The sequence below is a fragment of the Rhizobium croatiense genome, from assembly GCF_019793465.1.
Classification (GTDB): domain Bacteria; phylum Pseudomonadota; class Alphaproteobacteria; order Rhizobiales; family Rhizobiaceae; genus Rhizobium; species Rhizobium croatiense.
Genome location: NZ_JAILYJ010000008.1, coordinates 169,629 through 226,050, shown reverse-complemented (window position 1 = coordinate 226,050; position 56,422 = coordinate 169,629). Strand labels below are relative to the sequence as shown.

At 61.2% G+C, this 56,422-nt stretch carries 54 protein-coding genes and 1 riboswitch (2 of these 55 only partly in view); of the genes, 31 read left to right on the top strand and 23 right to left on the bottom strand.

Going from position 1 to position 56,422, the window contains the following annotated elements:
* Positions 1-635, bottom strand: partial view of an ABC transporter substrate-binding protein gene (locus K6M89_RS15415; RefSeq protein WP_097579695.1) — the 5' portion only. It extends 691 nt beyond the left edge of the window; the window shows 635 of its 1,326 coding nt (coding positions 1-635); it begins with the start codon at positions 633-635; its stop codon lies beyond the left edge, outside the window.
* Between the two features lie 70 nt (positions 636-705).
* On the opposite strand from K6M89_RS15415, the gene K6M89_RS15410 reads away from it, so the two are divergent.
* From K6M89_RS15410 to K6M89_RS15385, 6 genes are all read left to right on the top strand, one after another.
* Positions 706-1,050 (top strand): hypothetical protein, encoded by a 345-nt coding sequence (locus tag K6M89_RS15410; protein WP_222140023.1) that lies wholly within the window; start codon positions 706-708, stop codon positions 1,048-1,050.
* A 114-nt stretch (positions 1,051-1,164) separates the two neighbouring features.
* Complete coding sequence (locus K6M89_RS15405) at positions 1,165-2,610, top strand: MFS transporter (RefSeq protein WP_222140022.1); 1,446 nt, start codon at positions 1,165-1,167, stop codon at positions 2,608-2,610.
* Positions 2,611-2,799: 189 nt separating this feature from the next.
* Positions 2,800-3,864: a sensor histidine kinase gene (locus K6M89_RS15400; protein ID WP_222140021.1), complete on the top strand. Its 1,065-nt coding sequence runs from the start codon at positions 2,800-2,802 to the stop codon at positions 3,862-3,864.
* Between the two features lie 111 nt (positions 3,865-3,975).
* Positions 3,976-4,527, top strand: a complete 552-nt coding sequence (locus tag K6M89_RS15395) for a DUF924 family protein (RefSeq protein WP_222140020.1) — start codon at positions 3,976-3,978, stop codon at positions 4,525-4,527.
* Between the two features lie 126 nt (positions 4,528-4,653).
* Positions 4,654-7,179 (top strand): mechanosensitive ion channel family protein, encoded by a 2,526-nt coding sequence (locus tag K6M89_RS15390; RefSeq protein ID WP_222140019.1) that lies wholly within the window; start codon positions 4,654-4,656, stop codon positions 7,177-7,179.
* A gap of 112 nt (positions 7,180-7,291) precedes the next feature.
* Entirely contained in the window at positions 7,292-7,558 is a 267-nt protein-coding gene (locus K6M89_RS15385; protein WP_222140018.1) for a hypothetical protein, read from the top strand.
* An 18-nt stretch (positions 7,559-7,576) separates the two neighbouring features.
* Here K6M89_RS15385 and arsK read toward each other — a convergent pair whose 3' ends face one another.
* From arsK to K6M89_RS15355, 6 genes are read right to left on the bottom strand one after another with little or no spacing between them, the layout of a single operon-like run.
* The gene (arsK, locus tag K6M89_RS15380) at positions 7,577-8,812 is read right to left on the bottom strand and encodes an arsenite efflux MFS transporter ArsK (protein ID WP_222140017.1); all 1,236 of its coding nucleotides are present in this window, start codon (positions 8,810-8,812) and stop codon (positions 7,577-7,579) included.
* Positions 8,809-9,534 (bottom strand): arsenical resistance protein ArsH, encoded by a 726-nt coding sequence (arsH, locus tag K6M89_RS15375; RefSeq protein WP_222140067.1) that lies wholly within the window; start codon positions 9,532-9,534, stop codon positions 8,809-8,811. The genes arsK and arsH overlap by 4 nt, the downstream gene beginning before the upstream one ends.
* On the bottom strand, positions 9,509-9,931 hold the full coding sequence (gene arsC / locus K6M89_RS15370) for an arsenate reductase (glutaredoxin) (protein ID WP_222140016.1): 423 nt from the start codon (positions 9,929-9,931) through the stop codon (positions 9,509-9,511). Before arsC ends, arsH begins: the two co-directional genes overlap by 26 nt.
* Positions 9,928-10,629: an MIP/aquaporin family protein gene (locus K6M89_RS15365; RefSeq protein ID WP_222140015.1), complete on the bottom strand. Its 702-nt coding sequence runs from the start codon at positions 10,627-10,629 to the stop codon at positions 9,928-9,930. Before K6M89_RS15365 ends, arsC begins: the two co-directional genes overlap by 4 nt.
* Positions 10,629-11,159, bottom strand: coding sequence for an arsenate reductase ArsC (locus K6M89_RS15360; RefSeq protein ID WP_222140014.1), 531 nt, complete (start codon positions 11,157-11,159; stop codon positions 10,629-10,631). The genes K6M89_RS15365 and K6M89_RS15360 overlap by 1 nt, the downstream gene beginning before the upstream one ends.
* Positions 11,156-11,512 (bottom strand): ArsR/SmtB family transcription factor, encoded by a 357-nt coding sequence (locus tag K6M89_RS15355; RefSeq protein ID WP_097579706.1) that lies wholly within the window; start codon positions 11,510-11,512, stop codon positions 11,156-11,158. Before K6M89_RS15355 ends, K6M89_RS15360 begins: the two co-directional genes overlap by 4 nt.
* Positions 11,513-11,554: 42 nt before the next feature.
* Between K6M89_RS15355 and K6M89_RS15350 the strand changes: the two genes are divergently transcribed.
* Positions 11,555-12,079, top strand: coding sequence for a DUF6428 family protein (locus tag K6M89_RS15350; RefSeq protein WP_222140013.1), 525 nt, complete (start codon positions 11,555-11,557; stop codon positions 12,077-12,079).
* A 58-nt stretch (positions 12,080-12,137) separates the two neighbouring features.
* On the opposite strand, the gene K6M89_RS15345 is transcribed toward K6M89_RS15350, so the two are convergent.
* Positions 12,138-13,121, bottom strand: a complete 984-nt coding sequence (locus tag K6M89_RS15345) for a squalene cyclase (RefSeq protein ID WP_097579708.1) — start codon at positions 13,119-13,121, stop codon at positions 12,138-12,140.
* 449 nt (positions 13,122-13,570) lie between these two features.
* On the opposite strand from K6M89_RS15345, the gene K6M89_RS15340 reads away from it, so the two are divergent.
* Both K6M89_RS15340 and K6M89_RS15335 read left to right on the top strand, forming a co-directional pair.
* Positions 13,571-14,401, top strand: a complete 831-nt coding sequence (locus tag K6M89_RS15340) for a response regulator (RefSeq protein ID WP_222140012.1) — start codon at positions 13,571-13,573, stop codon at positions 14,399-14,401.
* A 186-nt stretch (positions 14,402-14,587) separates the two neighbouring features.
* Positions 14,588-15,919, top strand: a complete 1,332-nt coding sequence (locus tag K6M89_RS15335) for a diguanylate cyclase (RefSeq protein WP_039620426.1) — start codon at positions 14,588-14,590, stop codon at positions 15,917-15,919.
* A 133-nt stretch (positions 15,920-16,052) separates the two neighbouring features.
* On the opposite strand, the gene K6M89_RS15330 is transcribed toward K6M89_RS15335, so the two are convergent.
* On the bottom strand, positions 16,053-17,072 hold the full coding sequence (locus K6M89_RS15330; protein WP_003579912.1) for a GlxA family transcriptional regulator: 1,020 nt from the start codon (positions 17,070-17,072) through the stop codon (positions 16,053-16,055).
* A gap of 293 nt (positions 17,073-17,365) precedes the next feature.
* A complete protein-coding gene (locus K6M89_RS15325) occupies positions 17,366-17,566 on the bottom strand; it encodes a hypothetical protein (RefSeq protein ID WP_010034163.1) in 201 nt (66 codons plus the stop codon).
* A 401-nt stretch (positions 17,567-17,967) separates the two neighbouring features.
* On the opposite strand from K6M89_RS15325, the gene K6M89_RS15320 reads away from it, so the two are divergent.
* From K6M89_RS15320 to K6M89_RS15295, 6 genes are all read left to right on the top strand, one after another.
* The gene (locus K6M89_RS15320; protein ID WP_222140011.1) at positions 17,968-18,648 is read left to right on the top strand and encodes a redoxin domain-containing protein; all 681 of its coding nucleotides are present in this window, start codon (positions 17,968-17,970) and stop codon (positions 18,646-18,648) included.
* An 804-nt stretch (positions 18,649-19,452) separates the two neighbouring features.
* Positions 19,453-20,400, top strand: a complete 948-nt coding sequence (locus K6M89_RS15315; RefSeq protein ID WP_222140010.1) for a LysR family transcriptional regulator — start codon at positions 19,453-19,455, stop codon at positions 20,398-20,400.
* 123 nt (positions 20,401-20,523) lie between these two features.
* The gene (locus tag K6M89_RS15310) at positions 20,524-21,537 is read left to right on the top strand and encodes an amino acid ABC transporter substrate-binding protein (protein ID WP_222140009.1); all 1,014 of its coding nucleotides are present in this window, start codon (positions 20,524-20,526) and stop codon (positions 21,535-21,537) included.
* A 67-nt stretch (positions 21,538-21,604) separates the two neighbouring features.
* Positions 21,605-22,792, top strand: coding sequence for an amino acid ABC transporter permease (locus K6M89_RS15305; RefSeq protein WP_222140008.1), 1,188 nt, complete (start codon positions 21,605-21,607; stop codon positions 22,790-22,792).
* Positions 22,793-22,795: 3 nt separating this feature from the next.
* On the top strand, positions 22,796-23,929 hold the full coding sequence (locus K6M89_RS15300; protein WP_222140007.1) for an amino acid ABC transporter permease: 1,134 nt from the start codon (positions 22,796-22,798) through the stop codon (positions 23,927-23,929).
* Positions 23,930-24,044: 115 nt separating this feature from the next.
* Positions 24,045-25,280 carry a MalY/PatB family protein gene (locus K6M89_RS15295; RefSeq protein ID WP_222140006.1) on the top strand — a complete coding sequence of 412 codons (1,236 nt, stop codon included), beginning with the start codon at positions 24,045-24,047 and terminating at the stop codon, positions 25,278-25,280.
* A 285-nt stretch (positions 25,281-25,565) separates the two neighbouring features.
* Here the strand turns inward: K6M89_RS15295 and K6M89_RS15290 are convergent, their stop codons facing one another.
* From K6M89_RS15290 to K6M89_RS15270, 5 genes are all read right to left on the bottom strand, one after another.
* Positions 25,566-26,213, bottom strand: coding sequence for a MarC family protein (locus tag K6M89_RS15290; protein ID WP_222140005.1), 648 nt, complete (start codon positions 26,211-26,213; stop codon positions 25,566-25,568).
* Positions 26,214-26,322: 109 nt separating this feature from the next.
* Positions 26,323-26,733 (bottom strand): hypothetical protein, encoded by a 411-nt coding sequence (locus K6M89_RS15285; protein WP_222140004.1) that lies wholly within the window; start codon positions 26,731-26,733, stop codon positions 26,323-26,325.
* A gap of 55 nt (positions 26,734-26,788) precedes the next feature.
* A complete protein-coding gene (locus K6M89_RS15280; protein WP_222140003.1) occupies positions 26,789-28,945 on the bottom strand; it encodes a mechanosensitive ion channel family protein in 2,157 nt (718 codons plus the stop codon).
* A 50-nt stretch (positions 28,946-28,995) separates the two neighbouring features.
* Positions 28,996-30,300, bottom strand: coding sequence for an alpha/beta hydrolase (locus K6M89_RS15275; RefSeq protein WP_222140002.1), 1,305 nt, complete (start codon positions 30,298-30,300; stop codon positions 28,996-28,998).
* 158 nt (positions 30,301-30,458) lie between these two features.
* Complete coding sequence (locus K6M89_RS15270) at positions 30,459-32,279, bottom strand: adenylate cyclase (protein ID WP_222140001.1); 1,821 nt, start codon at positions 32,277-32,279, stop codon at positions 30,459-30,461.
* Positions 32,280-32,423: 144 nt separating this feature from the next.
* Between K6M89_RS15270 and K6M89_RS15265 the strand changes: the two genes are divergently transcribed.
* The 3 genes from K6M89_RS15265 to K6M89_RS15255 all read left to right on the top strand — a co-directional run bounded on the left by K6M89_RS15265 (position 32,424) and on the right by K6M89_RS15255 (position 34,959).
* Positions 32,424-32,681: a hypothetical protein gene (locus tag K6M89_RS15265; protein ID WP_222140000.1), complete on the top strand. Its 258-nt coding sequence runs from the start codon at positions 32,424-32,426 to the stop codon at positions 32,679-32,681.
* Positions 32,682-32,834: 153 nt separating this feature from the next.
* Complete coding sequence (locus tag K6M89_RS15260) at positions 32,835-33,941, top strand: HlyD family secretion protein (protein WP_222139999.1); 1,107 nt, start codon at positions 32,835-32,837, stop codon at positions 33,939-33,941.
* Positions 33,931-34,959, top strand: a complete 1,029-nt coding sequence (locus K6M89_RS15255; protein WP_222139998.1) for a DUF2955 domain-containing protein — start codon at positions 33,931-33,933, stop codon at positions 34,957-34,959. Before K6M89_RS15260 ends, K6M89_RS15255 begins: the two co-directional genes overlap by 11 nt.
* A gap of 30 nt (positions 34,960-34,989) precedes the next feature.
* Here K6M89_RS15255 and K6M89_RS15250 read toward each other — a convergent pair whose 3' ends face one another.
* Positions 34,990-35,994, bottom strand: coding sequence for an SDR family oxidoreductase (locus tag K6M89_RS15250; protein WP_313140137.1), 1,005 nt, complete (start codon positions 35,992-35,994; stop codon positions 34,990-34,992).
* 30 nt (positions 35,995-36,024) lie between these two features.
* Positions 36,025-38,739, bottom strand: a complete 2,715-nt coding sequence (locus K6M89_RS15245; RefSeq protein ID WP_222139997.1) for an MGH1-like glycoside hydrolase domain-containing protein — start codon at positions 38,737-38,739, stop codon at positions 36,025-36,027.
* A gap of 394 nt (positions 38,740-39,133) precedes the next feature.
* Here K6M89_RS15245 and K6M89_RS15240 point away from each other — a divergent pair, with 394 nt between their 5' ends.
* From K6M89_RS15240 to K6M89_RS15225, 4 genes are all read left to right on the top strand, one after another.
* Positions 39,134-40,492, top strand: coding sequence for a DUF3300 domain-containing protein (locus tag K6M89_RS15240; protein WP_222139996.1), 1,359 nt, complete (start codon positions 39,134-39,136; stop codon positions 40,490-40,492).
* 20 nt (positions 40,493-40,512) lie between these two features.
* A complete protein-coding gene (locus K6M89_RS15235) occupies positions 40,513-41,469 on the top strand; it encodes a DUF2950 domain-containing protein (RefSeq protein WP_222139995.1) in 957 nt (318 codons plus the stop codon).
* An 80-nt stretch (positions 41,470-41,549) separates the two neighbouring features.
* Entirely contained in the window at positions 41,550-41,783 is a 234-nt protein-coding gene (locus tag K6M89_RS15230; RefSeq protein WP_012557983.1) for a DUF2171 domain-containing protein, read from the top strand.
* 283 nt (positions 41,784-42,066) lie between these two features.
* The gene (locus tag K6M89_RS15225) at positions 42,067-42,252 is read left to right on the top strand and encodes a DUF3008 family protein (protein ID WP_003564288.1); all 186 of its coding nucleotides are present in this window, start codon (positions 42,067-42,069) and stop codon (positions 42,250-42,252) included.
* Between the two features lie 17 nt (positions 42,253-42,269).
* On the opposite strand, the gene K6M89_RS15220 is transcribed toward K6M89_RS15225, so the two are convergent.
* A complete protein-coding gene (locus K6M89_RS15220; RefSeq protein WP_222139994.1) occupies positions 42,270-42,986 on the bottom strand; it encodes an MgtC/SapB family protein in 717 nt (238 codons plus the stop codon).
* Positions 42,987-43,226: 240 nt separating this feature from the next.
* Here K6M89_RS15220 and greA point away from each other — a divergent pair, with 240 nt between their 5' ends.
* Positions 43,227-43,709, top strand: coding sequence for a transcription elongation factor GreA (greA, locus tag K6M89_RS15215; protein ID WP_222139993.1), 483 nt, complete (start codon positions 43,227-43,229; stop codon positions 43,707-43,709).
* Between the two features lie 165 nt (positions 43,710-43,874).
* On the opposite strand, the gene K6M89_RS15210 is transcribed toward greA, so the two are convergent.
* Complete coding sequence (locus K6M89_RS15210; protein WP_222139992.1) at positions 43,875-44,804, bottom strand: LysR family transcriptional regulator ArgP; 930 nt, start codon at positions 44,802-44,804, stop codon at positions 43,875-43,877.
* Positions 44,805-44,904: 100 nt separating this feature from the next.
* On the opposite strand from K6M89_RS15210, the gene K6M89_RS15205 reads away from it, so the two are divergent.
* A complete protein-coding gene (locus tag K6M89_RS15205; protein ID WP_222139991.1) occupies positions 44,905-45,513 on the top strand; it encodes a LysE/ArgO family amino acid transporter in 609 nt (202 codons plus the stop codon).
* A gap of 149 nt (positions 45,514-45,662) precedes the next feature.
* Here K6M89_RS15205 and K6M89_RS31065 read toward each other — a convergent pair whose 3' ends face one another.
* Positions 45,663-45,872, bottom strand: a complete 210-nt coding sequence (locus K6M89_RS31065; protein WP_246642462.1) for a hypothetical protein — start codon at positions 45,870-45,872, stop codon at positions 45,663-45,665.
* Between the two features lie 71 nt (positions 45,873-45,943).
* Between K6M89_RS31065 and K6M89_RS15200 the strand changes: the two genes are divergently transcribed.
* Positions 45,944-46,885, top strand: a complete 942-nt coding sequence (locus tag K6M89_RS15200) for a LysR family transcriptional regulator (protein ID WP_170964745.1) — start codon at positions 45,944-45,946, stop codon at positions 46,883-46,885.
* A 97-nt stretch (positions 46,886-46,982) separates the two neighbouring features.
* Entirely contained in the window at positions 46,983-47,138 is a 156-nt protein-coding gene (locus K6M89_RS15195) for an entericidin domain-containing protein (protein ID WP_222139990.1), read from the top strand.
* Positions 47,139-47,256: 118 nt separating this feature from the next.
* Here K6M89_RS15195 and K6M89_RS15190 read toward each other — a convergent pair whose 3' ends face one another.
* Positions 47,257-47,604 carry a hypothetical protein gene (locus K6M89_RS15190; RefSeq protein ID WP_222139989.1) on the bottom strand — a complete coding sequence of 116 codons (348 nt, stop codon included), beginning with the start codon at positions 47,602-47,604 and terminating at the stop codon, positions 47,257-47,259.
* Positions 47,605-47,637: 33 nt separating this feature from the next.
* Positions 47,638-48,633 (bottom strand): glycine betaine ABC transporter substrate-binding protein, encoded by a 996-nt coding sequence (locus K6M89_RS15185; protein WP_246642476.1) that lies wholly within the window; start codon positions 48,631-48,633, stop codon positions 47,638-47,640.
* On the opposite strand from K6M89_RS15185, the gene K6M89_RS31060 reads away from it, so the two are divergent.
* The 3 genes from K6M89_RS31060 to K6M89_RS15175 all read left to right on the top strand — a co-directional run bounded on the left by K6M89_RS31060 (position 48,515) and on the right by K6M89_RS15175 (position 52,137).
* The gene (locus K6M89_RS31060; protein WP_246642489.1) at positions 48,515-48,826 is read left to right on the top strand and encodes a hypothetical protein; all 312 of its coding nucleotides are present in this window, start codon (positions 48,515-48,517) and stop codon (positions 48,824-48,826) included. The genes K6M89_RS15185 and K6M89_RS31060 overlap by 119 nt on opposite strands.
* 495 nt (positions 48,827-49,321) lie before the next feature.
* Positions 49,322-50,776 carry a cobyric acid synthase gene (locus K6M89_RS15180; RefSeq protein ID WP_222139987.1) on the top strand — a complete coding sequence of 485 codons (1,455 nt, stop codon included), beginning with the start codon at positions 49,322-49,324 and terminating at the stop codon, positions 50,774-50,776.
* A gap of 134 nt (positions 50,777-50,910) precedes the next feature.
* Entirely contained in the window at positions 50,911-52,137 is a 1,227-nt protein-coding gene (locus K6M89_RS15175) for an adenylate/guanylate cyclase domain-containing protein (protein ID WP_438826585.1), read from the top strand.
* Positions 52,138-52,141: 4 nt separating this feature from the next.
* Here the strand turns inward: K6M89_RS15175 and K6M89_RS15170 are convergent, their stop codons facing one another.
* Positions 52,142-53,932: a chloride channel protein gene (locus K6M89_RS15170; protein WP_222139986.1), complete on the bottom strand. Its 1,791-nt coding sequence runs from the start codon at positions 53,930-53,932 to the stop codon at positions 52,142-52,144.
* 252 nt (positions 53,933-54,184) lie between these two features.
* Positions 54,185-54,367: riboswitch (cobalamin riboswitch) on the top strand.
* 499 nt (positions 54,368-54,866) lie between these two features.
* On the opposite strand from K6M89_RS15170, the gene cobU reads away from it, so the two are divergent.
* A complete protein-coding gene (gene cobU / locus K6M89_RS15165) occupies positions 54,867-55,391 on the top strand; it encodes a bifunctional adenosylcobinamide kinase/adenosylcobinamide-phosphate guanylyltransferase (protein WP_222139985.1) in 525 nt (174 codons plus the stop codon).
* A gap of 6 nt (positions 55,392-55,397) precedes the next feature.
* A protein-coding gene (gene cobW / locus K6M89_RS15160) for a cobalamin biosynthesis protein CobW (RefSeq protein WP_222139984.1) crosses the window boundary here: on the top strand, positions 55,398-56,422 show its 5' portion. Its footprint extends 22 nt past the window's final position; 1,025 of the gene's 1,047 nt are visible here — the first part of the coding sequence; its start codon is at positions 55,398-55,400; its stop codon lies beyond the right edge, outside the window.

Genomic DNA, 56,422 nt, shown 5'->3' with positions numbered 1-56,422 from the left:
CCTTCGGAGCCGCGCTCGGTATAGATCGAGGCGCCGTAGACGGTCTTGCCGTCGATCTCGCGCTTCTGGAAGAACTCGGCGATCTGCTTCAGTTCGTCGTAGGTCTTCGGGGCTGCGAGATCGTGGCCGTATTTCGCTTTGAATTCCTTCTGCAGTTCCGGCTTCTCGAACCAGTCCTTGCGGTAGGTCCAGCCGACGACATCGCCCATGGCGGGCAGCGCCCAGTAATTCGGCGTGTTCTTCGGCCATTCCGAGTAGCCGACGACCGTCGCCGGCACGAAGTCATCCATCTTGATGCCTTCCTTGTCGAAGAAGTCGTTGAGCTTGACGTAGTGGCCGTTTTCGGCCGAGCCGCCGATCCACTGGCTGTCGCCAATAATGAGGTCGCAGAGCTTGCCATGGGAATTCAGCTCGTTGAGGAAGCGATCGGCATAACTTGTCCAGGGAACGAATTCGAACTTCATCTGCGTGCCAGTCTTGGCGGTGAAGTCCTTCGACAGCTCGACCAGTGCATTGGCGGGGTCCCAGGCGGCCCAGCACAGCGTCAGTTCATCGGCGTTCGCGAGATTGGGCAATGCCGACGACATGACGAATGCCGCGGACAGCCCAAGAAGGGCTTTCGATGTTTTCTGCATAAGTTCCTCCCAGAACCAATGCCGGCTCCCCGCCGGCGTCGCATGTTCACCCGTTTTAGAGAATGCTCACATGAACTCCTCAATCATCATGTTTAGCAATATGTTTAGTGATACGTATTTTTATAAACATTGCAAGCGACAATCGTCGCTGCAGCGCACGCGCTGGGTTGATCGGCGGCAGCAGGTCCGGCCCTCTCTTTTGGAAATCCGGGAAATTTTTGCGGCAGGCGTACCAATGGGACGAAATCTGGCCTCGCGGCGATATGGGCCGCAGGATATGGACGTCGACGCCGCTCCTGTTTTCCCGGGAGGGTTCAAACTTGGCCTCGCTTCGGCGGGGCTCTTTCTTTGGGCCGACCGCCGGCCGTATCGGGAATATTCTGTCCGACTGCAAGATTTAGCCTTTCCGGCCTGATGCGACGGGCGTATTCAGCCAACGCGCGGCGTCGTTCGCGCGCTTCCCGCGGCAGATCCTCCGATCGGCTCCTTCCAGTTTCCTGCCGCGCCGACAATTCGCATTGTGAGATCAATGACCACGGCAGAGACGAGCGAGAACCGGCAAGAGGCGGCAAGCGGCCGCCAGGCGAAGATCGTGGCGCTGGTCGTTGCCGTCTCCTTCTTCATGCAGATTCTCGACGGCACGATCGTTGCCACCTCGCTGCCGCAGATGGCGGCAAGCTTCGGCGTGCAGCCGGTATCGATGAGCATCGGCATCACCGTCTATATGCTGACGATGGCCGCCTTCATTCCGCTGTCGGGCTGGCTCGGCGACCGCTTCGGCGCGCGCCGTGTCTTCCTGATGTCGATCGGCGTCTTCACCGGCGCCTCGCTGTTCTGCGGGCTGTCCGGCAGCCTTATGGAATTCGTGCTGTGGCGCGCCGTCCAGGGGGCGGGCAGCGCGCTGATGACGCCGGTCGGACGCATCATCGTGCTGAAGAACGCCCGCAAGTCCGAACTCGTCCAGGCGATTGCGCTGATCACCTGGCCGGCGCTGACCGCGCCGGTGATTGGCCCGGTGCTCGGCAGTTTCATCACCACCTATGCCAGCTGGCACTGGAACTTTCTCATCAACATCCCGATCGGCATTCTCGGCATGGGACTGGTGTTGCGCTTCGTTCCGGAGCAGCGCGAGGCCGACGCCGGCCGTCTCGATCTCGTCGGCTTTGTGCTCAGTGCGGCAGGGCTCACCTTCCTGCTCGCCGCCCTGGAACTCTCGGTCAAATGGGAAGGCGGGCTCCCGCAGGTGATATCTATGCTCGCGGCTGGCATCGTGCTCTCCGTCATGGCGACGCGACATTTCCTCGCTGTCGACAATCCGCTTCTCGACCTTTCGGCCTTCGGCGTCCAGACCTTCTCGATGTCGACTCTGTCGGCGGGCACGGCCTGCAGGGTGGCCATCAATGCGACACCGTTCCTGCTGCCGCTGTTGTTCCAGCTCGGATTCGGACTGAGTTCAATTGCCGCCGGCACTTATCTGCTCGTCTATTTCCTCGGCAATCTCGGCATGAAGACGGTGACGACGCCTCTCCTGCGCTTCTTCGGTTTCCGCACGGTGCTTGTGCTGAATGGGCTGATCGCGGCGTTTTCGATCGTCGCCTGCGGTTTTCTGACGCCTGATACGCCGCAGTTTTTCATCCATGCGCTGCTTTTTCTCGCCGGCCTGTCGCGGTCGATGGAATTCACCGCGCTGAACACGCTGGCTTTCGCCGATATCGGCCCGGCGCAGCGCAGTTCCGCCTCGACGCTATCGAGCATGCTGCAGCAGGTGTCGATGCTGCTCGGCGTGGCGGTGGCGGCCGCCGTGCTCAACATTGCCGCGGCTCTCAGAGGGGCCGAGACCCCCGTTCTTGCCGACTTCCGTTGGGCCTTCGTCTTGGTCGGAGCGATCGGGGTCATCTCGTCGCTGCGCTTCCTGCAATTGCCGGCGGAGGCGGGAGCGGAAGTTTCGGGTCATCGGAAATTTCAGAAAAACTAACCTGCCGACGAAACCAATCAACCCGCTCTGCGGTACCGGTTTTCCGTTGTCGTCCTTTGGCGCCGCCTGCGACAAGAGCGAGGGGTAGCGGCTGTTTACCTCGGGCGGTCAATGCAATACGACATTGCCATGCGGACGAGTCGGACGCTTGCGGTCCATCGTCGCTGCGGGAGAACGCCGGGAGAGGGAATGAGCAATTCTAGCGGCGATGCGGATGTCCTGATCCACATCCTCTATATCGACGACGACGAGGGGCTGGCATTGCTGATGCAGAAAAACCTGCTTCGGCGCGGCTTTTCGGTCGAGTGGGCTAAGAACGGCGCTGCCGGTCTGGCGAGACTCGGCGAAGGCGGAATCGATGCCGTCGTACTCGATCATGTGCTGGCCGACGAAACCGGCCTCGACATTCTGCCCTGCATCACGGCGATGCCGGATCATCCGCCGGTCATCTATGCGACGGGTTCGGACGATACCAGCATCGCGGTCGCGGCGCTGAAGGCGGGTGCCGACGACTACGTGCTGAAGGGGATCTCGGCCGATTATTTCGATCTGCTCGCGGCTGCCCTCGAACAGGCATTGGAGCGGGCGCGTTTTCGCCGCGAGACGGCGCAGGCGCAGGAGGTGATCCGCCAGCAGCGCGATCTTGCGGAGATGCTGCTTGCCGAAGTCAATCACCGCATTGCCAACAGTCTCGGGCTGGTCGGCGCGCTGATCCGCATGCAATCCTCGATGACCAAGGACCAAGTGGCGATCGATGCGCTGCACGAAACGCAGATGCGCATCAACGCCATCGCCAGCGTGCACCGCCGGCTCTATACCAACCGACAGGTCGGATCGGTGCAGCTCGATGAATATCTGAACAGCCTGTTGATCGAACTCGAAGCGTCGATGCGTGACGACAAGCGGCCGCACCGCATCATGCTGACTGCGGCGCCGGTCAATCTGGCGACCGACAAGGTTATCACGCTCGGACTGATCGTCAGCGAGCTCGTCACCAATGCCTTCAAATATGCCTATCCGGACAGCGTCACGGGGGAGATCCGTGTCAGCGTCGACCAGACGGAAGAGGTGCTGAAGGTCATCGTCGAGGATGACGGCGCGGGGTTTGATCCGGAGAGCCCTGCCAGAGGGACTGGGCTCGGCACGCGAATATTGACGGCGATGGCCGCCAGCCTGAAATCGGATTTCGCCTATGATCCCGGTCATGGCGGGACGAGGGCGACGCTGGTGTTTTCGTTGCATGAGGGGAAGTAGGAGGTGTGATGCAGGGCGTGCCGTGGGCCTCCTCACGGCACAGCATTATCCTTTTTCCGCAATAGCTTACCGACATCGCATCATCAAACCTAACGCATGGGGAGGACAGACATGACGACGATCCGCACGCCGCGCGAAGTCTATGATTTCTGGTTCGTTCGCTGCGGCCGGGAGCTGTGGTTCCAGCCGCCGCCGGAACTCGACGTGGAGATCCGTGATGTTTACCGCGATACGCATCTGGCGCTGGCCGCAGGCATCAGTGACGAATGGCGGGCCGATCCGATATGCCGGCTGGCGGCGGTCATCGTGCTCGACCAGTTCCCCCGCAACATCTATCGCGGCACGCCGCTCGCCTTCGCAACCGACGGACTGGCGCTGCGGGAAGCCAAGCTCGCGCTTGCGGCCGGGGGCGACCAGGCCGTCGAGGTCGCCTGTCGCACCTTCTTCTATCTGCCGTTCGAACATGCCGAAAACCTCGACGAGCAGGAACGTTCGGTGGCCTTGTTCACTGCGCTTGGCGACGCGGAATACCTGGATTATGCCATTCGTCATCGCGATGTGATCGCGGCCTATGGCCGATTTCCGCACCGCAATGCCATCGTCGGACGGGAGTCGACGGCTGCGGAGCGTGACTATCTCTCCTGGCCAGGCGCCGGCTTCTGAGTGCTTCTCATGCAGGTCTTTCAAGTTCGCTGCGAGGCGCTTTAGGCATTTCCCGCCTTTCTGTCGCCTTTGTTTGCAATGAAAAGCTGACATTCTATCCTGACGACAACCCTCCCGGAGGCGCTTTTGCGGCTGAGAACGATCCTGCTTCGCACCATTCTTCTGATGACGCTGGCGCTGGCCGGCGCCCATTTCGAGAGTGCCGCAGCCTTGGCGCAGGAGCCGCAGACGCAGGCGGCGGCGGAGACGCCGCTTGTCGATACGCCATCCGCTCAGGCGGCGAAGGAAATCGAAAAGGCGAAGGTCCAGCTCGGCTCGCTCCAGGATAGCGTCAAGCAGAACGCCGATAATGACGATGCGCTGGTCGGGATTGCGGCCAAAGCCGACGAACTCAGCCGCGCCGTCATCACGATCTCGGTCAATCTCAGGCCGCGTTTCGATCAGATCAAAAACCGCCTTGGCGAGATCGGCGATCCGCCGAAGGATGGACAGCCGCCCGAGGCTGAGATCGTCACCCAGGAGCGCAATGCGCTTGCCGCCGAGCGTGCGCAGATCAATGCGGTGACAGGCGACGCCGAAAATCTGTCGATCGCGGTGACGCAGCTTGTCAACGAGATTATCGAGATGCGACGGCGGCTTTTCGCCGATACGCTTCTCAGACGTACCGAAATCTCCGTCTCGGTGCTCGACGATGCCGCCGGCGCCTTCGTGCACGAGGTCAGCGAATTCTCGCAGGCCCTGTCCAGCTGGGCCGCCTTCGTCTGGAAGTTCAAGCGCTTCCCGTTGTTTGCGGCGATCTTCCTGTCGCTCGCCTCGGCGCTCATTCTGCTCTCCGGCAGCTACCGCCTGTTCGGCGCATATTTGCGCCGCGATGAGGCGGTCGAGAACCCGTCCTATATCGGCCGGCTGTCGATTGCCTTCTGGTCGACGTTGATCCGCACTCTGGCGCTTGCGGTGCTGCTCGTAACCTCGTTCTTCTTCCTCAATAGTTTCAACGTGCTGCGGCCCGATATCGCACCCGTCATCGGCGCGCTGTTCGGCACGATCGGGCTCGTCTATTTCGTCGGCCGCTTCGTCAACGCCATCTTCGCGCCGCGTGAACCGCATTGGCGGCTGGTGAAGCTTTCCAATCTCGGCGCCCGCTCGATCGGCTACTGCCTGCTGGCGATGGCTGTCGTCAACGGGCTCGACTATCTGTTCGGAACGGTCAGCGAGGCGATGGGTTCGCCGCTGGTGCTGACGGTGGTCAGGAGCCTGATCGCCGCGCTGATCATCGGCGTGATCCTTATCGCTGCCTCCTTCGGCAAGCCGATGCTGGCACGGAACGGCGATCCCGACGCGCCGGGCAGGCATTGGCCGCGCGGCATGGCCATCATCCTGCGCGTTGCCGGCGCCGGCCTCATCATCACCGCGCTCGCAGGCTATGTAGGACTGGCGCGCTTCGTCGCCACGCAGTTCATCATTACCGGTGCGGTCGTCGCCACCATGTATGTCGGTCTGCTGTCGGGCAAGGCGATCTCTCGACAGGAGAGCTTCGGCGACACCTTCTTCGCCCGTTTCCTGACGCGCCGCTTCAATCTGGGGCCTGTGGCGATCGACCAGGTCGGCCTGCTCGTCGGCCTTGCGATCTATGCGGTGGCGCTGCTCGTCGGCATCCCGCTGATCCTGCTGCTCTGGGGCTTCCATGTGCAGGACCTGCAGCTTCTCGCCTATCGGCTGTTTACCGAGGTCAAGCTCGGCGGCATCAGCATCTCGCTGCTCGGCATCTGCACCGGCATTCTGTTGTTTGCCGGCGTCTACCTGTTGACGCGCTGGGTGCAGCGCTGGCTCGACGGCAATGTTATGGCCCGAAGCCATGTCGATCTCGGCGTGCGCAACTCCGTCAAGACGGGGATCGGTTATCTCGGGGTCGGTGTGGCGGCGATCATCGGCGTCTCGGCCGCCGGGATCGATCTGTCGAGCTTCGCGCTCGTCGCCTCGGCACTTTCGGTCGGCATCGGTTTCGGCCTGCAGAACATCGTCTCCAACTTCGTCTCCGGCCTGATCCTGCTCGTCGAGCGGCCGTTCAAGGTCGGCGACCATGTCGTCTCGGGCACGGCCGAAGGCATCGTCAAGCGCATCTCGGTGCGCGCCACCGAGATCGAGACCTTTCGCAAACAGTCGATCATCGTGCCGAATTCGGAGCTGATCAACGGGCTGGTCGGCAACTGGACGCACCGCAACAAGATCGGCCGCTCGGAAATTCCTGTTTCGGTCAGCTACGATGCCGATCCGCAGAAGGTGATGGATATCCTGCTGGAACTGACGGCCAAGATACCGCTCGTCATGCGCAATCCCGAACCGCATGTCGAATTCCTGCGCTTCGGTCCCTATTCGCTGGATTTCGAACTGCGCTTCTTCCTCGCCGATATGGGCGACGGCATGACGGTGCGCAACGATCTGAGGATCGAGATCCTCAAGCGCTTCAAGGCGGAGGGCATCGAGATTCCGTTGCCGCAGAGCGATCTGACCATCCACCGCGAGGCGCCCGCCGCCATCGCCAACGAGGGCAGGGGCGTCAGGCCCAGCTCCGCGGACGGCGCTGCCGGCGAGGAGGAGTATCGGGTGCGACAGCTGCGTGGCCGGACCGCCGAGGCCAGCCTGAAGAGCTGAACGGCTCATTCAGCCATCATTCACAGGTCTATGTGCATGATCCCTTGCATCGGGATCGCTGCCGAGGGCAGCACCGATCGTTCGAGGGGAGGGCGCACCCGCGCCGCCGCACATGATGGCAAGATTTGCCGCCGCTCTGCTTATCCCGATGCTCGCCGCGCCGGCAGTCCATGCGGCATCCATCACCAACACCGATCCTGCCGCCGTGGTGCTTGTCATCACCGAGGGCGGCCAGCGCGTCGAGGTCGTCGTCGATGCCGGAGCTTCGGAAAACCTCTGCCCTTCCGGCTGCTTCATGACGACGCCCGACGGCGACCGCATTGGCCTCGACGGCGGCGAGACGATCGACATCATCAAGGGCTCGGCCGTGGTCAAGTAAGGCTGCGGCCCCCTGGGGCTATGGCTCTCCGCGCGCCAGAGCCGTTTGCGCCGCCACGGGCATCCGCATCAGCGGCCGGATGGCGAGGAGTGCCGCCACGGCCGCGGCGCCGAGCCCGGCAGTGATCGACAGCGACCATGATACGCCGATATTGCCCATCAGGAAGGCCAGCGCGAACGGCGCCGTCGAGGAGACGGCGAGGCGGGCCGACATCACTTTTCCCTGCCGCTGGCCATAGCCCTCGCTTCCGAAGAGCGCCAAGGTCAGAGTTCCCTGCACGATGCTGCTGAGGCCGGAGCCGAGGCCGAAGACCACGGCGAAGACCACTGCGCCGGGAACCGACGGCGCGGTGAGGAGGAGAATGACAAGGGCCGCCGGCAGGAGCACGGCGGAAATGACGGCGAGCATGAGCTGCGGCAGGCTGCCGCCGAAGACCATGTTGATGAAGCGGCTCATCACCTGCGAGGGTCCGAAAAGCGTGCCGACCATGACGGCCATGGCGCCGAGCCCGAGCGCCGACATGACGGGCACCATATGGACCAGAAGGGCCGCGTTGACGAAGCTTTCCAGCGCAAAGCCGGTGACCATCAGGATGAAGGCCGGCGTGCGCGCGGCGGCGGGAAGGCTGGGTTCGATGCGCCTCGTCGCGCCGCTCTTCTCGCCGGTTCCGCGATGGCCGGCGCTGCGCGCCAGCCAAGTATGGATGGGAAGGCAGACGAGCAGATTGATCGCGGCGAAGATGAGATAGACGCTCTGCCAAGAGAAGTGGGCATGCAGCGCGGCGGTGATTGGCCAGAAGATGGTCGAGGCGAAACCGCCGATCAGCGTGAGATAGGTGATGCTGCGCTGGGCCACCCGCGGCCTTATCTGAACCAGCAGGGCGAAGGCCGCGCCATATTGCACGAGGTTCGACGCCGTCTCGACGGCGATCAGGGCGATGACGAAAGCGACTTTGCCAGGAGCAAAGGCGCAGCCGGCAAGCGCGATTGCCGCTATCGCCGAGCCCAAAGTCATGACCCGGCCGGCGCCGAAGCGATCGATCCATTTGCCCATGGCGGGAGCCGCCAGGCCGCCGATCAGCAGTGCCGCCGACAGCGCGCCGAAAATCCATTCCGCCGACCAATCGAGCCCGCGCGCCATGTCGAGCGCGAGGATGCTGAAGCTGTAATAGAGGGTTCCGTAGCCGATGATCTGCGTCAGGCCGAGCGCGAGGATGGCGGCAATGGGCGGCCGTTCGGAAGCGACGGGCGTCATATGGATTTGAGGCCCACGCGTCGTTCAAGCTTTTCGGCTTCTTCTCTGCGCTCGCTGTAGCGGTCGGTAAGGTAGGCCGAGGCGTCGCGCGTCAGCCATGTGAATTTCACCAGTTCTTCGCAGACGTCCACGACGCGGTCGTAAAAGGATGAGGGCTTCATGCGCCCGTCGCTGTCGAACTCCTGGAAAGCCTTTGCCACCGACGACTGGTTGGGAATGGTGATCATCCGCATCCACCGGCCGAGGATGCGCATCTGGTTCACGGCATTGAACGACTGCGAACCGCCGGATACCTGCATGACGGCAAGCGTCTTGCCCTGCGTCGGCCGGACCGAACCGACTGACAGCGGTATCCAGTCGATCTGCGCCTTCATGATCCCGCTCATTGCGCCGTGCCGCTCGGGGCTGACCCAGACCTGGCCTTCCGACCAGGCGGAGAGCTCGCGCAATTGCTGGACCTTTGGATGAGCGACCGGCGCTCCGTCGGGAAGAGGAAGGCCTTCGGGATCGAAGATCCGCACTTCGCAGCCGAAATGCTCAAGCAGGCGTGATGCCTCATGCGCGAGCAGACGGCTGTAGGATACGGCCCTCAGCGAGCCGTAAAGGATGAGGATGCGCGGCTTGTGCGTCGAGAAGGGCGGCCGCAAGGCCGCCAAATCCGGTTGGCGAAGGTGGGCCGGCGAAGTAGCTGGAAGATCAGACAATGCGCTTGCCTTCGGTATCGAGCACCTTCTCGCCGTCTTCCTTGGTGAAGGCGCCCTTATGCGTCTCCGACAGGATTTCCAGAACCACCTCGGAAGGCCGCGACAGCCGTGTGCCGAGCGGGGTGATGACGAAGGGCCGGTTGATCAGGATCGGCTGGGCGAGCATGGCGTCGAGCAACTGGTCGTCGCTCAGATCGGGATTGCCGAGGCCGAGTTCAGCGTAGGGCGTATCCTTCTCGCGCAGGGCCTGGCGCACGGTCAGGCCGGCATCGGCGATCATCTTGACCAGCTCCGCGCGTGACGGCGGCGTGTTGACGTATTCGATGATATCAGGCTCGATACCGGCATTGCGGATCATCGCCAGCGTGTTGCGCGAGGTGCCGCAGGCGGGATTGTGGTAGATGGTGACGTTCATAGTTTCGCTTCTGGTGACAGGGTTGATGAGGATGATGCGGCTGGCTGCAGCAGCCAGGTGAACAGGAAGAGGGCTGCGACCGCACCAACGATTTGGGTAAGCCAGAACCCCGGAAGGTCGATCGGGCGGATGCCGGAGAAAGTGTCGGTCAGGGAGCGGGCGAAGGCCACCGCCGGATTGGCAAACGAGGTCGAGGCGGTGAACCAGTAGGCGGCAGTGATGTAAAGCCCGACCAGCCATGGAACGGCCTTCTGCTCGAAGCGGATGCCGGCGAGAATGATTGCGACGAGGCCGAAGGTCGCAATCCCCTCGGAAAACCATTGCGCGCCGCCGGTGCGGACCTTGCTCGACAATTCCAGGAGCGGCAGGTTGAACATCAGATGGGCGCAGATCGTGCCGGCCACGCCGCCGGCAAACTGCGCCAGCACGTAGCCGCTAAGGTCGCGTTTCGGCAGCGAGCCCGACATGGCGAAGATCAACGAGACGGCCGGGTTGAAATGGGCGCCGGAAATTGGCCCCAGCACGGTGATCAGAACGACCAGGATCGCGCCGGTCGCCAGCGTATTGCCGAGCAAGGCGAGCCCGACATCCGCCGTCAGCGATGTGGCCATGATGCCGGAGCCGACCACGGTTGCGACCAGCATGGCGGTGCCGAGCGCCTCCGCGACCAGCCGGCGCGATAGATCGTAAGAAGCCATCAGCCCGCCCCTGCCGGTTTTGCGGTCGTGCCTTCCATCGCGCCGATCTGACGCAGATGCGATTCCAGCGCCAGCTTGTCGATCGAGGCCAAAGGCAGGCTGAGGAAGGCCACGATCCTGTTTTTCAGGAAACGGGCGGCCTGTGCGAAGGCGCGGCCCTTCTCGACCTCGCTGCCCTCGACGGCGGCCGGATCCTCGACGCCCCAGTGAGCGGTCATCGGATGGCCGATCCAGACGGGGCAGGCTTCGCCGTGGGCGGTGTCGCAGACGGTGAAGATGAAATCCATCTCCGGTGCGTCGGGCTTGGCGAACTCGTCCCAACTCTTCGAGCGGAAGCCGGTGGCGGGATAACCCAGCGCTTGCAGTTCCTTCAGCGCCAATGGATTGACTTCGCCTCTCGGCTGGCTGCCGGCGGAATAGGCCTTGAACCGGCCTTTGCCCTCGGTCTCCAGGATCGACTCCGCCAGGATCGAGCGCGAAGAATTGGCAGTGCAGAGAAAGAGCACATTGTAAACGCGGTCTGTGGTCATTGCAGTTCCTCCTTGGTTGCAGGTGCACAGCATGCGGCGACGGCGGCGGCGGGCGCGCAGATTTCGGCGTTCCCTCCGCAGCAATCCTCCATCAGAAAACGGATCAAACCGCCAAGCGCCTCGTAATTGGCGGTGTAGATGATCGAGCGCGATTCACGTTGCTGGGTGATCAGCCCTGATCGCTCCAGCTCCTTCAGGTGGAAGGAGACGTTTGACGGCGAAACCTCGGCCCTTTCGGCGATGGAGCCCGCCGCCATTCCGTCGGGACCCGAGACGACAAGCATGCGAATGATATGGAGGCGCGTTTCCTGCGAAAGCGCGCCGAATGCGGCGAGGGCTTGACGTTGATCCATATTTCAATAATCCTTGAATCGTTGAAACGAGGATTAGCGCAGATGAATGCCATCGACAACAATAAAATTCAGGCGGAGGAGATAAGCCTCGGCCTGCTGCTTGATGCGCTCTCCGGCGAAAAGGACGCGCCGCTTGTTTTCCATTGCGACGGCCGGCCGGTGAAGCCGGGCTATCATATCACCGAGGTCAAGGCGGGCCAATTCTCAGCGCTTGATTGCGGCGCCAATCCGGAAGCATGGACGGAGATATTCATCCAGCTCTGGGACATCGACGAGGGTGAGCGCACGCATATGCCGGCCGGCAAATTCCATGCGATCATCCTAAAGGTGACCGAGCATGTGCCGCTCGACGGTACCGCCAAGCTCACTTTCGAAGTCAGCGACGGCGTGCGGCCGATGCAGCTTTATTGCGCGGCAATACCGATCTTGCGTGGCGGGGCCGTGCATGTCGACCTTTCGCCGCGGCCGGCAAGCTGCAAGCCGCGCGACCGCTGGCTCGCCGAGGAGAGCAGAAAGGCTGCGGCCTGCTACGGTCCTTCGGCGACGGGGAGCGGCTGCTGTGCGTAGGGACCTGCGGGGATCGGGCAATGACGGAGTGGTCCGCATGTCCTGCGCTCGCTTGGCATCAGGAATTGACTGAGGCGTGGGCATCCCACCATCTGAGCACCCGCATTGCCCGGAGCGTGATCCAGCGCGAGGGCTGACCTTCTCCCTCGTCGATCTCGAACCAGACGCGCCCCGGCAGGGTCCAGTCGAGCGGCCATCTGCCGTCCTGAAGGCGGCGGATGCGAAGATGGGCGATCGCTTCGCCGAGGCGCGGATCGGGGGCGGAGCCGGTCAGGAGGGTGCTTGACCGGAAATAATCGAGGGCGCGGAGGATGTCGTAGCGCCAGCGGTTCGGGTGCAGGAAGTGCAGGAAGCGTTCGTCGGCCGGCTCGCCGGTGCCGAGACGGCGGAAGAGGTTGCGCTTCAGCATGAATTCCTCGCCCGTTCTGCGTGCCTCCCGCGATTGCGGCGTACCGCCGGTCGCTCGCTCGAACTCCAGCAGGCCTTCCAGCACGTTGATGGTGCTGGCAAAGGACGATCGAATGGAGCCTTTGCACCTTTCGCAATTCCAGCCGCCATCCTCGAGGCGCTCGCCGGTCAGCCTCTCGACAATGGAGGAGACGTCGACACCGAAATAGGCGCCGTCGGCGACGGTGCGGCCGTTGATGCACTCCTCGACTTCGCCCTTCCAATAGGACTGGCCGCCTTCCTCCCAATGGGCATTGGCGCCGATCAATTCGACGGTGCGCCTGGCCTGCTCGCAGGCGGGATCGAGACCGAATTCCCGCAATTGCGATAGCGAAAAATTTGTCGGCGTCCACGGCTGGCCGCGCTCGCGCCACTCGCGAGGGTCGAATCCGGTGGGAAGAAAAGCGCCGCCCGCCCATTGGCCGTCCTCGTCCTGGCAGGCAAGCAGCCTCGCGCCCCAGCCTTCCTTCTCCACCTTGGCCCGCTCGGCCATCCACTCCGCTTCGGGGGCATCGATGAGATCGCGCATCACCTGCCACCGGATTGCCGGGTCGGAATCGAGCAGCCATTCGATCACCGGGTCGGGTTGGGTCATGTGCACATCCGCCCACAGGTTGGGGTCGATCACGCATCTATAATGGCTTCCGCGGAGCTCCGCCAGCCGGTCGGGTTGAAGGCAACGCTCTTGTCTCGCAGCGTTGCGACGCTCTATCGCCGCGCCGGTCTACCTGGTTTCGGCCGTCGCATACGAGATATGCGCCCATGATCGATCGGTAAGCAGATGCTTGCCATGCCGCGGCCCGACTGCGCCAAAGAGAGCGCGAAGCTGAGATCAAGGTCCAAGACCTATAACGCGACAATTGTCGGTGAAAGCCCGTTCGATGCGGAGAACGCCGCGCTCCACGCCTGATTTCTTAATCATATCTGCAGGAAACCCGGGCTGGTCCAGCTGGAAGCTTCGCCGTCTCTCGCTGATTAATGATTAGTCAAATCAATTGATGTATCAGTTTGAGCCGGGGATGGATTTTACATTAAAGGTTTACCATGTCGTTTTTGGGTATTTCGGGGATGCAATATTCCGGAGAGATGTTTGCCGGCGCGCGCATTATTGTCGCGGAAGATTCAAACGTCTTCACCTCGATGATCAGCAAACGCCTCAAGGAGTTGTTCGACATTAATGTCGAGATCTGCCGCAACTTTGAGGATTTGCAGTTTTCCTACGACAAATCTTCCGATCCGATCACGCTGGCGATCTCGAACATCAATCTGCCCGGCGCCGAAAACGGCGAAGCGCTCGAATATCTCGTCGATCTTTCCATTCCCACCATCGTCTTTACCGGCACCTTCCATGAAAGCATGCGCGACAAGCTGATGGCCAAGGACATCGTCGACTATATCCTCAAGGACAATATCTTCGCGGTCGATCTGCTGGCGGAGTCGATCTGCCGGTTCCTGACCAATCATCGCCACCATGTGCTGATCGTCGACGACAGCGCGACGGCGCGCGCGTTGTTGTCGAGCCGGCTGAAACGCTATAATTTCCGCGTCAGCGTCGCCGACAGCGGCGGCAAGGCATTGGAGATCCTGAAGGCCAATCGGGATATCGGCCTGATGATCACCGACTATAACATGCCCGATATTGACGGCTTCGAACTAACGCGGCGCATCCGCGCCAATATCGGCTCGCACGAGCTGCGCATCATCGGGGTTTCCTCCTCCTCGAACCGGTTGCTTTCGGCGCGGTTCCTCAAAGCCGGCGGCAACGATTTCATGCTGCGCCCCTTCATCGACGAGGAGTTCTACTGTCGCGTCAATCAGAATCTCGATACGCTCTTGCAAATTCAGTCGATGCGGAAGGAGCGGGCGGTTGCCTGACGGCCCTTCCAGCATGAGTATTGCCAGTGAGGCGGAGATGCCGGTCCGTGATCGGCATCGATTTTTTGCAATTACAAGTAACGCCATCATTTGTCCCCTTCACGCGCACAGGCCTCTCGGGTATCGTCTGCCCCGACGGTGGGAGGGCCGAGTCGAGCCCGTCGGGCGCAGGGGGGAATAGCGGCTGTGGCTTTTCAAGCAGATTTTCAGCGGGATGGAATCGGGCTGCGCTCCGGCGGCCTCAAAATACTTCTGGTTGAAGATTCCCGGATGTTTTCCGCCGTGCTCTGCCACCGATTCCAGACGGAACTTGGGCTTGCCGTCAAATCCTGCTCGTCGCTGAAAGCGCTTCGCCGGGAGCTTGCCGAAGACGGTCACGGCTACACCATGGCCGTCGTCGACCTCAACCTGCCGGATTCGCCCTATGGCGAGGCGCTCGACTGCACGATCGAGCACGATATCCCGGCGATCGTCTTCACCGCCACGTTCGATCTCAACACGCGCAACAGGATCATGGAGCGCAATGTCATCGATTACGTGTTGAAGGACAATGAGTTCGCGCTCGACAATCTGGTCGCTACCGTCCGCCGGGCGATCTCCAACCGCAAGACGCGGGTGCTCGTCGTCGACGATGTCGTCTCGGCACGCCAGGTGCTCGTCGACCTCTTGAAGGCGCAGCAATATCTCGTCGTCGAGGCAAGCTCGGGGCTCGAGGCGCTGGCCGCTCTCGAAGCCTACAGCGACATCGAACTCGTCGTCACCGATCACCATATGCCCGATATGAGCGGCTACGAGCTGACGCGGCGCATCCGCCATCGCTTCGGTTCGGACCGGCTGCGTGTCATCGGCGTGTCTTCGTCCAACGACCGCATGCTGTCAGCCAGTTTCCTGAAGGCGGGCGCCAGCGACTTCCTCTACCGGCCCTTTGTCGCCGAGGAGCTGCAATGCCGCATTGCCAACAATGCCGAGACGCTGGCGCAGATGCGGCAGCTGAGGGCGGCGGCGGCATGCGACTACCTGACCGGCCTCTACAATCGCCGTTATTTCTATGACAACGGCCCGAAGCTGGTGAACGAATGCCTGCGGCTGAAAGTGCCGAGTTCAGTCGCCATCCTCGATATCGATCATTTCAAGCGTCTGAACGATACCTACGGTCACGAGATCGGCGACAAGGTGCTGAAAGCGGTCGCCAACCGGCTGTTTACGATCTTCGAGGGCAGCGACAATCTTCTCTCGCGGCTTGGCGGCGAAGAATTCGCCATCCTCTTCCCGCAGATGGATTCAGCTGCTGCGACCAAGCTTTGCGATGAAATCCGCTCGGATATATCGCGGTTGAAGGTCACCGCCGACGACGAGGACCTCGGCGTCACGATCTCCATCGGCATTGCCGAGATCGGCGGCTACGAGACCTTCGAGAATTATTTGAACGCCGCCGACCAATTCCTCTACATGGCCAAACACAGAGGCCGCAACCAGGTCTATTCCGACGCAAGGATGACGGAGGAGGCGGCGCAGTAGGGTGGGCTGTCGCCACTGGTCTTCATCCTCGGCCTTGTGCCGAGGATCTGCTGCCCAATCAACCCGTGGTTAGATGCTCGGCACAAGGCCGAGCATGACGAAGGAATGGTCAGCTTCTTGTGTTGCGGCCACCTCAGGCGGCGACTGCCTGCCTTGCCGTCGCCATGGTCATCTTGCGCTCGGCGCGCTCCTGCTGCGGCGAGCGATGGTAGAGTTCGCGATAACACTTGGAGAAATGCGAGGCCGAGACGAAGCCGCAGGCGACGGCGACTTCGACGACGGGCATTGAGGATTGCACCAGCAGATGGCGGGCGCGGTCGAGGCGGATTTCCAGATAGTAACGGGCGGGCGAACGGCCCATCTCCTGGCGGAACAGCCGTTCGATCTGGCGCCGGGAGAGGCCGGCGCCGTCGGCGATCTCGATCAGCGACAGCGGCTCGGCCAGATTGCCTTCCATCAGCTCGATGATCGACAGCACCTTGGCATTCTGCACGCCGAGGCGGGCGCGCAGCGGCAGGCGCTGACGGTCGTGCGGATTGCGCACACGGTCGGTCAGGTGCTGCTCGCAGATGCGGTTGACGAGGCTCTCGCCGAAATCCTCGCCGACGAGGTTCAGCATCATGTCGAGCGAGGCGGTGCCGCCGGCGCAGGTATAGAGATTGCCGTCAATCTCGTAGAGATCGGCATAGACCTCCGCCTGCGGGAAGGCTTCGGAGAAGCCCGGCAGGTTTTCCCAGTGGATGGCGCAGCGCTTGCCGTTCAAGAGCCCGGCCTGGGCCAGCACATGTGCGCCCGTACAGAGGCTGCCGACGGCAACGCCGCGATTGTAGCATTCGCGCAGCCAGGCATTGACCGATTTGTTGTTGAACTGCTCGACATCGATGCCGGAACAGACGAGCACCATGCCCGGCCGGTTTTCGCCGCCGAGATGGCGGCGCTCCTCGGCGAGCGAGGAATTCGCCTCGACGCCGATACCGCAGGAGGAATAGACTTTTTCCCCGTCGAGGGAGGCGAGCCGCCAGGTATAGGCCTGATAGCCGAGCATGCGATTGGCGATGCGCAAGGTGTCCACGGCGGCCGAGAAGGGCAGCATGGTGAATTGCGGTACCATAAAGAAGACCAGCGAACGCTTCTTGATCTGCATCCTGTTCATAGCGAAATCCATGCTCGAGGGACGATGACTATTCGTTGCGCGGAATGCGTCGCGCCGATGTCCTGAAAGCGACACTGGCATGGAAAAATGCGGCCGGGAAGAGCAAATATGCGACATTGACCGCGATTTGACCGGTCAAGTCCCGGGCGAGGGCGCCGGCGGGGTGGAAGAGAGCTCACAGCCAACCGAAATTCAGGGGCTGAAGTGCAATGGGGAACGAGATGGCGGACACGAAAAAGGCGGCGTTGCAAGATGCAGACGCCGCCCTCATCTCAGGAGGAATGTCGCATTCATTACATGGTCCGGTGTTTGCTGTCGTCGGTGCTCGGCCAGCCGATATCCTTGCGGACGTCGAACGGCATGGCTTCGATTTCGCGGGCAGTCTGCCAGCGGGTCCAGGCGAGCACGAGCTTGTGGGCATAATGGCCCAGATCGAAGCGGCCTTCGCTGGAGGTGAGGGTCTTGCCACCACCCCGATAGGTGAGCGTGGTCATTTTTCGGTTCCTTTCTTGAGCCGGGACATGGTGGCGATGGGAGGTTCGTCCATGTCCATGCTGCTAATATGGGCTTCGCGGACCCATCATTCAAACGAATAGAGTTTATGGATAACATCAACGATTTTGAATGATCCCGGTGCCCACTCCGGGGGCAGCTTCGTCGCTAAAAGGATGATCCATGGTGAGCGGATAGCAGCAGGACCGCTGGGATGGACAGGGTGGCCACGGATTGATGGGCCGATGCTGGCAAGAGGCCGGGGGCGGCTTCGACACCGGTCGGAGCTGCGAATGGCATGCCGAACCGCCCTCGTCATCTCAACATCGAGCGTTTGGCCTTCTTGCGACAAGTGATACAGTTGAATTTCGGTCGTTCAGCTGGAGAAAGAGGAATTATTCCCATGGCAGACCAGAAGCGCCCGCTGCAGCCTGGAGAATCCGCGCCGGCGTTTGCGCTGGCCACGGCCAATTTCGACGGAACGGTCTCGCTCGCCGACTTGAGGGGTCACCCGTTCTTGATCGGCTTCTTTCGCGGGCTGCACTGCCCGTTCTGCCGGCGTCAGGTAGAACAGCTCGCCGGCGTGCAGCCAACCCTGCGCGCCGCCGGGCTGGAGACCGTGGCCGTTATCAACACGCCGGTGGAACGCGCCCGCCTGTATTTCCGCCACCGGCCGACGCCGGTAACGCTTCTGTGCGACCCCGACTGCCGCACACATCGCGCCTACGGCGTGCCGCATGCAGAGTTCTTGCCCGATGCGAGCAGCGGTCAGCCCGAATGGCCATATGGCGCAACGATGGCGCAATTCCAAGCGGCACGCATCAACCCAACGGGCGAGCTGCCAGAACCGCTACAGCCGATGGAAGCCAACACGATCCTCAACGCTAAGGACCACTTCGAGCTTAATGAAGCCGATAACGCCATATTCGAGAAGCACGCTACTCAGCTTGTCGGGCACTTCCTGGTCGATGCGAACGGCACCATCGGCTGGGCTCAAATCGAAGCGCTCGACGGGCCGAGCAGCCTTTGCATCTTCCCGACCGCGGCGGAGATCATCGCCGCCGCTGGCAGCCTTGGACGCTGACCTGTAGCGAACCGTCCGCCAGAGTTGCTGCACGATGTCGAATGAGGGCGACGACCCATATGGGCCGCCTGCATACTGCTCTCTGTCCAAACGACAACTGCTCGGGCGCGCGAGGGTGCACTTCTAGCCTGCGTATCCTTGATGCCAACTCGAACTCATCGACAGTTCGACCCCATGATCCATAACGGCCTCATATACGAGTGCGCTCGAAATCTTATCTTTCGTCTGCGGTCGCTCAGCCACGGCTTTTTTGATCTGCAGGATTGTTTCGCGGTCCTGATCTTCATGCGTGGCAGCAGCGTCTTCAGGTGCGCGAGATCGGGTTGCGTGTCCGGCTGGTCTACCAGCCAGATATCGATGGTCCACATCGACTGGTTCTGCGTGCGAACCGATAGCCAGAGATAAAACCCATCGGGATGGTTGTCCGGCTCGGTGTTCCATGCGCCGGTGTCATTTCGAAAACGTACTGCGACGACGCTCTCGGCCTTCTGCATAAGACGAGCGCCGATACCCCGAATGCTTCGAGCGTGCCGGCATCCAGCCTGGGACAAGACATCGTTATGTCGATGTCTCGTCGAACCATAAGCCCCATGGCCGAACTGCCCACACGGGTAGGATTTCCGATAGCCCCGTCAAGGTGTAGCTGCCGGACGATTTCGTAGGCCCCACCCGTGAGCGCCAAAATGCCGGACCTCACGAAAGAGCCGCGAAACGAAGATCCGTGCCGTTCCTTGCCTTACCTTCATGCAGAAAGTCGTTTACGAACATCGGTCTGGGCCGACGCACCAACTTCAGAGGGGCTCCATGCAATTCGACGATTTGGACCTGAATTTGCTCCGAGTTTTCGACATCATGATGCGTGAACGAAGCGTCACGCGCACGGCGGAGCGTCTGGGCAGAACGCAGTCTGCCATCAGTCATTCACTGGGAAGGCTGAGGATGCTCTTCCGCGACGACTTGTTCACGCGAGATGGCTCAGTCATGTGTCCCACACCGCGCGCCGTGGAGCTTCTCTCGGAGATTTCAGGCGCGCTGAGCACGATACGCTCCTCGATCGACAGGCACCAAATATTTGATCCGGCATCGACGCGTCGCAACTTCCGTGTGGGACTTACCGATTACCATGCGATGGTCTTTGTCCCGGAATTGTTGCGGGAATTTGCCCGGCAAGCCCCGCACGCAACGCTCAACATCATACCGGCCAATGGCATCGAAATACTCAACGCCATCCACCTCAGGCAGGTAGATTGCGCCCTGACCGGTGCTTCGATCCGAGACGATCCACGTGTAGCGAGAATCGAACTGGGCCAGGACCGCCTGCTCTGCGCAGTTTGGAGCGGCAGCGCCATCGCCAAGCAGGGCTTGACCCTGGATGCCTATCTTGCCGCGTCGCATTTGCAGATTTCCGCCGACGGCGTCTCGTCCGGCCTGGCAGATATTGCGCTCAAGGCGGCGGGATTGAAGCGGAATATCGTCGCCACGATATCGAACTATCTCATACTGCCCTGGGTCCTCAGGGGAACGGAATTCATTACCCACTGCGGGGACGGAATTCTCCATATCCTCGACGATGCGAGCGAGGTGAAGGTGGTGGCGCCACCGCTCAGGATCGAAAACGTAAGCACGTCATTGCTGCTTCAGCATCACATGGCAGCGGATCCCGGCATGATTTGGCTCACGCAAGTCATCTCACAAATCTACGACGGGTCACAAAAGACAAAAGTCGAAATCATGAAGGGCCAGGTGCTTTGAGCGGCACGGGATGACCAAATACCCAGACAATGAACCTTACTCATGTTCGTGATGACGAATATGAATTTGACTGATGAACGGCTTTCGGCGACGCTCCCTGTAATCAACAAAAGGGGACCCGCCATGAAAACCATCATAAAAGCATTTCTCGGCCTTTCCACCGTGCTGTGCGCCACGGCCGCGCAGGCGACGACTCTCGAAAACGTGCAGAAAAATGGGGTGCTGACCTGTGGCACGAATGCGGCGACTGCGGGATTCAGCCTTCCCGACAACGACGGCAAATGGACCGGCTTTGTGGTCGACTATTGCCGGGCAGTCGCCGCGGCCGTGCTCGGGGATGCCAAGAAGGTAAAGTTCATTCCGCTCACGCCGAAAGACCGGTTCACGGCCCTGCAGTCTGGCGAGATCGACATCCTGGCGCACAACGCAACCTGGACATCGTCGCGTGACTCTACCCTTGGCATCCTGTTCGCCGGCACGTATTTCTATGATGGCCAAGGATTTATGGTCCGCAAATCCGATAACATCGGTGCGATCAAGGACCTCAACGGCGCCTCCATCTGCGTGACGCAGGGCACGACGACGGAATTGAATATCGCCGACTATTTCCGGGCGCAGAATATCACCTATACGAGCGTCGGCTTCGCGGACGAAGAATCCGTCGTCAAGGCCTTCGAGGAAGGGCGGTGCGACGCTATGTCGGCGGACAGCTCGACCTTGAACGCGTCCCGCATGCGCATGGCCAAGCCCGATGACAGCGTCGTGCTGCCCGACCTGATTTCGAAGGAACCTCTTGGCCCGGTCGTACGCCAGGGCGACGACCAGTGGTTCAATATCGCCAAGTGGACTCTCTATATCCTGGTCGCTGCAGAGGAATTCGGCGTCACGTCGCAAAATGTCGACGAGATGAAATCCTCCGCCAATCCGAATATTGGCCGCCTTCTCGGTGTCGAGGGAAGCATCGGAAAGGATTTCGGTCTCAAGGACACTTGGACGGCGGATGTCATCAAACAGGTTGGCAATTACGGAGAAATATTCGACCGTTCGATCGGCAAGGATTCGCCGCTGAAGATCAGCCGCGGCGCGAACGACCTCTGGAACAAGGGCGGGCTGCAATACGCCCCTCCCATCCGCTAGTTGGAATTTTGACAGGCTGGCGCGGACCGCCGCGCCAGTTCCTTCAAGACAGCTCGGTGGATGAGAAATGTCCGATCTTTCACTCCCTTCCCAACTGCGCCGGAACCTGTCCTTTGACGATCCAAGGGTCAGAGGTGTTGTCTACCAGGCGTTGCTCGCGGGCAGCCTTTTGACCCTGACCGCCGCCATCGGAATCCAGACGGTGTCCAATATGAGCGCGCGCGGCATTCCGCTGTCGCTCGACTTTTGGAATGAAACAGCCGGGTTCGCCATCAACCAAACCCTCATCCCATACGACTCGCTCTCGACATATGGACGCGCGTTCTGGGTGGGGGTCGTGAACACTCTCGTCGCCGGCGGTCTCGGCATTCTGTTCGCCACGATATTGGGTTTCGTCGTCGGCGTGGCGCGACTCTCCGACAACTGGATCGTCGCTCAGGTCTCGGCATCATATGTCGAGATTATCCGCAACGTTCCGCTCCTTCTGCAACTTCTCTTCTGGTACAACGCGGTTCTGAAGCCGCTGCCGGCTCCAAAGGCATCCATCGCGATCCCGGGCGGCATCTACCTCAACAACCGCGGACTGATATTTCCCGAAATCCAGCTTCATCCGGGTGCCAGTGTGGTAGGCGTTGCAATCCTGATCGCCGGGGTATTGTCGGCTTCATTCTACATGCATGCAAAGGGCGTTCAAAAGCGAACCGGCAGGCAGCTTCCGATCTTGGCTTCGTGCGCCGGGCTCATGATTGGCTTGCCGCTACTTGCTGTTATTACGACCGGAAACCCGGTGTCGTTCCTGGAGCCCAAACTGGTCGGCTTCAACTTCAGGGGCGGACATCAGCTGTATCCGGAGTTCGCAGCGCTCCTTATTGGCCTATCCGTCTACACGGCATCCTATATCGCCGAAATCGTCCGGGGAGGGATCCTGGCCATACCCAGGGGGCAGACCGAAGCCGCATATGCACTCGCCCTGCCACCCGGCAAGACCCTCCGCCTCGTCATTATTCCCCAGGCTCTGCGTATCATCGTTCCTCCCTTGACGAGCCAGTATCTCAATCTGATCAAGAACTCCTCGCTCGCTGTGTTCATCGGATATCCGGACCTGGTGCAGGTCTTTGCCGGCACGGTGCTGAACCAGACGGGCGCTGCGATCCAGGTGATGGCCATCACGCTCTCGGTTTATCTTGCGATCTCCTTGCTCACGTCGATGGCAATGAACCTCTTCAACCAGCGGCTTGCGATCGTAGAGAGGTGACCCATGGACAAGCGCGCGCTGACATATGATGACAGTTCTATCCTGCCATCGATGAAACCACCGGTCGATGCCCGTCTTGCCATGGGTGGCTGGCTGAGGAAGAACCTGTTCTCCAGCCCATTCTCGGGAATGCTCACGATCGCCTCTTCAGTGATCGCGATATGGCTGCTTCACGATTTTCTCAGCTTCGCGATATTAAACGCGGTCTGGACGGGGGGCAAGGAAGCATGCCTTGCAAATCCGGACGGTGCCTGCTGGCCCTTCATCGCCGAGAAATTCGATTACCTGCGCTACGGCGCATATCCTGTAGAGCAACGTTGGCGCGTCGATTTGACGGAAGCTGTCGGCGCCGTTCTAATTGGCTGGCTCCTCTGGAACCCAGCTCCCCGTCGCGACGTGGCCGCGCTCCTGTTCTTCATTGCCTATCCCATTCTGGCCTTTGTGCTGCTGCGCGGCATGACGATGCTGGGCCTGCCGGTGATCGACACCACTTTATGGGGCGGCCTTCTGATCACCCTTCTGATGTCGGTCGTCGGAATCGTCTTTTCGCTACCACTCGGCGTTTTGCTAGCGCTTGGCCGAATGTCGAAGCTGCCAATCGTGCGGGCGGTTTGCGTCATCTATATCGAAGTCGTGCGCGGGGTGCCGTTCATCACCGTGCTGTTCATGGCGAATTTCATGATGCCGCTTTTCGTGCCGGACTATTTGACGCCGGACAGACTGCTTCGTCCCCTTATCGCCATTGCGCTGTTTTCATCCGCCTACATGGCAGAAGTGGTCCGCGCGGGCCTTCAAGCCATTCCGAAGGGCCAGCATGAAGCCGCGAAATCGCTTGGCATCGGCTACTTCAATGCGATGCGGCTCATCATCCTCCCCCAAGGGCTCAAGGTGGTCATCCCGAGCATCGTCTCCACCTTCATCGGTTTGTTCAAAGATACGACATTGGTGGCGGTCGTCGGGATCGCCGATTTTCTAAAGGCGGTCGAGGCTGCTCGGGTCGATCCGAGCTGGGCCGGTCCCACGATCTCGACGACGGGCTACCTTTTTGCGGCGCTCGTCTACTGGATCTTCTGTTTCGGCATGTCGCGCTACTCGCAGTTCATGGAGCGTCAACTGGCCCGCGGCCACAAACACTAGGAATTCGGAGCGGTTCGCCCGAGCGGGCGGGCGGCTCCTTGCGCACATTCTCCGTAGCACGCGGCCCGCAAATTCCCGCGCTGACACCACAAGAAGAATACGAGGAAACACAACGATGGCCAGCAAGGCTTCACCCAAGGCAGCGTCTCGTGATGGTGCTGCCAAAGTATATGATTTTGACCGGATCTATGACCGCCGGCAATTCGGATCCGTGAAATGGGCAAACCAATGGGACGAATTCTCGCCACGGGTAGAAGGCGAGAACCTGCTTTCGCTTTGGACTGCGGACATGGACTTTCGCGCGCCGGAAACCGTGATCGAACGGCTTCGCGAAGCTGTCAATCACGGAATCTACGGCTATACGCGTCGCGATCCGCGTCACTATGAGATCGTGCGAGCCTGGTTCGAGCGAAGGCACGGTTGGGCTCCGGCGTTGGAGAGCCTGCTGCCGGCACCCGCCATCATGCCCGCTGTCGCCGTGATCCTGCGGACCTTCACCAAGCCCGGCGACGGCGTGATCGTCCAGACGCCCGTCTATTCGCCATATTTCGAAGTGGTGCGCGGCAACCAGAGAACCTTGCTCACCAACCGATTGCTTCTCCGGGACAACCGATACGAACCGGACCTCGACGATTTCGAAAGGCTCGCTGCGAACGGCGCCAAGGTCTTCCTTCTGTGCAACCCGCACAACCCCGCCGGCAAAGCCTGGACGCGTGAGGAGCTCGAAGCACTGAACGACATCTGCGCACGCTATGGCCTGCTCGTCATATCGGACGACATTCATTGCGACATTAGACTATCGACCCTGCCTCATGTCGTGTTTTCCTCGATATCGGAAGATGCGGCGGACCGGTCTTTCATTTGCACTGCGCCTACCAAGACCTTCAATCTGGCTGGCGTGCCGTCGGCGACCCTAGCCGTGGCCAACAATGCGCGCCGGGAGGCATTGCTTTTCGCCATGCAAACGTCGTTCATGGTGAACGCCAATTATTTCGGCAGGCTTGCTCTCGAGACCGCTTACAGCACCGGAGATCAATGGCTCGATCAAGCCACAAGCTATATCGGCGAGAATGTCCGGCTCGTCCGGGAGTTTGCCCGCGTGCATCTCCCCGGGATCACGCCGATGTTGCCCGAAACATCATTTCTCGTGTGGCTCGATGCACGTGAGCTCGACCGGAAGGTGGATGGGATCCAGAGGTTCTTCGTCGAAAACGCCGGCGTAAATCTTTATGACGGCCGCGTATATGGGCCGGGTGGCGAGGGCTTCATTCGCCTCAATGTCGGGTGTCCGAAAAGTATCCTCCAGAGCGGCCTGCAACGGATGTCCGACGCGTTATCGTCGCGGAAGTGAAGCGGGTGAATGTGCCCGTAGCCTCCGGGGAGACTTTCGATTTGCGACCAGATCAGCTGAGAAAATATGCGGGTCGAATAGATCGATCAATCCAACATGCTGCAATTTCCATCGCAACCCTGTGGAAGGGGTGCTGGAGGCTACGCACCGCAGGGTGGCGATTTTGTTTATCGCTTGCCGCGCGAACGCTATTTCCGCCAAATCGGCTTTCAGACAACTATCTCACGCAGATCGCGGAGCAACCCGCCAGGGCCGTCCTAGGCTCGTCAGCTATCTGCCGGCCTCTTAATGCGCGGCGGCTGGGGTGATGATGCCGAGGCTGCCAAGGCCGGTGACGATCAATTGAACTGCGACCGCCGTCAGCAGAATGCCGAAGACGACCTCCGAGACGATCATGCTGACCGGCTTCATGCGCTTGGCGAGCTTGTCGATATTGGTAAACACCAGATAGTCGAACGCGCCGACGAGCAGGATCAGAGCGGTGACCAGTATCGCGCTGGCGATCGAGGTGACTGCGCCGGAGGCGATGATGATGACGGTGATGCCGACGGGGTTGAGCAGGTAAGGGACGGCGAGCGGAAATATCGCAAGCTTGTCCGGGTCGACCGGAGCCGCGAATTCGTCGTGCGGCTTCTCTGTCGGCCCTGACGCCATCTTGATGGCGATAAGCGCGAGGATGATGCCGCCGGCGACAGCGACGGAGCCGCCGGTAATGTGGAGAAGCCGCATCAGCAGAGCGCCCGTCGCGAACAGGATCAGCGCTGTGACGACGGCGATCAGAACCATCTGGCGGCCGATGCGCACCTTGGTTTCGGTATCGAAGGCGTGGGTCTTTTCCAGAAACGGCACCAGGGCGATCTTCGGCCCCATGCCGATCAGAAGCAGCAGCAGAAGTTTTCCGACGAGTGCGGCATCGATGACTGTGAAATCCATGGAACGTACCCTCTAAAATTTGTGACGCGAAAACCGGGGGCCTCCCCCACTTTGGGGAGGGTGGTGACGAAGAGAACCAAACAGACTCGTCAGTCTTTCTGCGATCCGCTCAGCGCGGGCATACGTCCCAGAAGCCCGTCGTCTTGGCGGGCGAGGTGTAGTACCAGCATTGACCAGACTGAGGTGGCGTACCAGCCAATGAAACGGCGGCAGCTCCGGCGACGAAGCCGATGGCAGCACCTGCGGCAATAGCAGTCCCCGGACGCCAGTAGCGGCGCGGGGCGACGACGACGACGCCGCGCCGGACGGGTGGCCGAACGGCAGGGCGGTATGCCGGACGGGCGCGTCCGACTGCAGCGCATCCGCGCGGCCCGCAGGCCGCAGCACCGCAGCCCCTCGGGCCGCAGGCCGCTACGCCGCGACGGGCTTCGGCCGTCGCGGGAACGAGGAGGGGCGCGCAGACCATCATCAGCACGGCAAGTGTCGCAAGCATGCGCGACAGGATGTCCAGGATCTTCATCGCATTTCCTCTCATTGCTTTTGTGTCCTGTTTCATGGCCTGAAGAGTGCCGCTCTCAGGCCGGGTTCGCGGCGGTCGCCGCACTCTGCGCTGCGAGCGTCTGCTGGGCAGCGGCTGCAGCAGCGTCGTCCTTCCCGCCCGAGACCTGGACTGTGGGCACGGCGAGCTTTATGCCATTTTCGTTGAAAGCCTGATGGATCATCCGCAGGGCCCGCCGCTTCAGCGTGAACTGCTCGCCCGGAAGCGTCATGACCTTCATCCGCAGAAGCAGGCCGGAGTCGCCCAGGCTGTCGATCCCCTGCATCTTCAGCGGCTCGATCGTGGTCGGTTTGAACTCCGGATCCTCGAACAGTTCCAGGCCGATCTTCTTGATGATCTTGCGGGCCTTCTCGATGTCGGAATCGTAGGTGATGGTGATCGTCATCTTCTCGATCACCCAGTCGCGGCTCATGTTCTGGACTGCTCCGAGCTCGCTGAACGGGACGATGTAGACCGCGCCGCGATGGTGCCTGAGCTTGATGGATCGCAAGCTAAAGGACTCGACGGTGCCCTTGTAGCTGCCGCTCTGTATATATTCGCCCACCCGGAAGGCGTCATCGAGCAGGTAGAACATCCCGCTGATGACGTCCTTGACCACGGTTTGTGCACCGAAGCCGATGGCGACGCCGACCACGCCGGCACCTGCGATCAACGGGCCGATTTCCACGCCGAGCGACGACAATGCCATCATGATCGCGATGGCGACGAAGAGGATCATGAGGAAATTGCGAAGGATCGGCAGCAGGGTTCTGAGACGCGTGCGCCGCCGCTCCCGTTCGCTGCCGACTTCAAGGACGGCCTCGGTGTCGCCGAGCTTGCGGTCGATCAGCACTTTTACGACGCTCCAGGCGAGATCGACGATCAGGAGAATGATTCCGGCACTGAGGAGACCGCGAACGAGGCGCAGAAGCGGCGAATCCTGCATCGTCATCTGCGTCAGCCTGACGTCCAGGGCGTCCGCAAGCAGAACGATCGCGCCGACGATCAGCGCTGCCCTGATACCACGCTCGACGATCACCGAGACAACGGTGCCTTTCTTGTGTCCGTCCTCTTCGGCAGCGGAAGAGCGCAGAATATTGTTGACCGACGCCTTGGTGAGGGCGATCGCCCCGGGCAGGGCGGCACAGACCACCGCGATCCAGAACAGCCTCATGGCTCCCACCACCCACAGCAGCCAGACGGCTACGAAGTAGACCGTCCAGAGCCAGTTCCGCGCCCGCAGGCCGATCCGGCTGGCTTGGCCGGCAGACAATCGGGACGGACGTCTCCAAACGGCTTCGATGCCGATGACGAGCAGCACGAGGCCAAGCGAATAGGCGACGAGTTGCCGGGCCGGAACGGAAAAGCCGAGGGTGCCGAGCAGGCGGATGGTCACCCAGCCAAATGCATACCAGCCGACGAGATAACCCAGGCGTTTCGCCCAGTGGCCGGCGGCATCCTTGGTGATCGGGACGACACGGAACCGACCCTCTTCCTCCGCCCGTGGCGCCAGAAGCACGTCGAAAAACGCGCTTGCCAGACGGAAGACGACGATCGCGAAGAGATAGCCGACGACGATCTCCCTGATAACAGGCGGCCATTGGAACAGCAGGAAGAAGCCGATGCTGCCGAGGCCGAAGGAAAGGACGTAACATGCCGCCCACAGAAGCCGCGCGGCCAGTGCGATCACCCTATCGCGAACCGTGGCAAAGGGCGCACGCGCCATCCAGGAGCGCCAGCCGGCGCTGATCCACCAGAACAGCCATTGCGCGGCCAGCCCGACGGCGACGAAGGCCGCGACCAGGAAGATCGGCCGTGTCCCGCCGTTCGCCTGGATGTCCCGTTCGAGTACGGCCCCGCCGCGCATCGTCTCCAGGGGAAAGGACTGGATGGCGCCGAGAAGGCCGGAGGCGTGGGCACGGAACCGCATCGCGAATTCGGAGAATGAAGGGTCGCGGTTCTGGACTTCCAAAGGCGGCTCCGCCGCGGGTTTGGCTGCTTGCGATTGCTGCTGCAGGAAGCGCTGGACGTCGGGATCCGAGAGCATTCCGATAAAGCGCTGGACACTTTCCGGCTGTGGGCCTGCAGGCGTCACGCTCTGGGCCATGACAATCGAAGCGCCAAGGAGGACGGACACCAGGGCAGCCCCGGTAAAAAGCGATCTAAACATGCGGATCCTGGAAAGTAATAACATCGTTTATCCTGATCTCGATGAACCTGTTCGCCTGCCGGTTTCCTAAGCCGTCATTGCCTGCACGACTCCTTCGACCGGCCTGCGGCAATGCAGTCGGGCGCTCGCGTACCCACGGGACCTGTGAGGCCGCTGACCTGGCCGGCGTAATTATCTCTGGTGTCGGCATCGACGACGGCGACCGGAGCGGCAAGGATCAGGCCGGCTGCGCTGCCTGCCGCCGCCGCAGTGCTCGTCGTCGCGGCAAGGATCTTGTCCCCGAGCCCGACCTTGCTGTCGGTCAGTGTCTGGCCTTCGGAAATCCGCGCCCCGATCAACTGAACGACCTCAGGCGATTCCGCGAACTTCCCATGGTTCAGTCTGTCGCCGGCCTTGACCTTGGTGAGGTCGATTACCGTGATCTGGCTGTCGGCCAGTTCCTTCTTGAAGGGAGCCTGCTCGGGATCGATGGCGCCGAGTCTGGCGACGTCGCCCCATACCCTGCGGGATACCGCGAGCGCGCGGTCGTCTCGCGAAACGAACAGGGTGAAATTCGGATGCTGTTTACCCATGTCGACGATCTGCTGGCGGAAGACATCGACATCCACGTCGGGCGAGGCCAGCATCACATTCTTGAACTTGGCCGGGAGGCGGCCGTTGCGGATCGCCATCTGGCGAAGCGCTTCCAGCGCCAGCCAGTTCCCCATGGAATGCGCCAGGATCGAGACTTCCTTCACCTCGGGATCCCTGGCGAGATACTGGAACAGAGTCTCCAATGCATTGCGCGTGTAGTTCGTGCTCTCTCTATCATATCCGTATGCCAGCAGGCTGCCGCGCGACGGCCATGTCACCAGCACCGGCGCACTATGGACGCCGGAATCCTTGACGATTTGAGCGAAGCGATAGACGGAGTCTTCGAAGCGGTTGTTGAAGCCGTGGATGAACACCAGCACGCTGCGGTCGCGGCTCTTCCTGACCGAGGCGCTCAGCCATTTCCTGGCGTCGTCGCGGGTGATCTCGTCGGCTTTCAAGGTTGCGAAGTCGGTTGCGGGATTGGAGGGAAGCCGCCTCGGCCAGGCGACTTCGCCGATCTTGCGGACGTTCGCTGGGGGAATGGATACGGTGATGTCGGCAAAGGCCGGGGCGAGGGCGCGCTCGCCGGTGAACATTTCGCCTTCGATCTTGGAGCGGGTGCGCGTCGTGGTCACCAGCATCTCGACCTTGGTGGCGTTCGGCGCGCTATCGGCAACGGGGATCAGCACATTCTTCGGGTGGCCTCCACATCCGCCTAATGCACAAAGCAGCAGGAGAGCCGAGATCCATTTCAAACCTGGGGAAGGGCTTGGTCGAAGTCGCCCATCTCGATATCTTGTGCTCACTGCTGTTCCTCATCGCCCCGTCAAGTTCAGGCCTTGTCAAGTTCCGGCAGTCCTCGACGCCGCACACCGCGGCGGTCGAAGTCGGCACTGGGCGAGACTATGCGAAGATCAGATGGCTTACCCGTATGATCGGGTATGTTACGGTCAGGGAGACAGTATCAGCGGGGTTGCAGGTCCGAGGTGGCGGCGCTCGACGCAATTGCATCGGGATCAGGCACCGTCATCCCCGCCTTGCGAAGTCCTTCGATCAAGCGGTCGCGATCTTCAGGCTGCATGTTGCGCATCGCGAGTTCCGTGACCACGTTCGGCAGGAAGTCAGGTCGCATGCTGACGAAGATCTGTCCTTCCCGGCGGGCGTCGTCCACCAGACCTGCCTCGGCGTAGATGATGGCGGCGACGACATGGAAGAGAGGGAACTTCTGCATGTTCGCCTGCCTGATCTCCAGCACGGCAGTGTCGTTGTCGTGAAGCATGTAGGCGGCCAGGGCTCGCGTTCCGTGGTAGAAGCCGCCGCTGCCCGGATTAAGGGCAATGGCCTGGTCCAGGAGGGCTGCTCCGCGCTGCCACTGGCCGGCGATCGCAAGCCGCGTTCCGAATTCGCCCATCAGTTCGGTGTCATTGGGATTGGTGGCGAGTGCCTGCTCGCCCACCCGAAGCGATTCAGCAAGCTGCCTGTCGAAGAACAGCGCCGTCATCAACGCTTGAAGTCCGCGCGTATTGTTCGGATCGATCTGGGTTGCGCGCCTGGCGGCATCGAGGGCACGCCGTGTGGCTGAAACCTGGCCTGATGTCGGATTGAACTTGTAGCGGTCCTCATCGAGATAGACGATCGACAGCATTGCCCAAGCGGTCGCATAGCTGGGAAACCGCGCTAGCGCGGCCTCAAGGCAATCCCGGACGCGGGCATGCGCCTCGATGCTCAATTCCGAACGATAGGCATAGAAGCGCAAAGTGCATTCATAGGCGCCTAGATCATCAGGCGGCGGGCTGGCGGAGTCGACCTGCGCCATGACCCCGTAGGGTTGGGCGATGGCAGTCGCAACCTTTCTGGCGACATCCGTCTGGATCGCAAACAGGTCGCCCGATGCGAGATCATTGTCATAGTTCTCCGACCAGAGGATCTCGCCGTCGGAGGTATCGAGCAATCTCGCCGTCACACGAAGACGCTTGCCCGACGTGCGGACTCCGCCGGCAAGGAGATAACGAGCGCCGAATTCGGCCCTGACCTCCGATGCACCCACATCCGCGGGGAGGGACTTGGACGTCTCGCGGCCGAACACCTTGATCTCCTTGAACCGTGGCAGGATGGTCATCAGTTCCTCGGTCAGGCCGGCAGTGTAGAGCTGCGCTTCCGGCCCTTCGCCGAGATTGGCAAACGGGGCCACCACGAGGGCCGGACGATCGGGCGACAGGCTTGCAACGCGGTCGAGCGACGGAGCGGGGGACCGCGTCCCGATCCAATAGAGCGAAATGGCGATTGCAGCGAGGGCGGCGGCACCCGGCAACAAAACCCGCTTTGTGGCCCACCAGCGTCCGGAGCGGACCTTGGAGGGTGATGCGGCTTCGACTTCTTCGTGCCCAGTGTCGACTAACTCCGGACAGGACCAGGCGAAGGTTGGGATATATCCGCCTTTGGGAATGTCGATCCTGACCGGATCATGCTGTCCGGCGACGAGATAATAGCGCTCGAGCGACCGCCGCAGCCGCCCGGCCTCGATCCTGACCACCGGATCGTCCTGGGTGAAGCCGGCATCCCGACCGAACACCTCGATCGCGATCGAATAGGCTTTGATCCGGTTCCCCCGACCCTCGAGGGTTTCCGATACGACATAGCGAAGAAACGCTGCCGCCCGACCGACGCCCGGGAATTCAGGGCTGGAGACGACACGCTCCAACTGCTCCCTGATATCCTCGGCTTGAGGCGCAGGCCTCAAAGAAATCCGTGCTGCAGACCCCTCTGCTGGTATCCACGTCCGCATGTCTGTCCCCAATCCCCCGTTGAGTCACATCACTGCCAGACCGTATGTTACGGTAACATACTCCACGAACCCTCCTTCGTCCATGAAGATTGGCCGGGCACACGTTGCAGAGGCAACGTCCCAAGTGCCGCCAAGGAGTGAACCATGGACGAAGGCGTGACGGCAGTCCGTCGGCAATTTCCAGCCAGGATCAAGGCGATCGACGATCTCTCTGCCCGCAGTGAGGACTTTCGGGAAATCTGCAGGGACTTTGCCGACGCTCAATCGGCGCTGCAGAAATGGAACGTCTCAACCGATCCGAAACGCGGCGAGCGCGTCGTCGAATACCAGGAGCTGATCGCAGAACTCTCCAAGGAGATAGAGGGCGCGCTTGACCACGCCTCGTTATCGCCACCTCGCTGATATGCGCGACCGGTTCCTGGCGGCCGGTCATCGCGAGGCGTATGTTACGGTTACCTACTTGCGTTCCATCGCCCGGTAACGACCATCGCGACAGAGGTCCAGCACTGAACTTTCAGCTTCCACGAAACGAAACGCTTGCGAAGGAATATTGCCGTGGTTTCCGAAAATTTGGACGAGCCTGCCATTTCCCCAGCGCCTCGGAATCCACTCCGCAGGATAGCACTTATCGTCGTCCTGTTGGCGCTCGTCCTGTTCGTCCTCTCCATCTTCATGGAACGGCGGACGCCATCGACCTCGCAGGCTCAGGTCCAGGCCTATATCGTCGGCATCGCGCCCGAAGTCACCGGCCGGGTGGTGGAAGTCGGCGTCGCCGACAACTCGCGCGTCGAGGCCGATCAGGTTCTCTTTCGTATCGATCCCGAGCGCTACGAGCTCGCGGTCAATGAGGCCGAGGCGAGCCTTGCAAGTGTCGGCCAGTCAATGGGCGCGTCAACGGCTGCTGTCGATGCGGCGCAGGCAAAGCTCGTCACGGCCCAGGTCGATCGGGACAATCTTCGCGAACAATCTGCGCGCGCCGAAGAGCTGCAAAAGAGGGGCGTGTATTCCAAAGCGCGGGCTGATTCCACCAAATCGGCTTTCGGTCAGTCGGAGGCGGCCGTCACCGGTGCTGAGGCCGAGCTGGCCAAGGCCAAGGAGCAGCTCGGGCCGAGCGGAAATGACAATCCGCAGCTCCGGGCAGCTCTGGCAGCGCTCGAAAAGGCACGACTCGATCTGCTGCGGACCACCGTTCAGGCACCCTCGGCCGGGGTCGTGACCAACCTCCAACTTACAACCGGTAAGGTCGTGTCGGCTGGACAGCCAGCCATGACCTTCATCGATGCCGGCACCATCTGGATCACCGCCGCCTTCAAGGAGAACAGCCTCGAGAATGTAGCAGTCGGCAACCGGGCGGAAGTCCTTTTCGACGCGCTTCCCGGTCGGCTGTTTCCGGCGCAAGTCGAGAGCGTTGGTTTCGGCGTATCGCAGGGCAGCACGGACCCGAACACCGGATTGCCGACGATCCGGAGTGATAGCGGCTGGGTCCAGGAGCCGCAGCGGTTTCCAGTCCGGCTCATCATCGAGGAGGCGCAGCGGCCCAAGGGCGGCGTGCGCTACGGCTCGCAGGCGACCGTCGTCATCTACACGGGCGACAACCCGGTCACCAATGCCTGGGGATCGCTCTGGATCCGCATCATGTCGGTGCTGACCTATGTTCGCTGAGAGGAGCCCCGCGGTCGAGGAGCAGAAACGCAAGGGATTGCGGGTTGCGTTCGCGGTCTCCATCGGCTTCACGCTCGCAGTCTATGCCGGGGCCATCGTGCCGTTCCTCGGTCCGCTCTTTGCCGCCCAGTTTCTGCTCGGAAGTTCGCGCCCCATGCCGCTTGGCAAGACCATCGGCGCGGCGATGATCATCCTGATCGCCGGGATGGCGATGATGGTTCTGACCAACGTGCTCGGCGACCGTCCGGCGCCGTTCCTTCTGATCCTGGGGCTGACCTATTTTGCGTGCTTCGCCGCACAGTCGACGGGGAAGGGAGGGCCGGCGGTCTTTCTCGTGCTCGTCGTTTCGATCATCGTGCCTCTGCTCGGTATCGTGAACAAGGAACTCGCCAATTCCATCCTGTCCATCCTGGTGGCCGGGGTGTTGTCAGGCACGGTTCTGATGTGGCTCGCCCATGCGGTCTTTCCCGAACCGCTCTCCCAGGAGGTCGAGGCGTTGGCGATCGACGCGCGGCCGCCGGCCTTGCTTCGGGCGCTGGCAAACACGGTCATCCTCTTGGGCTCCGTCGTGATCTGCCTGACGAGCGACAACCTGACGGCTGCGGCGGTTATTCCGATAACCGTGGCGTCGCTGCTCGGGCAGCTCGACGTTGGCGCGAGCGGGCGGGCCGCGATGGGGCTCGTGCTCGTCAATCTGTTCGGTGGCGTGCTCGCCTCCATTGCCTATGCCGCGTTGTCGCTGCGCCCCAATCTCCTCTCGATCTTCCTCATCGTTCTCGTCGTGGTCCTCCTGCTCGGAGGGCGCGCAGCCGCCCGGTCAAAGGACGCGCCGGTATTTGCCGGCGCCCTGACGACATTCTTGATCCTCTTCGGCCTCGGGGTCTCACCCCTGCCGGGCAGCGCTGCAGAATCCTTCGCCACCCGCATCGTCTATGTCGCGGCGGCCTTGATCTATGCACTGTTGTTTGCCGCGATCCTGTGGCCGCGGGCCAGCGACGCGAAGAGGATATCAGTATGACGTACTTTGCTTCGGCAGCGGCCTGAGAGGTTAGCCGCCGGTTTCGAAACCGGGATAGAGCGTCATTCCGCCGTCGACATAGATCGTCGAGCCGACGATGTAATCGGTGAAATCAGAGGCAAGCCACACCGCCGTCCGGCCGATCTCATCGGCCTCGCCGATGCGCTTATACGGAATGAGCTTCATCAGCTCCGCATAGGCTTCCGAGGTTTGCCAGGCGCTGGTATTGATCGGCGTGCGAATGGCGCCTGGGGCGATGCTGTTGACGCGGATGCGCTTTTCGGCGACCTCCTGGGCCAGGCTTTTCATAAGGAGCGTCAGTCCGCCTTTCGACGCCGCATAGTTCACGTGTCCGGCCCAGGGAATGACTTCATGGACCGAGCTGATGAATACGATCTTGCCGGCTGCCACGGAAACATCAGGCCGTACGCCCCGCCGGAGAAACTCCCGGACGGCGGCGCGCGAACATAGAAACGCGCCCTTGAGGTTGACGTTCATGACGGTGTCCCATTGGGCGCTCGTCATCTCGTGAAAGGGAGCATCCCTTTGAAGTCCGGCGTTGTTGACGAACACGTCGACCGTGCCGAACTCCTCGACGGCGGTCGCGAACATCGCCTCGACCTGCGTCTCATTGGAGACGTCGGATGCGACCGCAAGCGCGCGTACGCCACCCTGTTGGATCTCGTCCACGACTTGCGCGGCGTCCTCTGGTGCCGTGACGTAGTTAACGACCACGTTCGCTCCGGCCTTGCCGAGGGCGAGGGCGATCCCACGGCCGATCCCGGAATTGGCGCCGGTGACGAGAGCAGTCTGGCCCTTCAGCAGATGGATCGGTGGCAGGGTTGGAATCACTGGCTGAGGCAACTGCTGGTTCTCGTAGTAACTTTCCATGATGACCACTCCTCGTTTGCCGGAGCCGAGCTGTCCGGCGTGAATTCGATCGGCGCCGCCGAGCATTTTCCCTAGAGCATTTCCGTTTTTCTTCGCATCATTGAAGCGCTCTATCTCTTTGTTTTCACGCAATTCCGGACGCAAAACCGCTGCGCGCTTTTGCTGAAAATTGCTCTAGGAGGTCTCGGCGCGTTCAAGCCACGCCTCAGCGGAACCCGAGGCGAAGAGATGCATCCCCCGCGCGATAAACCCGGTCCAGCCTGTCTGGTGGTTTGCGCCAAGACCGGCGCCGTTGTCGCCGTGAAAATATTCGTAGAACTGCAGGCAGTCGCGCCAGTACTGATCGCTCTGGAACCTGGCTTGCCCGCCGAAGACGGGTCGTTTGCCGTCGTTCCCTCGCTGGAAGATGGCCGACAAGCGCTGGGTGAGTTCCTCGGCGACCTGATAGAGGTTCATGTAGCGGCCGGAACCCGTGGGACATTCAACGGTGAAATCGTTGCCGTAGTAGCTGTAGTATTGCAGCAGCGCCCGGATGATCAGGCCGTTCATCGGCATCCATATCGGGCCGCGCCAATTCGAGTTTCCGCCAAACATGCCGCTGTCGGATTCCGCCGGGAGATAGGCTACCCGGTGCTCGTGATCGCCGACCTGGAAGACGTAGGGGTTCTCATCATGGTAGCGCGACAGCGCCCTGATGCCGTAGGGACTGAGGAATTCGTTTTCGTCGAGCATTGTCGACAGCACGCGACGAAGCTTGTTCTCGTCCAGTATCGAGGCGAGCCGGCGATTGGCGTGACCCGGTTTGCGCGGGTCATGGATGAAGGCGAACAATTCCGGGCGCGTATCGAAGAAATGCTTCATCTGCCTGGTGACCTCGGGGTACCGTTGGTAGATGTCGCCCTCGAAGGTGGTCGCGGCGCAAAGCGGCAGCAAGCCGACCAGCGAGCGGACCTTGAGACGCTGGGCCTGCCCATCCGGCAGGCGGAGGACGTCGTAGAAGAACCCGTCTTCCTCGTCCCACATTCCGACCTCATCGCCTGCGTGGATCATCGCCGACGCTATCCATAGGAAATGCTGCGTGAATTTGAGCACCATCTCCTCGCCGCCGGCGCCCTTGAGAGCCAGTTCGGTCGCTATCTCCATCATGTTCTGGCAGTAGAGCGCCATCCATGCGGTGCCGTCGGCCTGTTCCAGGTAACCCCCGGTCGGCAGCGGCGCGCTGCGGTCGAACACCCCGATGTTGTCCAGCCCAAGGAAGCCGCCTTCGAAGACGTTCTTGCCGGATCGGTCCTTGCGGTTGACCCACCAGGTGAAGTTCAGAAGCAGTTTCTGGAAGGACTTCTGAAGCCAGGCGACGTCGCTCTTGCCTGACCGCGCCTGCTCCAGGCGGTAGGTGAAGATCGTCGCCCAAGCGTGGACCGGTGGATTGACGTCGCCGAAATTCCACTCGTACGCCGGTATCTGCCCGTTCGGATGCATATAGGCTTCGCGCAGCATCAGATCGATCTGATCCTTGCCGAAGTCGGGATCGACCATCGTCAGAGCGATCACCTGGAATGCCAGATCCCAGGCCGCGTACCAGGGATATTCCCACTTGTCCGGCATGGAGATGATGTCGGCATTGTACATATGATGCCAGCCGACGTTGCGCTGTTCGATCCGGCGCTTCGGATCGAACGGATCGACGCCGTGTTCGTCCAGCCATCTGTTCACGTCGTACAGATAGAACTGCTTGCCCCACATCATGCCTGCCAGAGCCTGTCGCATGACATCGGCGGCGTCGGCCGTCATCGACGGTGGCGTGATCGAAGCGTAGAACTCGTCGGCTTCGCGCCGACGCGCCTGCATCGCGTCGTCGAACGGACGATCGAACATTGGCAGGACATTCTTGGATCCTGCAGCCGGCGGCACGTCACATAGGCGCAACCGCAACGTCCGGGATTGCCCGGCATCCACGATGACGGCGTAATGGGCCGCGGCCTTGGTTCCGATCTGCTGCGGGTTCACGGCGTCGGTACGATCATGCACGACGAAGCTGTCGATCCCGTCCTTGACGAACGGGGTAGCGCTCGGAACGCCGAACAGCCGTTCTGTATTCGTCTCGTTTTCGGTGAACAGCAGTGCCGGCGAGCCGTCGCAATAGAGATATCGTGTAGCATCCGCGTCCGCCGGCTGCCCAGGTGCGGCTTTGGCCGTGATCACAGCCGGAGCGTCATTCCGCTCCACACGTTCCAGGGTTGGCTTGTCACCCTCTTCACCCCAGGACCATCTATTCCTGAACCATAATGTCGGCAGCACATGCAGCGTGGCCGCTTCCGACCCGCGATTGGCAATGGTGATCTCGACAAGAATATCCTCGGGTGCTGCCTTGGCATATTCGACAAAGACGTCGAAGTAGCGATCAGCGTCGAACACGCCGGTGTCGATCAGTTCGTATTCGAGTTCGTCTTTTCCACGCCGGCTGTTGGTCTTCACCAGGTCATCGTAGGGGTAGGCGGCTTGAGGGTACTTGTAGAGATACTTCATGTACGAGTGGGTCGGCGTCGAATCCAGGTAGAAGTAGTACTCCTTCACATCCTCGCCGTGATTGCCCTCACTGTTGGTAAGGCCGAACAGCCGCTCCTTCAGGATGGGATCCTGTCCATTCCAGAGGGCCAGCGCAAAACACAGCTGCTGTTTGCTGTCACTGATACCTGCCAGACCGTCCTCGCCCCAGCGATAGGCGCGCGACCGGGCCTGGTCGTGGGTGAAGTAGTCCCATGCATCGCCACCCTCGCTGTAATCCTCGCGAACGGTTCCCCATTGCCGTTCGGACAGGTAGGGACCCCATTTCTTCCAGTCGGCTTTTCCGTCTCGCGCCTCCCGGAGGCGCTGGGATTCGGCATTCATCACGCGCCCTCACGTCACTGATAATTGGTGCCATATCGCCTTCAAAAGATGCAGTGGTCCGTGGCCATGACTTCGTGATCAAGCGGCTGAACTGAAGGAGAGGTAACATGGCGGCGGCATTTACACTCCTCAGAACGCAGAGGAGAGATCCTGCACACGGTCGAATTTAGTCTGCGCGCGTAACTCCGCTTTTGTAAGTGTGTTACTGTAACATACGTCCGAGATCGCTTCCGCGACTACGCCTGGAGCTGTTTTTGCTATAAATTCGGAGCAAAAGACGGCTTGGCCGATGTTTAGCTATCAATCCTCCTCCACTCGGAGGAGTATGCGGCACGAGCGAAGATACAATAGTCGACAGCCTACACACCATGTCTGACCGCAAGGAGGATTTGAGATGGCTAAACCTCACGCATTGTTACTCGCCACTGGCTTGTTCCTGCCTTTTGCAGGGTTTCCGTTTTCGCCACATCTAACTCTGACCGCCGCCGCGCAGGAGCCGGCCGCCTCCAGTCCCGTCGCGGCGGAAGACGACGCGCCGGCGCCGCTGAGCGAGGACGAACTCGAAATCCTGGTGGCGCGGATCGCGCTTTATCCAGACGAACTGGTTGCGCTCGTCACGTCGGCGTCGCTCTATCCGCTGCAGGTCGTGGAAGCAGCCCGGTTCCTCGAAACCTTGAAGAAGCAGCCCAAGCTCAAGCCGAAGTCGACGTGGGACGGCAGCATCATATCGCTGCTGAACTACCCTCAGATCGTCACGATGATGAGCGAGGATCTGGACTGGACGCAGTCTCTCGGAGAGGCGCTCTCCTACCAGCAGAAGGACGTTCTGATCGCCATACAGCAACTGCGCGACAAAGCGGTCGCCGACGGTATCATCAAGACCGACGACAAGATCAAGGTCAGCCAGGAGAACGACAACGTCGTGATCGTCTCCGCCAGTCCTGAGAAGATCTACGTTCCGCAATACGCGCCGGAGATGCTGTATGAACCGAACTATGTGGCCGAGCCCATCGGCTACTATTCCGAGCCGTATCCGAATTACTACTATCCGACCGCCACCTTTTTCGCGGGCGTGGTGACGGGAGCGGTGTGGGCCGCTGCCGTCGACTGGAACCGCTGGGGCGTATGGGGCGGGCGCTGGAACGGCAACGTCGATATCGATTGCAACAACTGTTTGAACAACATCAACGGCAAGGTGAATATCAACGACGTCGACTGGAAAAACGTCGACCGCAGCAAGATCGGGTTCGACAGCGCGCAGTTCAACAAGATCGACCGCAGCGCCTTCCGGACCAGTATCGAGGCGAACGCCGGCAACAGGGTCGGAGCAAGAGGCAACGACCGAGCAAACACAGTCCGCGATCAGCCGGGCAAAGTCAGTGTCAACGATGTCCGCAAGAGCAAGATCGATGCGGACAGGGTCAATGCCGCTCGCAACAAGGCAGGCAATCCAGGAGCGGCTTCCGGGGACGGAAAGGCGGCGCAGGCAGCCCAGAACCGCCGGCCCGACGCAAGGACACCGAACAGAGCAGCCGAAAATGCACCGCCCGGGGTCAACGCCAAACGCCCGGTCGCAAAGCCGAAACCTGCGGCCCGGGTCGACAGCCGGCCGAGAAAGCCGTCGGCGCTCGGTCAGGTCGACAGCGGCAGGCGCGCTCAGATGCAGTCCAGCCGAGGCAGCCAGGCCATGGCCGCCGGCAATCGCGGTGGTGGCGGGGGAGAAATGCGCCGCGGCGGTGGCCGTCGCCGGTGACCGGAAGAAGGAGGAACGTCATGACAAAGTCAGTCAGAAACATGCTTCTGGGTTCGGTATTCGCCCTTGCGGCTCTCGCCAGCGATCCGGTTTTGATGTCTGCAGCAGAGCCATCCGATGCAACCGTCATCTCGGGCTTCGCTTCGCAGAGCGATCCGCCCTTATTCGAGACGCCGGAACAGGCCGTCGACGCCTTTAAAGCGGCGCTCGCAGCTGATGATTTCGACAAGTTTGCTGCACTGCTCGGAATTGATGCAGCGAAAGCGAAGGCGGGCGAAGGGGTGATGGACAGCTATGCACAAATCCGGGACGGCACACAGAAGAAGATCGTCGTGAAGGATGTCGATGGCCGCAAGATCATCGAGATCGGCGACAAATTATGGCCTCTGCCATTTCCGATCGTGAAAGGCGACGATGGCAAATGGTGCTTCGACACCTTCGCCGGCTTCGAGGAGATCATCGAGCGCCGCGTCGGCGAGAACGAATTGCAGACCATCGACACGATGCGGGCCTATGTCGACGCCCAGAAGGAATATTCCTTCGCCGATCACGACGATGACGGCGTGCTGGAATATGCCCAGAAACTGATCAGCAGCGACGGCAAAACCGACGGTCTCTATTGGTCGCCTGATCTGGGCGAGGGCGATAGCCCGGCGGGCAACGCCCTCGAAGACAATGCAGCGCTTGACAAGGCGAAAGCCGGGGAGGGCTATTACGGCTACCGCTACAGGATCATCGACAGTCAGGGGCCGAACATCGCGGGCGGAGAGTTCAATTATGTGATCAACGGCAACATGATCGCAGGATTTGCCCTGATCGCCTGGCCGATCCGATATGGCGAAACCGGCGTGCACACTTTCGCAGTAAACGCGAATGGTACGGTTTACCAGGCCAATCTCGGCCGGGAGACCGAGAAAATAGCAGCCGGCATCAGGACATTCAACCCGGACGACAACTGGGAGGTGACGGCCGATTGAACACGCTGAGCGTGTTTGGAACCAAGTCCGCTCCACGTCGTTGCCGCTTCGTAGCTGACAATGACGCAAAGGAGGAAACGATGATTTCTGCAGACCAGATCCGAGAACATATGGAAGTGCGGGCTGCCGACGGCACCCATATGGGGACGGTCGATCATCTCGATGGTCCCACCCGCATCAAGCTGACAAAGACCGACTCGGAAGACGGCAAGCACCACCTGATCCCGATCGATTGGGTCGATCACGTCGACGCGCATGTTCACCTGTCGAAGAACGCCAGGGATGTCCGCAGCCAGTGGGCCACCATCAACTGACGAGCGGTCGGCTGCGGCTTTTGCCGCAGCCTTCTCGCCGCAAGGGAAGCCATGTGTCTAAGCAATTGAAAAAGGCGACGAAGGTGGGATACCGCCAGGGAAAGACCGAGGGCAAAGTGGTCAAGAAGCAGAGAACCCGACGAAGATAAAGGGCCACGAGTGAAGGCGGCGGCGGAGCCGCAATATATCGTCGAAAGCAATATATCGGGAAAGCGGGCCGCGCACAGGCCCGACGAACTCAATAGCGTTGAGGGCATCACCCCAAGGAGAAGGAGGTTTCGATATGCCAGCCAAGTCCAAGGCCCAGCAGAAGGCGGCAGGCGCCGCACTCTCGGCCAAGCGCGGCGAGACGCCCAAGAAGGAACTGAAGGGCGCTTCGAAACAGATGGTCGAGTCCATGAGCGAAAAGCAACTGGAGGAATTCGCCTCGACCAAGAGAAAGGGCAAGCCCGAGCACGCCTCCAAATAGGAAGGCCGTCCGGGGTCTCAGGTCGTCGTCGATTGCATCGAGAAACCCGCGACATCATGGCCGGAAAGTGCGTTCAAAATCGCCCGGGATGACGCCTCGCGGTCCTTTGCCATCCATCGGAGCTCGAACGTCACGCCTGTTCGGCCATCGCTCGTCGGCCCGTAGGCAACAAAGAGGGCACGGCATCCCAAGGGGTTCAGCACCGCCGACAAGTCGGGTACATCGACTTCGGAGCTGTGGATGACGAGCGTCGCCTTGCGTTCGCAGGTCAGCCAGGCGTCCAGCTGCTTCATCGGCGAGAGGACGATGAAGGCGACAACCGTCGCCACCGTTCCGGTGACAATCTGGCCACCGCCGAAGCAGAGGCCGACCACCGTCATGAACCACAGGGTCGCCGCCGTGGTGACGCCGGTCATCATGTCGCCGCGCCTGAGGATCGCTCCGCCGCCGAGGAAGCCAACGCCCGTCAGGACGCCAAGGGGGAAGCGCAATACGTCCATCTGCGTGAAGTAGCTGAAGGTTTTCCCGTAGGTCGACAGAAGGAGATTGGCCTGGACCATTGCCAGGCAGGCGGCAAGCGCCACGAGGATTGTCGTCCTGAAGCCGGCTGCATGGCCGCCGCGCTCGCGATCGAAGCCGATAAGGCTGCCGGCGATCACCGTCAGTGCGATCCGTGCTGCGATATCCCACCAGCTCGGTGTCAGCGGCATGCTATCCATCAGGAACGAAGGCATGTTTCGCTCCAGTCGTTGTCGAAGACATATCGCCATTCGCCGGGCATTCGATCCTCCTGTGCGTTATGCGGCGATAAACGCTATGCGCGGCAGGACGTTCCCGATGTCGTGGCGGGGAAAGCGGCTGCCGATGGGCAAGATTGGCGGTTCGTCCGCAGTCGGTGTATGTATAGTCTCAGAATAGGGGGCGCAGGCGCCCTGTTAGTGATCGGCGCACTGCGCCTGACATGGAGTTCTTGATTGGCCGTTGCCTTTACCAAAGAAGAGAGTTTCGAAACCGCGTCGGAAACCCTATTGCCCGACCGTCCGGTTTCGCCGCATCCGAATCTCGTTACGGAAGCGGGGCTGAAGGCTCTCGAACTGCAGTTCCAGCAGGCGCGTGAGGCCTATGATACGGCGAGCATCATTGAAGATGTGAATGAACGGCGGCGGCAGACTGCCAATCCTTTGCGTGATCTTCGCTACTTAGCGGCAAGACTTCGCACCGCTCAGCTGATGCCTGACCCTACGTCAGCCGACGTGGTTGCCTTCGGCAGCACGGTGACCTTCCGCCGTGACGATGGGCGCGTGCAAACTTATCGGATCGTCGGAGAGGACGAGGCAGAGCCCAAGGCTGGATCGATTTCCTACGTCTCGCCGGTGGCGCGGCTTTTGATGGGCAAGGCTGCCGGCGATGCCGTGGAGGTGGGTGGCCATGAGCTGGAGATCATCGCCATCGCATAGAGACGGTGCAGAAGGCGGCCACCGGGGAAGCGGAGCCAACAATCGTCATAATTAGTACTGTCAGGTACTTTATTTATTGAGCCTTTATCACCCGCGGCTTGGAATTCTCCGGCGAGAGCGACAGCCGTAGGCTTACGTGTGATCGAGATATTTTCTCAGGCGCGATCAAAGGCCCGGGGAATCGGTTTTCGACTTGTCCTTTCCGAGATTGCGCCCTGCCACGCTGATGACTTCGCGCGTCAGCTCCGCCAGTCGATCGGCGGCAAAGCGGTTTATCTGCCAGAACAGGGGAACATCGAGAGGGGTGTCGGCAACCAGTTCGACCAGTCGTCCGGACGCCAGATACTCGCGGGTCAGTTGAGTCGGGTTCATTCCCCATCCCATGCCTGACAAGGTTGCCTCGACAAAGCTTTGCGGCGAGGGGAGCCAATGGGTGGGATAGTCGAGATCGCGTCCGAAGGTCTGGCGGACCCAGATGCTCTGCAGCCTGTCCTTCTGGCTGAAGGTCAGAGCCGGGGCATTGCGGATCGCCTCGGCGGTCACACCCTGCGGAAAGTTACGGGCGACGAAGTCGGGCGTTGCCGTCGCATGATAGCGCAGAACGCCAAGCGCGAAACGCCGGCAACCCCTTATCGGCTTTTCCAGGCTGGTGACGGCCGCGATTACACGGCCGCGCTGCAGCCATTCGGCGGTGTGATCCTGATCGTCGACGGCGATATTCAACAGATATGAGGAGTTTCTGGCGAAGGTCGACATCGCTTCCACGAACCAGGTCCCGAGACTATCGGCATTGGTGGCGATCTGAAGCGTCACCCTCTGGCGCGGTTCATCGGGATCAACGAGCGCCGGCAGCTGGCCGAAGAGCTCGGCTTCGAGCATGCCGACATTCTCCATATGGCGGCACAACCATTCTCCCTTTTCGGTTGCCGTGCACGGCGTGCCTCTCACGACGAGCACAACGCCGAGACGCTCCTCGAGCTGCTTGACGCGCTGCGAAACGGCCGAGGGGGTGACGTTCAACACGGTCGCGGCACGTTCGAAGCTGCCTGTCTGGACAACGGTCGCAACGGCACGGAGGGCGGGGTAGTCAAGCATGGATTAGCACTGCTTAATTGAAGTTAGGTAGATTAATTAGCCTAATTGTCGTCACCGCGCTAGCGAAGTCTGGTCGAAGCGAAAGGCGTTTGCAGAAGCGATGAATTTTTCAATCTATTTTACCGGCCTGATGATGGGCCTCAGCCTGATTGTCGCGATCGGCGCTCAGAATGCATTCATTCTCCGCCAGGGCCTGCGCAACGAGCATGTCTTTGCCGTCTGCCTTGCATGCGCGCTGTCCGACGCCGTGCTGATCGTGCTCGGCGTTACAAGCCTGCAGCAGATTGCCAGCCTCATGCCCTGGCTCGATCCGGTCATGCGTTACGGAGGAGCCGCGTTTCTCGCCTGGTATGGAGCAAAAAGCCTCTATTCCGCCTTGCGGTCGAACGCCGCTCTCGCGGCGGCCGAGGCCAAAACGGCAAGCTTCAGGCAGACGCTTGCGACCTGCCTTGCGCTCACCTGGCTCAATCCGCACGTCTATCTCGACACGGTGGTGCTGCTCGGCACGATCTCGACGCGTTATCCGGGGCAGCAGGCTTCCTTTGCCGCAGGCGCCGTGACCGGTTCCTTCCTGTTCTTCTTTTCCCTCGGATATGGCGCGACCTGGCTGCGGCCGATCTTCTCCAAGCCATCGGCCTGGCGGATGCTGGAAACACTGGTCGCTGCGACCATGTGGATCATCGCCTTCAAGCTCATGGGTGGAATGTGATCGCTGTTCGACGGAACGAGCATCCGAGGTCACGACAGCTCGGCGCCAGGGCCAGGTTGGATCAATGGGGCGGAAAACTTTGACGGGCGGGTGTTCCGGCAGCCGTCGTGACCTTGCGCCAAGATCCGATAAATCGTCAGCTGCCCACGTTATGCGCGCGATTCCACGATCCTCAGGTGGCGACTCGGTCGAGCGGCTGCCCTTGGCAAAGGCAACTCCTCACGCTGGCAATCGGCCAGCAGGTGCGATGGGAATCGTTTCAATTCCCGGAGGGCATGTTCGTGGTTTGCATCTCTGCGCCGGCGCGACTTGAATGCGGAAAGGGTCTGTAGGATATTCCAGGTGCTTGCTTGCGCCATGTCGAGTCTCCTTTGCTGCATCGGTTCCGATACACAGACTATGGGGAGCGATTGACATTCAATCAAACCAAATGATATTGGGTTATAAATCAGAAAAATTGAAAGATGCGACGATGAGCCTACCCTTTCGCCGTCCCATTCCTTTGCTTGACAACGATGTGCTGCGCACTTTCGTCGCCATCGCCGAAACGGGCAATTTTTCCACCGCCGCCGAGGCCGTCTTCCGCACGCCGTCGGCCGTCTCCATGCAGATCAAGAAGCTCGAGGAACAGCTCGGCGCGACGCTGTTTTTGCGCGACGCCCGCTCGGTGACGCTGACGCGTCATGGCGAGATGCTGCTTTCTTACGCCCGCAACATCCTGGCGCTGTCGAACGAGGCGGTGTCGCGCTTCATCATGCCGGAGCTGACCGGTGTCGTCAGACTCGGCGCTCCGGAGGATATCGGCGAGCGGCTGCTGCCGAGGATTCTGAAGAGCTTTGCCGAAAGCTATCCCGGCATCATGGTCGACGTGACGATCGACATGAGCGTTGGCCTCAAGAAGCGCATGGAGGAGCAGCGGCTCGACCTGGCGCTGATCAACTGCGCCACGCGGCCGTTCCCGACCGGCGGCGAGGTGGTGTTCCGCGAGCGGCTGGTCTGGGCCGGCGCCCGATGCGGTTCGGCGCATCGCCGCGATCCGCTGCCGATCTCGATCTGGGAGGACGGCTGCATCTGGCGCCAGGAGGCGCTCGCCCAGCTCGAACGCAACAAGCGGCCTTATCGCGTCGCCTATCTCAGCGGTCACACGATGGCCCAGCGTGCCGCCGTGCTTTCCGATCTCGCCATCGCGCCGCTGCCGCTTTCCTATGTCAGCGAGGACATGGCGATCCTTGGACTGCAGGAAGGGCTGCCGGAGCTCGGCTCCTTCGATATCCGGCTGCTGACCGCCGCCCAGGTGTCAGGCCCGATCGAGACAGTGGCCGACAGCATCCGCGGCGCTTTTGCCGAAAGAGCGAAGGCTGTTGCCGCCTGAAGATGCCTTTCAACCGTTGAACCTTTTGTTCCCTTGTGCGTTATCGGCGCGAACGGCATATGCCGTTCGGGGTTGATTTCAAACAAGGATATTCGAAATGACGACAACGGCCAAAATTGCCGCAGCCTTGATGGTTCTTCTCACGCTTTCCTCCTGCGGCAACACGATCCGCGGCATAGGTAAGGACACGGCAAACACGGTGAATGCCACGCAGGATGCCGGCCGCTCGGTTGATCGCGCTGCGAAGAAATGATCAGTCGGTAGGCTTGCCAGCGTGATAACCCTGAGGCTTAAAACCGGACCACTCTGGCGAGTGGCCGGGACCGGGCCGGGGTCCGGACCGTCCTAATGGACGCCCGGGAGATCACCTTTCAGGAGACCGGGGGATATGCCTTTTCGAGGCCGCCGGATCGGCTGAGACCGGTCCTGAAGGCTTGGTAGCCGGGATGCTGACTTGAGCGGGCCGTTTCCATCAACCGTATCTGCAGCCGGTCCGGCGCCTGCGTCCCGAGCCACAATCCAAGATTTTCAAGCTTCAGCGAGTTCAGGAAACGCGATTCTGTAGCAAGGTCGAGATGACGTCGCAGACCGTCGAGCAGGTTATCGTCCTGCGCGGCGTTTTCCATGAGCAGGGCCAGATAGGACTTATCGGCTTCTGACAGCGCGGCGAGCTTTTCCGCGACGGTATCGCGGTCGGGGAAGGGAACGTTGGCTGTCATTCGAATCGTCCGGTCGTTGGTCGTCTACCGCGGTTATAAGCTCGCCTTGACCTTCTCGGCTATATCGGCCGGCACCCATTTCGTCCAAAGGTTCTCGTAATTGCGCAGGAAGTGGATCGCGGCATCCTCGTTGTTTTCGCTGTTTTCGTCTTGCCAGGCGAGCACCTGGTTGATTGTCGCGTTGTCCCATTTGCGCGTCTTGAGATAGGCGGTAACGGGCCCGGCGCGGGTGGCGAAGGATCTGGTCATCAGTGTGAAAGCGCGGGAGACCGGGTAGGAATTGAGCTGGGGCCTGGTGCAACCGGCAACGGCGGTGCAGCCGTCCCATTCGCTTTTGTTATGGCCGACGCCGAAGCTCAGGCGCGTCATGTCGTATTTGCCGAGGATGGCGGTCGGCGCCCAGTAGTAGCCGAGCCAGCCGACCTTGTTCTCGAAGGCGCGGGCGATCGACGCGTCCAGCCGCTTGGGACTGCCGGTCTCGACGAGTTCGAAGCCCTTCTTGTCCGCGGCCAGCGCCCTGAAAAGGTTGGTGGTCGATATGTGGCAGCTCCAGTCGGCCGGGCAATTGTAGATTGCACCCTTGGATGGATCGTCTTCGGCTGGAAAAAGCTCGGGATGTTTTAGCGCGTCCTCGACAGAGCGGATGTCGGGATTGGCGTCGGCGATGAATTTCGGGATGAACCAGCCCTCGACGGCGCCGTCGGCGAGGATCTCGGCGCCTTGCACCAGCCGGCCGGTTTTGACGGCCTGATCGAGCAGGGCCCTGACGGAATTGATCCAATATTCCGAGGCGATGTCGGGCGTGCCTTTTTCATTCATCGAGGCGAAGGTCGGCAATGTGTCGCCGGCGACGATGGTGACGGAGCAGCCATAGCCTTTTTCCAGAATGATCTTGTCGATATTTGCCGCGATGCCGGCCGAGGCCCATCTCATCTCAGCGATCGACACCTGGCCGCAATCGCTGGCGGCGACCGGCGCAGCAATGAAAAAAGCCGCGGCAAAGACGGCCGAAATCAGAAACGTCTTCATCGTCATTCCCCGAATTTTCTTTGCTCGGACGCGCCGCTGGGTCCCCCAAAAATTATCTGCAAAGCTTTGCTGCGCCCGAAAGGAGGATGCCTGCCGGGCGGTGCCGCAACAGGTCTTCCTGTTCACGGGCGCCGTTCATCCTTGCGGCTTCGGCGGCGGGTCGCAGATCGTGTTCAACAATGGGGCATTTTGATCAAGCCTACGCGTTCGCCCGCAGAAATCAACCGCATTCTGCTCATTGTTGCGCGACTAAATGCTTGAATTCGAAGAATTTATGTCGATGGCCCGAAATTGGCGCCGCCGATGGACTAGCGATCACCGAACGGTTTTCGGAAGAAAATTCGCTTGGACTGCTGAAAAAAGTCAAAATTAACATTTGCGTAAGCCTTCAATAACTCTCCGGTAAGAATGTGCCGTTATCAGTGAGGTCGCAGCCGGAACAACCGCTGCTTCTCCGGTTCAGGTAGTGCGTACCGGAGAGAGCGAGCTTCGCCGTGTAGGGGCGAAGACGCCTGAGTTTTCGGCAAACCGCGCAGAGCCAAGGCCATGCGCGGTTTTCGCGTTTTTGCGGGGACATGCCAAGTCTTGACCTCGCTCAAGTCTTGACCTGCTCAAGCCTTGATCGGGGCCAGCCTTGACCCGGGATCGGCGGCCGTTGTAGGCCTCGCCTCAACGAAAGGCGACGGCCATGGCAAGAGCGATCATGCTGCAGGGAACCGGCTCGGATGTCGGCAAGACGGTGCTGGTCGCGGGTCTTTGTCGGCTGGCGGCCAATCGTGGACTGGCGGTCCGGCCGTTCAAGCCTCAGAACATGTCGAACAATGCGGCGGTTGCCGACGACGGCGGCGAGATCGGCCGGGCGCAATGGCTGCAGTCGTTGGCCGCCCGCACGCCGTCCTCGGTGCATATGAATCCGGTGCTGCTCAAGCCGCAATCGGAAAACGGCAGCCAGATCATCGTGCAGGGCAGTGTGTTCGGACAGGCGAAGGGGCGGGATTATCAGCGGTTGAAGCCGCGATTGCTCGGCGCCGTGCTCGAGAGCTTCGAAGCAGTGGCTGCCGGAGCCGACCTCGTCGTCGTCGAGGGCGCCGGCTCGCCGGCCGAAATCAATCTCAGAGCCGGCGATATCGCCAATATGGGCTTTGCGACGAAGGCGGGCGTGCCCGTCGTGCTCGTCGGCGATATCGACCGCGGTGGCGTCATCGCCTCGCTGGTCGGCACGCATGCGATTCTCGACGGAGGCGATCGAGCGATGATCGCCGGCTATATCATCAACAAGTTCCGCGGCGACGTCTCGTTGTTTACCGATGGCACCCGCGCCATCCAAGGCTTCACCGGCTGGCCCTGCTTCGGCATCGTGCCGTGGCTGCCGGATGCCGCGCGCCTGCCGGCCGAAGATTCGGTCGTGCTCGAACGGCTGGTGAGGAGCGGGACGGGGGCGCTGAAAATCGCCGTGCCGATGCTGCCGCGCATTGCCAATTTCGACGATCTCGATCCGCTCAGTGCGGAGCCGGATGTCGAACTGGTCTTCGTGCGATCAGGCGAGCGGCTGCCAGTCGATGCGAGCTTGGTCATTCTTCCCGGCTCGAAATCGACGATTTCGGATCTCGCCGATCTCAGGGTTCAAGGTTGGGACCGCGATCTTGCGGCGCATGTCCGGCGCGGTGGCCGGGTGATCGGCATTTGCGGCGGCTACCAGATGCTTGGTCGCACGGTACGCGATCCGCTCGGCATCGAAGGCGGGACGATCGAGGCGGCGGGGCTTGCGCTGCTCGACGTCGAGACCGAGATGGCGCCTGAGAAGACCGTGCGCAACAGCCAGGCCCGTTCGACCGAATATGACGTATCGCTCGCCGGCTACCAGATCCATCTCGGCGTCACCCGCGGCCCGGATTGCGTCCGGCCCTCGGCGATCGTCGACGGCGTGCCCGACGGAGCGCTGTCGGCCGACGGGCGGATCATGGGCACCTATCTGCATGGGCTCTTCGGCAGCGACGCCTACCGCGCCCGGCTGCTTCAGAGCTTCGGCCTATCCGGCGAGCGGCGGAATTACCGTGACAGCGTCGAGCAGGCGCTCGACGAGATCGCCGGGGAATTGGAACGGCACCTCGATCCGCACTGGCTGGCGGGGCTGCTCGGTTAGCCGCAGCGGTGCGGCCGAATTGCGCATCACTTTCACTCGACCGGGAGTAGCATCGCGACAGGAAGCAGGCTAATGAATGGGAAGCGCGCGATATCGCTCTTTCATCACCCTGTCCGGCGATTTAGGCCGCAGGCCTGACGGCCGGAAAGATTCCTTCAGGTTGTCGACCTCATTCGGAGATTGAAAAAATTAACGATCATATTCAGTGGCTTATCGAGCAGGGAATCACCTGTGAGCATATTGGCGACCTGGTCGCCGGTCTATGCGACCGGCTGATTGCGACCGGCGTTCCGATCTGGCGTGCGAGCATCAGAATGCCTTCTCTCCATCCCATGTATCGCGGCATCGCCGCCAATTTCGAGCGTGGTGGTGCAATCGTTCTCGAGAATGCGGAGCATGGCAGCGAGACGGAACGCAGCTTCGAGATGACGCCGATCTTTCACCTTTTGAGCCGCGGCGAGAAAACCGGCCGATGGAATCTGGCGAAAAGCGAGGGGCTCCAGTATGCCGAGCTTAACGAATTCGCGCTTGCCGGCGGCACGGATCACGTCATCAGCATTTTCGAATTCCCGAAGGAGGTTGCGCTACGCGGACTGGGCTTTTCGCTCACCAGCGATGAGCCCGGCGGATTTTCCGACGACCATCTGGCGATCATCCAGGAGCTGTTGCCGGCTCTGGGGTTGGCCGCCTACCGTGTCGCGGTTTCGAAAACCGCGACCGAAATCCTCGCGGTCTATACCGGCGCCAGAACGAGCGCGCGTATCCTTGCGGGGGAAACCCGCAGGGGAATGGGCGGCTCCATCGATGCCGCCATCCTGATTGCCGACCTGCGCAATTTCACCGCGCTGACCGAGGTATACCAGCCCGCAGAGATCGTCGGTTTTCTCAACGAGCATTTCGAGCTGATCGACCGGCATGTCGAGGAAAATTCCGGCGAGATCCTCAAGTTCATGGGCGACAGCGTGCTGGCGATCTTTCCAACAGAGGCCGAGGACCCGCAAAAGGCCTGCAAGGCGGCGCTGGCTTCTGCCCAGAATCTGCTGAAGGCAAACGAAGAGCTCAATCGGGAGCGCACGCGCCACGGCGGCCCGGATATCGGCATCGATGTCGTCTTGCATCTCGGCGAGGTTTTCTACGGAAATGTCGGCGCTCACGGCAGGCTGGACTTCACGGTGATCGGCAGAGCCGTCAACGAGGCTTCGCGGCTGGAAAAGCTGTGCGGGATGCTTGAGCAGCACTTGCTGCTGTCGGAGAGTTTCGCGGCGACCTGTGCCGTGCCCTGTGACTATCTCGGGTCTTTCGAGCTGCGCGGCGTTTCGAAGAGAGCCGACGTCTTCAGGCTTGCCGGCGCCGCTTCGTAGCGGCTCAGATCTCGCCCGATACCTCGCGGCGGCGGCGGTCGAGTTCTTCGCTGTAGCGGCGCAGCGTGTGGCTTTCGCTGAGCTGGCCGACCACCTTGCGCTCGATCAAATTGTTGACGACGGCGAGCGCTTCGCTTTCGCTCTTGTCGAAGATCGCCGCTGCCTGCCTGGCGTTCATCTGCGGCTGCAGGAAATCATTGCGGTAGCGCACGAAATCGGCAAGCGTCTGGCTCTCGTCCTGGACATCGGTCGGATTGGCGTAAATTTCGGGCACCAGCACGAGCCCGGCATATTTGTCGTTCTCCTCGACGAGAATGACACACTGGGTCGAGCCGATCGGGAAGGCCCTCTTGAACTCCTCCAAGGAGATGCCCGCCTTTGCGGTCTTGATGTCGGCGCGCATCAGCTTGTTCACCGTCAGGTTGCGGATCCAGCCGACGTCGTGGGCGCTGCGGATGCTTTCGCCGCGCAGATGGAAGCGCCATGTGGCGAAGGAATAGCCGAAGGTCGAGCGCACGACGAGCGAGGAGGTGATAACGGCGGCAAGCACCAGCGCAGTGATCGGAAAATCGCCGGTAATCTCGAGCGCCAGGAAGGTCATCGTCAGCGGTCCGCCAATGACAGCGACGGCGAGCGAACTCATCCCGACCACGGCATAGATGACCGGCGTCAGCGTGGCATCGGCGAAATAGGGACCGCAATAGGCAAAGAGCTTGCCGAGCAGGGCGCCCATGAACAGCGAGGCGAAAAACAGGCCGCCCCTGAAGCCGGAACCGATCGAAATTGCCGAGGCCAGCGATTTCAGCAGAAAGAGGCTGATCAGGGCCGGGATCGTCACGTCGCGGGAAAGGTTGAGGTGCAGTGCGCCGTGACCGGCCGATAGCACCTGCGGCGAGATCATCGCGAGAAGTCCGACGATGATGCCGCCGAGCGCCGGGCGAAAGGGCGGGGCGATCGAGCTTTTGCGCGCAAGCTCCTCGACGAAGGCCACGCCCTGCATGAGAAGAATGCCAACGCCGGCGCAGAAGACACCGAGCAGCAGCGCCGGGACATAATCGGCCGGCACGACCGAGCCGAAGCTGCCGATATCGATGGTGAAATCGCCTTCGGCAAGCAATCTCGCGATGAGGGTGGAAACGAGGGCGGAGACGACGACCGGGGTCAGTGACACGATCGTATAGGTGCCGATGATCAGCTCGAAGGCGTAGAAGGCGCCTGTCAACGGCGCGTTGAAGGCGGCGGCGATGGCGCCGGCCGCGCCGCAGCCGACGAGAATGCGCAGGTCCGAGCGGCGCAGCTGCAGCTTCAGGCCAAACTTGGAGGCAATGCCGGCAGCAAGCTGGGTATAGCCCGCTTCCAGGCCGACGGAGGCGCCGAAGCCGTTGGAGATCAGGTTCTGCACGGCGACGATGATACTGTCGGTCAGGGAGAGACGGCCGCCATGCAGCGCATTTGCCTCGATGGGATCGACCATCGGCTTCTTGCGCCGTCTGGCGAGCACTAGGAGCAGCATGCCGAGCAGAACGCCGCCGACGACCGGCGCGGTGAGCAGCAGCATCTTGTCCTCGATGACCGACGCGCTCAGCCTTTCGGTGTCGGCGATGCCGAAGACCAGCTGGTGCAGCTCGTTGGAAGCGTAGCTCATGCCGGTGACTGCAAGCCCCGAGGCGATGCCGACGACGGCGCCTGCCAGCGACAGGCCGACTTCACTGCGGCGGGTCAGCGCGCGCAGCCGTCCCGGGTCGAAGAAAACACGCAGCGCGCGGAAACGGCGCCGATCCAATTTCATAAGCATGGCTAGACAACTAGGCGGGGAGAGGCCCGGTCAAGGGCGGCGGTGCTGTCCGCTTGCGATGCAATTGCGGCGAAAAGCCGGCGCGCGGGACAAATTTTTATGACGTAAGTCTCTGATAATAGACGATGTTTTCGGTAGAGTAAGTCGTGTTGTTGGAGGCTTCCTGTCCCCCGGCCGTCGCCTCGGTCGTCAACGGCGGTTGACTCTATCCTCTGGCTTGCCTAACCATCCCTCAACGGATGGTCGCTTGATCATCCTGACATAATGGATGGTTCCGGATCGGCAATTGTCCTTCCGGATGAAAAGGGAATGTGACGGGGCGGACCCAAGCCGGGCGCCTTCATCACAGCCGACCCCGCGACTGTAGAGCGGTCAGGGTCTTCCATCCGGCATCGAGCCCTCCGGCCGGCGGCCTGCAATCGTGCAGGCAGGCGGGACGGGCGACGTGCCGGAAAAGCCACTGGAAATGTATGGTGATAAACCGGGGTCGGACGCCTCTATTTCTACGAATCGTCCACCTTTTCACCGATGCAACCGGGAAGGCGAGGCGGATCCGCTGGCACGATCAGGGGCGACCGGTTTTCCGGTCCGCCCCGATCGCGGCCGATAACCGCGAGCCAGGAGACCTGCCTTCCGTGCCGGGCGAAAAGCCCACCCTGGGTAAGAGACCCGCTGCCAGCACGGAGGTTGTTTTGGCTGAACGAATGAATTCGGCGCGCCCTGGTGTGGCGCATATGGGAGGCATTTTCCTCTCCTCCCTCATTCCTGTGCTCGTCACAGGAATCCAGTGCGCCCAAGTCCTTGGGCGCGGGAAAATCTTTGCAAAATTTCATGAAGTCATTCACGGCGCGGAGGCGCCGCGGCTGGATTCCTGTGACGAGCACAGGAATGAGGGTGGGTGGGAGGCAGTATCCCGTCAAAGGGCCGTCTGCGCATGACTACCGCTCTCTCCAATACCATTTTCATCCTCGGCGGCGCACGCTCCGGCAAATCCCGGTTTGCCGAAAACCTCGTCGTCGCAACCGGCCTCGATCGTCACTACCTCGCGACCGGCCGGGCGTGGGACGAAGAGATGCAGGCGCGCATTGCGCAGCACAGGGCCGACCGCGGCCCGTCGTGGACGACGCATGAGGAGCCGCTCGATCTTGTTGGCAAGCTCGCCGCCATCGACGGCGACGGCCGTATCGTGCTGGTCGACTGCCTGACGCTCTGGGTCACCAACCTGATGATGGAAGAGCGCGACATGGCAGCGGAATTTGCAGGGCTCGTCGATTTCGTGGGGCAAGCAAAGGCGCGGCTGGTCTTTGTCTCCAACGAGGTCGGGCTCGGCATCGTGCCGGACAATCGCATGGCGCGGGATTTTCGCGATCATGCCGGCCGTTTGCACCAGATGATCGCGGCGAAAGCCGCCGTAGTCTATTTCATCGCGGCAGGCCTGCCGCTGAAAATGAAGGGTTAAAGTTTCATGAACCAGAAGATTCCCGCAACCGTCATCACCGGCTTTCTCGGTGCCGGCAAGACGACGATGATCCGCAACCTGCTCACCAATGCCGGCGGCAAAAAAATCGCGCTCATCATCAACGAGTTCGGCGATCTCGGCGTCGATGGCGACGTGCTGAAGGGCTGCGGCGCCGAAAACTGCAGCGAGGACGACATCATCGAGCTGACCAATGGCTGCATTTGCTGCACCGTCGCCGACGATTTCATTCCGACGATGACGAAGCTACTCGAGCGCGAACAGCGGCCCGACCACATCGTCATCGAAACCTCCGGCCTCGCGTTGCCGCAGCCCCTGGTCGCCGCCTTCAACTGGCCTGACATCCGCACCCAGGTGACCGTCGACGGTGTCATCACTGTGGTCGACAGCGCTGCTGTCGCCGCCGGCCGCTTTGCCGACGACCATGATGCCGTCGTGACGGCCCGCAGCGAGGATGAATCGCTCGATCACGAAAGCCCGATCGAGGAGCTTTTCGAGGATCAGCTGACCTGCGCCGATCTGATCGTGCTCAACAAGACCGACCTGGTCGATGTGGCGGGCCTCGGCCGCGTGCGCGACGAGGTCGCTTCCCGCACCCAGCGCAAGCCCGTGATGATCGAGGCGAGAAACGGCGAGGTGCCGGCCGGCATCCTGCTCGGCCTCGGTATCGGCACGGAGAATGATCTGGCCAACCGCAAGTCGCACCACGAACTGGAGCATGAGGACGGCACGCCGCACGATCACGACGAGTTCGACAGCTTCGTCGTCGAGCTCGGCTCGATCGTCGATGTTGCCGGCTTCGTCGAGCGGCTGAAGACGATCATCGCTGCCCACGACGTGTTGCGCCTCAAGGGCTTTGTCGACGTTTCCGGGAAGCCGATGCGCCTGCAGCTTCAGGCGGTCGGCAGCCGCATCGATCATTATTTCGATCGTGCCTGGGCAGCTGATGAAAGGCGCGCCACGCGCCTCGTCGTCATCGGCCTGCATGAGATGGATGAGGTTGCCGTGAGAAC

Coding starts and splice junctions, on each gene's coding strand:
- K6M89_RS15315 (WP_222140010.1), top strand. CDS start 19,453: ATGCAATTCGACGATTTGGACCTGAATTTGCTCCGAGTTTTCGACATC.
- K6M89_RS31065 (WP_246642462.1), bottom strand. CDS start 45,872: ATGGCGCAAGCAAGCACCTGGAATATCCTACAGACCCTTTCCGCATTC.
- arsK (WP_222140017.1), bottom strand. CDS start 8,812: ATGACGCCCGTCGCTTCCGAACGGCCGCCCATTGCCGCCATCCTCGCG.
- K6M89_RS15325 (WP_010034163.1), bottom strand. CDS start 17,566: ATGACCACGCTCACCTATCGGGGTGGTGGCAAGACCCTCACCTCCAGC.
- K6M89_RS15360 (WP_222140014.1), bottom strand. CDS start 11,159: ATGACCACAGACCGCGTTTACAATGTGCTCTTTCTCTGCACTGCCAAT.
- K6M89_RS15300 (WP_222140007.1), top strand. CDS start 22,796: ATGGACAAGCGCGCGCTGACATATGATGACAGTTCTATCCTGCCATCG.
- K6M89_RS15180 (WP_222139987.1), top strand. CDS start 49,322: ATGGCAAGAGCGATCATGCTGCAGGGAACCGGCTCGGATGTCGGCAAG.
- cobU (WP_222139985.1), top strand. CDS start 54,867: ATGACTACCGCTCTCTCCAATACCATTTTCATCCTCGGCGGCGCACGC.
- K6M89_RS15195 (WP_222139990.1), top strand. CDS start 46,983: ATGACGACAACGGCCAAAATTGCCGCAGCCTTGATGGTTCTTCTCACG.
- K6M89_RS15270 (WP_222140001.1), bottom strand. CDS start 32,279: ATGCGGACGTGGATACCAGCAGAGGGGTCTGCAGCACGGATTTCTTTG.
- K6M89_RS15355 (WP_097579706.1), bottom strand. CDS start 11,512: ATGGATCAACGTCAAGCCCTCGCCGCATTCGGCGCGCTTTCGCAGGAA.
- K6M89_RS15365 (WP_222140015.1), bottom strand. CDS start 10,629: ATGGCTTCTTACGATCTATCGCGCCGGCTGGTCGCGGAGGCGCTCGGC.
- K6M89_RS15345 (WP_097579708.1), bottom strand. CDS start 13,121: ATGACCCAACCCGACCCGGTGATCGAATGGCTGCTCGATTCCGACCCG.
- K6M89_RS15185 (WP_246642476.1), bottom strand. CDS start 48,633: ATGAAGACGTTTCTGATTTCGGCCGTCTTTGCCGCGGCTTTTTTCATT.
- K6M89_RS15385 (WP_222140018.1), top strand. CDS start 7,292: ATGATGGCAAGATTTGCCGCCGCTCTGCTTATCCCGATGCTCGCCGCG.
- K6M89_RS15330 (WP_003579912.1), bottom strand. CDS start 17,072: ATGAACAGGATGCAGATCAAGAAGCGTTCGCTGGTCTTCTTTATGGTA.
- K6M89_RS15295 (WP_222140006.1), top strand. CDS start 24,045: ATGGCCAGCAAGGCTTCACCCAAGGCAGCGTCTCGTGATGGTGCTGCC.
- K6M89_RS15220 (WP_222139994.1), bottom strand. CDS start 42,986: ATGCCTTCGTTCCTGATGGATAGCATGCCGCTGACACCGAGCTGGTGG.
- K6M89_RS15170 (WP_222139986.1), bottom strand. CDS start 53,932: ATGCTTATGAAATTGGATCGGCGCCGTTTCCGCGCGCTGCGTGTTTTC.
- arsC (WP_222140016.1), bottom strand. CDS start 9,931: ATGAACGTCACCATCTACCACAATCCCGCCTGCGGCACCTCGCGCAAC.
- K6M89_RS15285 (WP_222140004.1), bottom strand. CDS start 26,733: ATGAAGATCCTGGACATCCTGTCGCGCATGCTTGCGACACTTGCCGTG.
- K6M89_RS15240 (WP_222139996.1), top strand. CDS start 39,134: ATGGCTAAACCTCACGCATTGTTACTCGCCACTGGCTTGTTCCTGCCT.
- K6M89_RS15210 (WP_222139992.1), bottom strand. CDS start 44,804: ATGCTTGACTACCCCGCCCTCCGTGCCGTTGCGACCGTTGTCCAGACA.
- K6M89_RS15235 (WP_222139995.1), top strand. CDS start 40,513: ATGACAAAGTCAGTCAGAAACATGCTTCTGGGTTCGGTATTCGCCCTT.
- K6M89_RS15265 (WP_222140000.1), top strand. CDS start 32,424: ATGGACGAAGGCGTGACGGCAGTCCGTCGGCAATTTCCAGCCAGGATC.
- K6M89_RS15400 (WP_222140021.1), top strand. CDS start 2,800: ATGAGCAATTCTAGCGGCGATGCGGATGTCCTGATCCACATCCTCTAT.
- K6M89_RS15310 (WP_222140009.1), top strand. CDS start 20,524: ATGAAAACCATCATAAAAGCATTTCTCGGCCTTTCCACCGTGCTGTGC.
- K6M89_RS15245 (WP_222139997.1), bottom strand. CDS start 38,739: ATGAATGCCGAATCCCAGCGCCTCCGGGAGGCGCGAGACGGAAAAGCC.
- K6M89_RS15280 (WP_222140003.1), bottom strand. CDS start 28,945: ATGTTATTACTTTCCAGGATCCGCATGTTTAGATCGCTTTTTACCGGG.
- K6M89_RS15205 (WP_222139991.1), top strand. CDS start 44,905: ATGAATTTTTCAATCTATTTTACCGGCCTGATGATGGGCCTCAGCCTG.
- K6M89_RS15200 (WP_170964745.1), top strand. CDS start 45,944: ATGATATTGGGTTATAAATCAGAAAAATTGAAAGATGCGACGATGAGC.
- K6M89_RS15230 (WP_012557983.1), top strand. CDS start 41,550: ATGATTTCTGCAGACCAGATCCGAGAACATATGGAAGTGCGGGCTGCC.
- K6M89_RS15305 (WP_222140008.1), top strand. CDS start 21,605: ATGTCCGATCTTTCACTCCCTTCCCAACTGCGCCGGAACCTGTCCTTT.
- K6M89_RS31060 (WP_246642489.1), top strand. CDS start 48,515: ATGCCGGCCGAGGCCCATCTCATCTCAGCGATCGACACCTGGCCGCAA.
- K6M89_RS15255 (WP_222139998.1), top strand. CDS start 33,931: ATGTTCGCTGAGAGGAGCCCCGCGGTCGAGGAGCAGAAACGCAAGGGA.
- K6M89_RS15350 (WP_222140013.1), top strand. CDS start 11,555: ATGAATGCCATCGACAACAATAAAATTCAGGCGGAGGAGATAAGCCTC.
- K6M89_RS15320 (WP_222140011.1), top strand. CDS start 17,968: ATGGCAGACCAGAAGCGCCCGCTGCAGCCTGGAGAATCCGCGCCGGCG.
- K6M89_RS15190 (WP_222139989.1), bottom strand. CDS start 47,604: ATGACAGCCAACGTTCCCTTCCCCGACCGCGATACCGTCGCGGAAAAG.
- K6M89_RS15340 (WP_222140012.1), top strand. CDS start 13,571: ATGTCGTTTTTGGGTATTTCGGGGATGCAATATTCCGGAGAGATGTTT.
- K6M89_RS15290 (WP_222140005.1), bottom strand. CDS start 26,213: ATGGATTTCACAGTCATCGATGCCGCACTCGTCGGAAAACTTCTGCTG.
- K6M89_RS15395 (WP_222140020.1), top strand. CDS start 3,976: ATGACGACGATCCGCACGCCGCGCGAAGTCTATGATTTCTGGTTCGTT.
- K6M89_RS15405 (WP_222140022.1), top strand. CDS start 1,165: ATGACCACGGCAGAGACGAGCGAGAACCGGCAAGAGGCGGCAAGCGGC.
- K6M89_RS15225 (WP_003564288.1), top strand. CDS start 42,067: ATGCCAGCCAAGTCCAAGGCCCAGCAGAAGGCGGCAGGCGCCGCACTC.
- K6M89_RS15410 (WP_222140023.1), top strand. CDS start 706: ATGAACTCCTCAATCATCATGTTTAGCAATATGTTTAGTGATACGTAT.